Here is a 47,742-nt window from a genome sequence, read left to right as displayed (position 1 = left end):
TTCCACATGGTGCCGATCCAGTTGAAGAACTTGACACCGGTCGGGACCGCGATCAGGAAGGTCATGAAGGAGAAGAACGGCAGCAGCACGGCGCCTGTGGCGTACATGTGGTGCGCCCACACCGCGACCGACAGCGCCGCGATGCCCAGCGTCGCGAAGACCAGGCCCTTGTAGCCGAACAGCGGTTTGCGACTGAACACGGGCACGATCTCCGACACGATCCCGACGAACGGCAGCATCACGATGTAGACCTCGGGGTGGCCGAAGAACCAGAACATGTGCTGCCAGAGGATCACCCCGCCGTTGGCCGGGTCGAACACGTGCGCCCCGAGGTGCCGGTCGGCCGCCAGGCCGAGCAGTGCGGCGGTCAGGATCGGGAACGCGATCAGGGTCATCACGCTCGTCACCAGCGCGTGTTCCAGGTGAAGATCGGCATCCGGAACATGGTCACGCCCGGCGCGCGCAGGCAGACGATCGTGGTAATCATGTTGACCGCGCCGAGGATGGTGCCCAGCCCGGACACCGTCAGCCCGGCGATCCACAGGTCGCCGCCCGCGCCGGGCGAATAGATCGCGCTCGACAGGGGTGTGTAGGCGAACCAGCCGAAATCGGCGGCGCCGCCCGGGGTGAGGAAGCCGGAAACGGTGATGACGCCGCCGAACAGAAACAGCCAGTAGGACAGCGCGTTGAGGCGGGGGAACGCGACGTCCGGGGCGCCGATCTGCAGCGGCATCACGAAGTTGGCGAAACCGAACACGATCGGGGTCGCGTACAGCAGCAGCATGATCGTGCCGTGCATGGTGAACAGCTGGTTGTACTGCTCCTGCGACAGGAACTGCTGCCCCGGGCGCGCCAGCTCGGGGCGGATCAGCATCGCCATCGCGCCGCCCACCATGAAGAAGGCGAACGACGTGACCACGTACATGATGCCGATCTGCTTGTGGTCCGTCGTGCGCAACAACCGCAGCAGCACCGAGCCCTTGGGAGAGCGGCGCGCGACCGGCCGGGTGGGCGCCGAGGTAGGGGCAGTCACGAAGGCCCGGTTATCTCGCTCGCGAGCGAACTATCTACTCGAGGGGTCATGCGAGTGTCCGGAGACACACGAGGTACTACTTCACGACATGGATGGTGATGTCGTCGGCCGCTCGGTGGCGCTGTGGGCCGAGCAGATGCCCGAACTGGACGTGTCGGCGTCGGAGGTGCTGGCCCGGATCCTGCGGATCGCGCAGCACGTGGAGGGCGCGGAGAACGCCCGGCTGCGCCGCCGGCGCGGACGGATGGTGGCCAACGTGGGCGACTTCGAGGTGCTGCGGGCGCTGCGGCGCATCGGTCCGCCGTACGCGATGACACCGTCCCAGCTGCGCGCGGAGATGCTGATCTCGTCCTCCGGGCTGACCGGCCGCCTGCACCGGCTGGAGCGTGACGGCTGGATCACCCGGGAAGCCTCGGCGGACGACCAGCGCAGCGTCCTGGTGACGCTGACCGCAGCGGCCGTAGCGGACCTGGACCAGGACATCGCCGAACACTTCGCCTTCGAGGACGACCTGCTCGCCCCCCTGACCGAGAAGCAGAAGGGCGACCTGGCCGCTTTGCTCACGCTCCTGCTCCGGCGCTTCGAAGACGGCTGAAGGTGTTGGCCGGGATCTCAGCCCAGGAACCTGGACCGGACCTCAGTGGGCGGTCCACCCACCGTCGACGCGGAGGGTGCTGCCGGTCACGTACGACGACGCGTCGCTGGCCAGGAAAACCACCGCGCCGGCCAGTTCGCTCGCGTCGCCGATGCGGCCCTGCGGCACGGCGTTGACGATGACCTCACCCCAGTGGCTGTTCACCAGCCCCTCGGACAGGTCAGTCGCGAAATAGCCGGGCGCGAGCGTGTTCACCCGCACGCCGCGGTCGGCCCACTCGACGGCGAGTACGCGGCTGAGGGCTTCGACGCCGCCCTTGCTCGCGGCGTAGGCGGCTATCCGCGGGAACCCGGTTGTGGCGTGCACCGAGGACACGTTCACGATGCTGCCCGCTCCCTGTTCCCGCATGCGGCGCCCCGCGGCGCGGCAACAGAAGTACGTGCCGTCGAGGTTGACCCGCAGCACGCGGTGCCAGTCGTCGTCGCCGAGTGACTCGCTGCGGGTGAACACCGGGCTGATCCCGGCGCAGTTGACCAGGACGTCCACCCGTCCGATGCGGTCGACGCACTCGTCGGCGAACCCGGGGTCGTCGACCGACCCCGGCAGCACCATCGTGTCCGGGCCGGCCTCGTCCGCCAGCGTGCGCAGGTCCTGCTCAGTCCTGGAGGTCACGGCGAGCCGCGCGCCCGCGGCGGCCAGGGCCAGGGACATCGTGCGGCCGAGACCCTTGCCCGCCCCCGTCACCCAAGCTGTCTTCCCGGTGAGGTCGAACATCGTCACGCGATCACCGGCAGGGTCCGCAGGTCGCGCTTGAGCACCTTGCCCGACGGCGTGCGCGGCAACTGGCCGAGGAACCGGACTTCGGCGGGGACCTTGAACTTGGCGAGCCGGTCGCGGCAGAACGCCACCAGGCCGGCGGCGTCGACCGTGGCTCCGGGGCGCAACACGACGAACGCCTTGGGCACCTCGCCCCACCGCTCGTGCGGCATGCCCACCACCGCGGCCTCGACCACGTCCGGATGTTCGTACAGGACGCGTTCGACCTCAGGCGTCGCGATGTTCTCCCCGCCCGAGACGATCATGTCCTTCTTCCGGTCCTCCACGTAGAGGTAGCCGTCCTCGTCGAGCCGGCCGATGTCCCCGGTGTGGAACCACCCGTCGCGCAAGGCTTTCGCCGTGGCGTCCGGGTCGCGCCAATACCCGGCGAACACCTTGGGCCCGGAAAGCGTGATCTCACCGAGCTGCCCGCGCGGAACTTCCCGTCCCGACTCGTCCACGATGCGCACCCTCAGGTGCACGACGGGCCTGCCCACCGACCCGACCTTCGACAGCATGTGTTCGGCGTCGTTGAACGTGTCGCCCGAAACCGTTTCGGTGAGCCCGTAGGCGTCGGCGAACCAGGCCGACGGGAACGCGGCGCGGATGCGTTCGACGAGCGGGACCGGCATCTTCTCGCCCCCGCCGATGACGAACCGGACCGAGGAGGTGTCGCGTTCGGTGATGCCCGGCAGGTGCAGCAGGGCGTTCATCATCGACGGGGCGAGCCAGACGTTGGTCGGACGGTCGCGTTCGATGATGTCGACGACCTCGCGGGCGTCGAACTTCCTGGTCAGCAGCAGAGAGCCGCCGGCGTGCAGGGTGGCCAGCGCGGGCAGGTCCAGCCCACCCACGTGGTAGAGCGGGCCGCACACGAGTGTGGTGTCGGCGCTGGTGAGCCCGAACTCCACGATCTGCCCCAGATTCTTGTACAGCAGGTTGGTGTGGGTGATGCACACGCCCTTGGGGCGGGAGGTCGTGCCGGAGGTGTACATCAGGCGCTGGAGCGCGTCCGGGCCGACCGGCTCGACCGGCACCGTCTCCCCGAGGTGGCGGGCGACGAGCTCGTCGTAGGACACCCACCCGTCCCGTGTTCCACCGAGGAGAAACCGGTGCCGGACCGCGGATTCGGGTACCGCGTCGGCGAACTCGGGTTCGGTCAGGATCGCGGCCGCTTCCGAGTCGCCGAGGATGAACTCCCACTCGGCGGGGGAGAGGCGGTAGTTCAGCGGCAGGAAGGCGGCGCCGATGTGGTTCAGCGCGAGCACCGTTTCGACGAACTCGAGGTGGTTGTACAGCAGCAGGGACACGATGTCGCCGCGTCCGATGCCCAGTTCGCGCAACCCGGCGGCGAGGGCGTGCACCCGGGCGGACAACTCACGGTTGGTCACCCGCCGCTCGTCCTGGGTGAGCACGATCTTGTCCGGGTACCGCCCCACGTTGTGCTCGAGCACGGCGGCGAAGTTGTACATCAGCGATCCTCCGAGTGGAAGCTGTGCAGTTCCGCGCCCGCCTTGCCCCAGTGGATGGTGCTGATCATGCCGCCGTCGGCGACGAGATCGGCGCCGGTGACGAAATCGGCTGCGGGGCCGGCGAGGAAGGCGACGACGCGGGCGATGTCGTCCGGTTCGCCAAGCCGGCCGAGTGGAATGTTGTCCACAGTGGCCGTCCTGATCGCCTGGTTTCCCAGGGTGTCCCGGTTCAGGCCGCTTTCCACCACACCGGGGCTGACGGAGTTGATGCGGATCCGGTGTTCGGCCAGTTCCGCCGCGAGCTGTTTGGTCAGCGCCAGTACCCCGCCCTTGGCCGCGGTGTAGGAGGAGAACCCGTATCCGGTGTGCCCGGCGATCGAGGCGATCTGCACGATGGACCCGCCACCCGCGGCGGACATGGCCGGGACCACGTTGCGGAGGAGGATGAAGTACCCGGTGAGGTTGACGTCGACCACCCGGCGCCACTCCTCGACGGAACATTCCAGCAGCTTCTTGCGCACGATGATGCCCGCGGCGTTGACGAGCACCCGCGGGGCCGCGGGCAGCCGGCCTATGACGTCGCGCACGGCCTCGTCGTCGGTGACGTCGACCGCGAACTCCGCGGCCTTGCCACCGCGTTCCTCGATCTCGCGACAGGTCCCCGCCGCCCCGTCGAGGTCCAGGAGGGCTACCGTCGCCCCCGTGGTGGCCAGGTGTAGCGCACAGGCTCGTCCGATGCCGGACGCGGCGCCCGTGATGACAGCGCAGTCCATTGTGTCTCCTTGCTCAACTCATCGCGTATCCGCCGTTGACGTCGACGACGGCGCCGGTCAGGTAGCTGGCCGCGGGGGAGGCGAGGAACGCCGCCACCCGCGCGATCTCCTCGGGCTGGGCGAGCCGGCCCAGCGGGCAGTAGTCGGGCCGGTACCCGCGCCCGGCGACCATCTCGGTGTCGACCACGCCGGGAGCGACCGCGTTGGCGGTGATCCCGTGCGCCGCTTCGGTCTTGGCCAGCCACTTCACCACCGCGTGCACCGCTCCCTTGCTCGCCACGTAGTGCGGTCCGGCGAGCACGCCGCCGACCTTGCCCGCGACGGAGCCGATGCAGACCACCCGGCCACCGCGTTGCCGCAGGAGCGGCAACGCGGCCTTGATCGTCCACAGGGTGCCCTTGACGTTGACCCCGAGGACGAGGTCCACTTCCGACTCGTCCAGGTCGTCGAGGGCCACTGTGTCGCCGTACACCGCGGCCGAGGTGACCAGGACGTCGAGCCGGGGCAACCCCGCGAGGACCCTCCGGACGGCGGCGAGGTCGCTGACGTCCACGGCGTGCCCGGAAGCGGTACCGCCGTCCGCCGTGATCGTGGCGACGGTCTCCGCGGGGTCGTTGACGTCCAGGACGGTCACGGAAGCCCCGGCCCACGCCAGTTCCCTGGCGATCCGGGCGCCGATGCCGCGGGCGGCCCCGGTCACGACGGCCTGCTGTCCGTGCATGCCGGCTGGACCGCCCGCGGCGAGAACTCCGTTCACGAACCCTGGCCGTTCTTCCGCTCGTGGGCTTCGAGTTCTTCCATCAGCACCGGCACGCCGAGGGTGCAGGTGTGGATGCCGAGCACGCTGGTCAGCTCCAGGACCTCCATGATCTCTTCCTTGGTCGCCCCGTAGCCGAGTGCGTTGCGGATGTGCTGGCGCAGACCCGGCTCGTACAGGTGCGTCGTGGAGGCGTCGATGGCGGTGTAGATCAGCTCCCGCACCTTGGGTTCGAGAACCCCCTTGCGCCAGGGGACGGCCGAGAAGTTCAGGTAGGCTTCGAAGAACTCCGGATCGAGGGTTAGCAGCCCTTCCCAGAACTTGTTCCAGTAGCCGCGTTCGGAGAGGAACTGCTCGCGCAGTTCGCGCTGCCGATCGGTGAGTTCGGTGGCTGTCATTCGGGTTCCTCCTTACCGGGCGGCCATCTCGGCGCGGCGCCGACGGGTGGCCGCTTCGTCCACCTGCAGCCCTTCCGGATCGTTGACCGGGTCGCCGGTGATGACGACCCCGTAGTCGCGGTAGGCGCCCTCGACGGTCACGTACTCGTCGCGCACGTCCTTCTTGACCCGCTCCGGGTCGCGTCGCAGCGGGTCGCCCCAGCCCCCGCCGCCGTTGGTGAGGTAGCGGAACACGGCGTGGGGTTTGGTGTGCCAGACCGGCGTGCTGGCGAAGTAGAAGTACTCGCCGTCCGGGTCGACGCATTTCGTGGCGGGGTCGAGCATGCCGGCGACCGGGGTCGCCCCGGCGTAGACCTCGTCGGCGGTCCCGATCAGCTCCTTGCGGCGCACGACGTCCCCGTCCTCGGGGTGGAAGATCCACGTCGCGCCGAGCCCGCCGTTCCGGCCGCCGTAGACCCCCAGTCCGCTGGGGCTCTTGGTGTGCAGCGGGCTGGACCAGTGCTCGGCCGCTGTCAGGTACAACGTGTCCTTGAGGACGGCCGCGCCGCCGCGGTTGGTTCCCGCGCCGCCGCTGTCCGGTGTGTACTCCTTGCGCAGCACGACCGCCGGGAGCTCGGATTCGATCGCCTCGGTCGCCGGGTCGAGGTTGTTGGCCTGGTACACCACGGAGTAGCTGTCCGCGTCGCCGGCTTCGGTGGCGCCCCACGGGCCGTGCTCGCCGCCGCACTGGGCGGTGGTGACCCACGGTGTGCCGTCCTCGAGGACGCCGTTGGCGTTGTGGATGTTGAGCGAGCCGTAGTCGCCGCCGACCGCTTTGCGGCCCAGCGCTTTCTCCAGCGCGCGGAACACCGCCAGCAGGACGGGGCCGGTGCTCTCCCAGTAGAGGAAGACCGCGCCGTCGGGTGGGGTGGCGCTGATGAAAGTGCCCGCGGGCAGCACGATGTCGATGTCGCGGTAGGCGCCGGAGGTGAACGGCGTGGCCGGGTCGATGAGGAACTTCAGCGCGACGCCGACGGCGGTCTTGGTGTCCAGGATGCCGGCATTGATGCTGGTGCGCGCCTGGGGCGAGGTGCCGCTGAAGTCCAGTTCCATGCGCGGACCGGTCTTGGTGATCCGGACCTTGATCCGGTAGTCGATCGTGTCGTCGATGCCGTCGCAGTCGATGCCCTCTTCGGCCTCGTAGACGCCATCGGGCAGTGCGGCCAGGGCGGTGCGCATCGCCTCGGCGGAGACGTCGGTGCTGTACCGGATCGCGCCCAGGTAGGCCTCGGTCCCGTACCGGTCGACGCTTTCCAGGATGAGCTGCTCGCCCAGCAGGAGGTTCGCGTAGATGGTCTTGATGTCGGGCAGCAGCAGGGCGCAGTACCGGGCGTTGTCGAAGATCAGGTTGAACGCCGACTTGACCGGCTTGTCGTCGCGGTAGAGCAGGGTCGGCGCGATCACCAGGCCGTTTTCGTACACGTTCCGCTTGGTACCGCTGAACCCGGCCGGGACCACGCCGCCCATGTCCAGCTGGTGGGCCCGCAGGGTCACGAACGAGATGATGCGGTCGCCGGCGAAGACCGGCCGGATGAAGCAGATGTCGTTCACGTGGTTGCCGGCGCGGTACGGGTCGTTGCAGATCACCACGTCACCGGGGCGGAGGTTCTCCGGACCGTACTCCTCGATGGTGTTGCGCACCGCCTCGGACATGGTGCCGAGGAACATGGCGAGGCTGTTGCTCACCGACGACATCGGGTAGTTCTGCTCCGGCGGCCCGGAGATGGTCGCGGCGAAGTCGTACCAGTCGCGCAGGATCAGCGAGAACGCGTTGTTGAGCAGCCCCGTGCACATGTGCTGCACGATGTAGCGCATCCGGCTGGACAGGACTGTGGCGGTGAACCGGTCGGCGCCGTACCGCTCGGTGAACTGCGCGTCGTCGAGGTCCTTGAGTGAAACAGTCATGGTCTTCCCTTCACGCCTTGCGGATGCGCAGTTCGCCGTGCCTACCGACGTGAGCGGTCTGCCCGGGCACCAGGAATGTCGTGGACAGCGGCTCGCGGATGACCGCCGGACCGTCGATCGCGTCGCCCGCGCGCAGGTCGGCGCGCTGGTACTCGTGGGCGGGCAGGTCCTCGTCGGTGAGGTAGCGGATGGTCAGCGTGCGGGTCGGTTCCGGGCGTTCGCCCGCGGCCCGCTCGGGCAGCACCGGGTACTCGACCTTGTCAGCGTGCACGACGGCCTGGACCCGGTAGGTCACGCCCTGCACCGGCAGCGCCTCGAACTTGTTGCCCGAGCGCTCGGCGTAGGCCGCGTGGAAGTTGGCCACCATCTGCTCGACGCCTTCGGCGGTGATCTCGCCGTCGGGGACCGTGATGAACGGCGTCTCCCACGTCTGGCCCGCCAGGCGTCCGTCGAAGCTGCGGACGAACGTGACGTTGCCGCGGTCCTTCTCCTTGAGCCGCTCCGACAGGCGCTGCTCCATGGAGCGGTACACCTTGTCGATCGACTCGGCTGCTTCGGCGGTGAGCAGGGTGTAGGCGCTGCGGCTGTCGGCGTAGACGAGGTCGGTGCTGACCAGACCCAGCGCGGAGAACAGGCCCGGGTGCGGCGGCACGATCACCTCGGCGGCGTGCACCAGATCGAGCACGGCGGGCAGCAGCATCGGGCCCGCGGCACCGTAGGCGACGAGGCTGTAGTCCCGTGGGTCGACACCGTGCTGGATCGCGATGTTGGTGACGCCCTCGGCGATGTTGTTGATCCCGATGTTGAACGCGTAGGACACGCGCTGCTCGAACGAAAGCTTCGTGTCGAGCGCCTCGAACGCCTGCCTGGACAGCTCCGGGTCCAGCTTCATCCGGCCGCCGGCGAAGCCGTCCGGGTCGATGATCCCCATGAGCAGGCAGGTGTCGGTCGTGGCGGGCTGGGTGCCGCCGATCCCGTAGCAGGCGGGACCCGGATCCGCGCCGGCGCTGCCCGGCCCGACCTTCAGCTCGCCTGCCGCGTTGATGGTGACCAGGCTGCCGCCACCGGCTCCGATGCTGGAGATCTCGTTCGACAGCGCGTTGACGATGAGGTCGTGTTCGAGTTCGAACGTGGTGTTCACGAACGGCTTGCCGTCGGTGACGATGCTGATGTCGCACGAAGTTCCGCCCACGTCCGCGCAGAGCAGGTTGTGCGCGCCGATCACGCTGCCGAAGTGCGCACTCGAGACGGTTCCCGCCGCGGGGCCGGCGAACACGATGCGGAACGGGTGCTCCATCGCGACGTCCGAGCGCACCAGCTGAGCGGCGCAGTCGGCGAAGTTCAGGTCGCCGGTGAACTTCAGCTCGCGCAGACCCGCGTCGAGGCGACGGGTGTAGTCGCCGTAGATCAGGCGCATGAACACGTCGACCACGGTCGTGGAGGCCCGGGCGAACTCCTTGGCCAGCGGTGAGACCTCGCTGGAGATCGAGACCGGGATGTCGCCCAGCTCCTCGTGCACCAGTTGCCGCAGGCGTTCCTCGTGGTGGTCGTTGACGTAGGCGTTGAGCAGGCAGATCGCCACACCTTCGACGCCGCAGCGGCGCAGCACCGAGAGTTGCGCGCGGGCTTGGTCCTCGTCGAGCGGGATCAGCACGGCGCCGTCGGCGGTGAGGCGCTCGCGGATCCCGCGACGGAGGTAGCGGGGCACCAGGGGACGGTTCGCGTCGCCGTAGGAGCGTCGCCACGTGGGGTTCATCAGGCCCTCGACCGGGCGCCACGTCCGTCCGATGTCGAGGATGTCGCGGTGGCCGTCCGTGGTGAGGAAGGCGATCTTGGGCAGGCGCCGGGTGATCACCGCGTTGAGGCCGTGGGTACTGGCGTGGTTGAAGACCTCGGCGGCTTCGACGCCGATCTCCTCGGCTCCCTTGAGCACGCCCCGCTCGGTGGTCCGCACGTCCGTGGACACCTTGACGGTCTTGATCTTCCCGTCCTCGATCGCCACGACATCCGTGAAGGTGCCGCCGACATCGACTCCGATCATGATGACCTTTCCTCTCTCAGTTCACGTCCAGGCCAACGGAGGCCAGGGTGATCGGGCCGAGCAGGGGGCCCGGCTCGCGGGCGACCGACTCGAGGGTCTTCTGGTGCTTCACGGCGATGAACCAGCCGCCCTCGGACAAGACCGGGTACCGGCGGAAGTCCGCCGCGGTGCTGCCGGGGAAGTCGCGGGCCAGGTCGACACCCAGGGCGCGCAGGTCCTCTTCGGAAACTTCCTCCCGCAGCACGGTAAGGCCTTGCTGAGCAGGAGATTCTTCATCACTCACGGGCCATCACTCCAGTGTGTTGTGCCGGTGGCGGGTTTCGTGTACCAGTCGGTCTACGAAACGGTGACGGGAAGCACTCTAAGGCTCGGGCCGGGACCTGACAAGCCCGGACTGGGTGAGACCGGGGAAGCGCGCGGGCGGTTTCCCAGGCGGGCGCACGCGTCGCCGGGAACGCGGAATAAGCTGTGGGCTTATGCCAAGACCACCGGGACACGGGCCGGGCTACGAGATCAAGCGGCAGGAGATCATCGACCAGGCGGCGCAGCTGTTCGCGAAGCAGGGTTACGCGGCGACGGGCATCGCCGAGATCGGTCAGGTCGCCGGCCTGGCCAAGGGCGCGTTGTACTACTACATCGGGTCCAAGGAGAACCTGCTGGTCGAAATCCAGAACCGCGTTCTCAACCCGTTGCTGACCGCCGCGCGGCGGATCGCGGCACTGGACGAGGACCCGGTGCTGCGGCTGCGCCTGCTGTCGCAGACGCTGCTGGAGCTCATCCTGGCTCGGCTGGACCACATCTGGGTCTACGAGCACGACTACCGGCACCTGCGCGGTGCGAACCGGACGCGCCTTCTGCGCCAGCGCCACGAGTTCGAGAAGATCGTGCAGGACCTCCTGGTGGAGGCCATGGAGTCCGGAGCGTTCCGCAAGATGGACGCGCGGCTGGCGATGCTGCAGTTCCTCAACATGCACAACCACACCTACCAGTGGGCCAAACCCGGCGGGGGGTGGGACGCCGAGTTCCTGTCCCGCGAGTACTGCGCCACGTTGATCTCCGGCTTCCGGAGCCCCTCCTACGACGCCGACGACCTCGAGGAGCGGGTGCGCTCGTTCCGGGAGCGCGAGGGCGCCTGACCCCGGCTCCCGGACACGCGCACGCTAGCCACGGACGGACTTCCGCACGGCCGCGGCGATCCTGTCCCGATCGGGGAGCCACGCGCGTTCCAGTGACGGCGCGTACGGCGCGGGGGTGTGGGCGGCGCCGACGCGCAGAACCGGCGCGTCCAGCGTCCAGAACCCGTGCTCGGCCGCGACGGCGGCGAGTTCGGCGCCGACGCCGAAGGATTCGACTGCCTGGTGGGCGACGACGAGCCGGTTCGTCTTGGCCAGCGACTGCAGCACGGTGCCGGTGTCCAGCGGCGCGATGGTGCGCAGGTCGACGACCTCGACGCTGATGCCCTCCCGCGCCAGGTCCCCGGCCACCGCGACGCAGTCGTGCACCAGCTTCGAGTACGACACCAGGGTGACGTCCGTGCCCTCGCGGCGAATGGCGGCCTTGCCGAGTGGCACCAGGTGTCCTGGCCGCGGGCGCGGCCCCTTGCGCCCGTACAGCAGGCGGTTCTCGATGAACACGACCGGGTTGGGGTCCCGGATCGCCGCGCGGAGCAGGCCGTAGGTGTCGGCCGGCGTGGACGGCATGACCACGGTGAGCCCGGGGATGTGCGCGAGCAGCGCCTCCAGGCTCTGCGAATGCTGGCTCCCGGAGGACTTGCCCGCGCCGAACTGGGTGCGGACCACCAGCGGTAGGCTGACCGCGCCGCCGGTCATGAACCGCAGCTTGGCCGCCTGGTTCATCAGCTGGTCCAGGCACACCCCGAGGAAGTCCAGGTACATCAGTTCCACGACGGGACGCAGGCCCGCCATCGCCGACCCCACGGCCGCGCCGACGATCGCGCTCTCCGAGATCGGCGTGTCGCGGACGCGTCCGGGGTACTTGTCCGCCAGCCCCCGCATGAGCCCGAAGACGTTGCCGCCCGCGGCGACGTCGATGCCGGCGAGGAACACGTCCTCGTCGGCGGCCAGTTCGTGCTCGAGCGCCTCGTGCACGGCATCCATCGTGCGGAAAACCTCGCCGTCGGGTTCGGGCGGTTCCGGCACCGGCTCGCGGGGGACGCCGACGAAGTGGTGCAGCGTCTCCGGTGCGGGCTCGTCGGCGGCCTGAGCCCGCTCGACCGCCCTGTCGATGATCTCGTCCACCTCGCGGTCGATCTCCGCGACGCGGTCGGCCTCCAGCCGCGCGGCGAGCAGTGCGAGCGGGTCGCGCGTCTTCCACTCTTCGAGCTCGGCGGGCTCGCGGTAGCGCTCCGGGTCGCCCTCGTAGTGCCCGTGCCAGCGGTAGGTCTCCGCTTCCAGCAGCACGGGGCCGGCGCCACGGCGGAGGTCGTGGACCAGTGCGGTCGTCGTTTCGGCGACCGCGACGACGTCGTTGCCGTCGACGTGGGCGTAGCCGATGCCGTACCCGCGGGCGCGGTCGGCCAATGTCGCACGGTGCTGGTCCTTCGCGGCGGAGAACTCGGCGTAGTGGTTGTTCTCGCAGCAGAAGATGATGGGCAGCCGCCACACCGCGGCGAGGTTGACCGCCTCGTGGAACATGCCCTGGGCGACCGCGCCGTCGCCGAAGAACGCGAGCACCACGCCGCCCTGGTCGCGCAGTTGCGCCGCGGTGGCGGCTCCGGTGGCGATGGGCAGGCCCGCCGCGACGATCCCGTTGGCGCCGAAGATCCCCTTGCGGGGATCGGCGATGTGCATCGAACCACCTCGCCCCTGGCAGGTTCCGGTGCTGCGGCCCATCAGCTCGGCGAACATGCCGGTCACGTCCAGGCCTTTGGCGATGCAGTGGCCGTGACCTCGGTGGGTGGAGGTGATGACGTCCCGGTCGTCGAGCGGCCAGCACGCGCCGACCGCCGTGGCCTCCTGGCCGATCGACAGGTGCAGGAAACCGGGTATCTGGTTGGTGCGGTACAGCCGGGACGCCCGGTCTTCGAACTGGCGGATGAGCCGCATCCGCCGGTACATCTCGGTCTTCGCGCCGACCTCGCGGGCGGTGTCGCTCGCCTGAGTGGAAGTCATCCTGTTCTGCCCTTGTCTTGCTGGGGTTTCGGCCCGCCCCCTTGACATCTGGCGGGGAACCACGATTCTTGTACCGATTGTTCGAAAAAACAACTCTGACGCGAAGGTGGGTCGGATGCGAGCGTTGCGATGGCACGGCAGAGGTGATCTGCGGCTCGACGAGGTACCGGAACCACCGGCCCCGGCGCCTGGCGACGCGGTGGTGGCGGTGTCCTACGCCGGCATCTGCGGAACGGACCTGCATGAGTACACCGCGGGTCCGAATCTCATCCGGACCACACCCCACCCGCTCACCGGCGCCACGCCCCCGATGACGCTGGGGCACGAGTTCAGCGGCCGGGTCGCCGCACTGGGCTCGCCGGTGCCGGGGATCGAGGTCGGCACGCGGGTGGCGGTCGATCCGTGCCTGCGGTGCGGGGTCTGTCGCTGGTGCCGCCACGGCGAGTACCACATCTGCGCCAAGGGCGGTTCGGTCGGCGTCGCCTCGCCGGGGGCGTTCGCTCCGTTCGTCACCGTGCCCGCGGTTGGTCTGGTGCCGGTTCCCGACGGGGTGACGGACGAGCTGGCTGCGCTCGCCGAGCCCCTCGCGGTGGGGCTGCACGCGGTCCGCCGGGCCGGAGTACGGCCCGGCGACACCGCGCTGCTCCTCGGAGCCGGCCCGATCGGCATCGCGGCGCTCATGGCGCTCAAGCTCGCCGGCGCCGCGGGGATCTACGTCAGCGAGCCGGTGCCCGGCCGGGCGAAGCGCGCCGCCGAGCTCGGCGCGACCGAGGTGTACGACCCGGCCGTCAGCGACGTGCGACGTGAGGTGTTCCTGCGAACCGGGCGAGTCGGGCCGGACGTCGTCGTCGAGGCCACCGGGCGGCCCGAGCTGGTCGAACTCGCCGTCAAGACGGTGCGGCGAGGCGGCCGGGCCGTGCTCGCCGGCATCAGCGGTGGCGCCGCGTCGATCCCCCTCACCCAGATCGTGCCGTTCGAGCGAACCGTGCTCGGATCGCTGGGGTACAACTTCGACATCCCCCGCGTGCTGGACCTGATCGCCACCGCGCGGCTCGACCCCACTCCGCTGCTGACGGGTGTCTACCCGCTCGCTCAGGGGCTCGACGCGTTCGGCGAACTCAGCTCGGGTTCCCACCTGAAGATCCTGCTGACCCCGGAGGAGCGCTGAGATGGACTTCGACCTGCCCGCGGAAACCGTTGCCCTGCAACGGATGTGCCGGGACTTCGCTGCCAGGGAGATCGCGCCGTACGCGGCGGACTGGTCCGAGCGGTGCTACTTCCCGGCGGAGGTGTTCCGAAGTCTCGGCGAACTCGGCCTGATGGGCATGCTCGTCGAGGAGACCTATGGCGGCGCCGATGCCGGGTTGGTGTCCTATGTGGCCGCGATGGAAGCCCTGGGCGAGGCCGATCAGTCGGTGGCGGCGGCGTGGAACGCCCACTCCACCATCGCGACCCTGCCGCTGGCGCGGTTCGGCACTGATGACCAGAAGAAGCGGTGGCTGGTCCCCCTCGCGACCGGGGAGAAGCTCGGCGCCTTCGGCCTGACCGAACCCACGGCGGGCTCGGACGCGGCGGGCATCCGCACCAGGGCGCGGCGGACCGAAGACGGCTGGGTGCTCAACGGCACGAAGATGTTCATCAGCAACGCCGGCACCGAGATGAGCCTCGGCGTGACGGTGCTGGCGGTCACCGGTACGGATGCCAGCGGCAAGAACAGGTACGGAACCTTCTTCGTGCCGGACGGCACTCCCGGCTACGCGAAGGGGCGGCCGCTGCGCAAGCTGGGGTGGCACGCCCTGGACACCCGCGAGCTCGTGTTCACCGACTGCTGGGTCCCGGAGGACCACCTGCTGGGGGAGGAGGGCAACGGGCTGCGACAGTTCCTGGAGGTGCTGGACGCGGGGCGGGTGAGCGTCGCCGCGCTGTCCCTGTCGCTCGCGCAGGCCGCCCTGGACCTCGCGATCCGCCATGCCGGGGACCGCGAGCAGTTCGGGCGCCCGTTGAACAAGTTCCAGGCCGTGGGGCACAAACTGGCCGACATGGCCACCGAGGTGGAGGCCGCGCGCTGGCTGGTCTACCGCGCCGCCTGGCTGGGCGACCAGGGACGTCCGTACGCCAAGGCCGCCGCCATGGCCAAGCTGTACGCCTCCGAGGTCGCCAACCGGGTCGCCAGCGCGAGCGTCCAGATCCACGGCGGGTACGGGTTCATCCGGGAATCGGCGATCTCCCGGTTCTACGCCGACGCGAAGATCCTCGAGATCGGCGAAGGCACCAGCGAGGTGCAGCGCAACGTCATCGCGCGAACCCTCGTCCCGTCGGGCAAGGGGGTGGCGCGGTGACCGACTGCGTGCTGGTCGACCAGCATGACGACGTTCTGGTCATCACCATCAACCGGCCGGAGGCGCGCAACGCGATCGACTCCGCTGTCGCCCGGGCGGTCAGTGCTGCCCTGGATCAGCTGGAGGAGCGCGCGGACCTGCTGGCCGGGATCCTCACGGGCGCCGGCGGCACGTTCTGCGCCGGCATGGACCTCAAGGCTTTCCTGCGCGGTGAGGGTGTGTCGATTCCCGGGCTGGGCCTGGCCGGCCTGACCGAACGCAGGCTGTCCAAGCCGATGATCGCGGCCGTCGAGGGGTACGCCCTGGCCGGTGGGTGCGAGCTCGCGCTGGCGTGCGACCTGATCGTCGCGGCCGAGGGCGCTCGCTTCGGAATCCCCGAGGTCAAGCGTGGTCTCGTCGCCGCCGCCGGCGGTCTGCTGCGCCTGCCCCGGCGGATGCCCTACCAGTTGGCCATGGAGCACGCCCTGACCGGAGACCCGTTCGATGCGGAGGTGGCGTACCGCCACGGGCTGGTCAACCGGCTGGTGGAGCCGGGCCGAGCGCGCGACGAGGCGCTGGCGCTGGCCCGGCGGATCAACGCGAACGCCCCGCTGGCGGTCCGGGTCTCCAAGGATGTGGTCAGCCGGTGCTGGGACTGGGGCGCGGACGAGTCCTTCCGTGAACAGCAGGCACTCGTGCGGCCCGTCTTCGAATCCGAGGACGCGCAGGAGGGCGCCCGCGCCTTCGCCGAGAAGCGGGATCCGGTGTGGCGGGGTAGGTGACGGCTTCGCGTTGGCTGTTCCGCAGCGGCGGCTTCTTCGAGCGCTCGTCGAGCGCCCGCGCCGTCGCGCGCCCGCCCAGGTCGTCAGCAGGGGCAGCGGTTCGCCGTCCGCCCCGTACCCGGGGTGCGCTGTAGGTGCCCGCCCCGGGGGCGGGTGTGGATCTCTGTGATGACCTCGGGCGACGACTCCCGGCGTAATGCCGCTGGGGAGGTCGGCCGGGACCGCCAGTGATAGAGCCCCGACTGGCTGGCTTCCAGCAACCCGCAGGCCAATTTCGCCGGCAATGCCCGGTCTGCAAGGCGGGCGACTACTGTTTTCGCCCTTTGGGTCCGCTTCACCGCTGCCAGCTCCGCGCGCTCGGTGCTGCTCAGACCGGCACGTTCACCCACGGTCGATACGATCCTGTTTGGCCCAGCTGTGCGAGCACGACTCCCTGATCCCGAGCTCCTGCGCGGCTTCTCGCACTGGCTTGCCCGCTCGAACCGGGGCGACGGCGCGAGCGCGGAACTCGGGAGGATAAGCCTTCGGCAGCCTCCAGACGGCAAGCCGCGGGCTCTGCGCGTCGGCGACATTCGGTTCGGCCGCGGCGCGACCCCGGGACGCGGTACGCGGCCGGATTGGCCCTCTGACCTCATCGTTGCAGGGCGAAGGCGAGCAGCTCGTCGACTTCGTCGGAGGCGGTGAGGATGTCCTCGACGATGGCCATCACCTCGGCAGTGCCGTGCGCAACGTGGACGCCGGGCTGGCCGATGAGATCGGCGGGCCAGCGGTTCGCCTGCACGATGAGGTCGGTCAGGATCACCGGCCGGCGGTGCGCGACGGTTTGCCGGGCCCTTGATCCGCGCACCGCTGCGCTCTCCGGCCTCCACAACAATGGTTGCGCGCCCCTACCCGGACATCACGGTGTTGTGCATCGGGAAGCCGTGCTTGCTAGGTGGGTATTCGGCCAGAACTGCGACAGCACGAGGCCCGTGTCGGCGACGCAGGACTGCAGGTCCCGGTCCTCCGGCGGATAGGACTTGAGGATGCCCGTGCCGATGATTCGCGACTGTCCGGCCGCGAGCGTCGAGCGCCCGGGTGTGCGCCGCGGTGTCGATGCCTTCCGCCCGGCCGGAGATCACCGTGATGTCGCGGTCGACCAGTCCTTGAGCCGTCGCACGAGCGAGGTCCAGGCCTCGGGCGGAGGCCTGGCGCGAGCCGACCACCGACATGCCGATCTCGCCGGGTACGAGGCTGCCCTGGTGGAAGAGCACCGGTGGGATCTCGTGGATCTCCCGTAGCTGAGCGGCGTACTCCTGGTCTAGGAAGGTCAGGAACCCCAGCTTCGACTCTCGCCACGCGGCGATGTCCTGCTCGGCCTCCGCAAGCGAGTTCGTGGTCGCTTCGGAGGGTGAGAACAGAGGGGCCGGGTTGTGCTCGTGCCACATCGCCAGAGCGCTCCCGCGCGTGCCGACGTCTTCGGCAGACAGCTTAGAGCCGCTGTCGGCGGCCTGCTGTCCGCGCCACAAGCAGACCACTGTCGCTGCATCTAGCGGGCGGTGGGTGGCCGTTGGCCGCTGTCGCACCCCCTCGGCCTCGGCGTCCGCTGCACCGTGAGAGGAGCACCGAAATCATCATGTCCCACTGGCTGTTCGAGCCTGGCAACGTCAACGTCACCGTCGGCCATTCCACTACGTTCAGCGCTCTCGACGAGCTGCTGGAACCGACGCCGCTGTACGACGCGGTCGTCGACGAGGTGACCACACCCGCGATGGCCCAAGACAAAGCCCATCACCCTCTCGTCACACCCGAACGTCGAGCGTTCCCCGACGCCGGCGCTGTCGAGTGCCTGATCTGCAGTCGTGTCGGTCCGGTCGAAGCGGCGGTCCGTCACGGCGATGCGTGGGTCGGGTGGTGCTGCAGCACCGAGTACTTCCCCCACGGCAACCAAGAACCGAGTGAAAGGAGTCCCCAGTGAACACCGCCAAGACCTGGGAAACACCGGGCCTGTACTACGTCGATCCGTTCGAGCTCGTTCTCGACGACAACTCGCGGGAGATCGACGACATCCGCGCGAAGAACCCAGGCCTGTGCGCCAGCATCGCCAAGTACGGGGTGAAGACCGCGGTCACCGCGAACCCGGACGAGAACGGCACCCTGCGCCTGCGCTACGGGTTCAGCCGCGTGCTGGCCAATCGGCTGTGCGTCGACCAGCATCCCACCATCCCGGTGATCGTGGTGGAGGCGGGGGAGGAGGACGAGGCGCAGCGGCTGATCGACCAGTGGGACGAGAACACGCAGCGCGTCGGCTACACCCAGGCCGAAGAGGTGCACATCTTCGAGCGGATGGCCCTGTTCGACCTCGCACCCGAGGAGATCGCCGAGAAACTGAGCACCTCCGCCGACCGTGTCACCGCCGGCCTCGCGGTCGCGCGCAGCGCCGCCACCCGCGAGGCCCTGCGCGAGGATGATCAGCTGACGCTGGAACAGTACGCCGCGCTCACCGAGTTCGAGTCCGATCCCGAAGCGCACGCCGACCTGCTCGACACGCTGCGCTCGTGGCCCGGCAACTTCGCCTTCGCCGCTGCCCGGTGGCGCAGGAAAGCCGCTCGCCGAGCAGCCTGCGTGGAAGCCGCGGACGAGCTGCGGGCCAGGGGAGAGCTGGTGATCGTCGACCAGCTTCCCGACACCGCCGCACGACTGCACGACCTGCACGCCGACCAGGACGGCGAGAACGGCCGAGTCCAGCTGCCAGTTGACTTCGTGCAGCGCACCGATCTCGTCGGTGCGCCAGACCAGGGCGTAGTCGAAGGAGGACCGCCTTCGATGGGCAGGCAGGTCACGTTCGGGCGTGGGTAGAGCTGTTCGACCTGGACGCCCACGAGGACGGCGCCGTGTCCGGAGGCGGCGTAGGCCGGCATCTCCTGGAACCGGGTAGCGTGGTGCCGTGGGCGCCGAGCGGGTTACGGCAGGTGGTGTTCGACCCGGTAACTGGGAGGTCTTGGGCGAACACGGAAGTCTGTTCGGCGAGCGCTGGTTGAGGTGATGGCCGGGTGCGGGATCACCTGCGCGCGCCGCCGCCCCGGTCGGGGCCGCAGAAGCGGCGGAGTCGAAGCTGGGGAGTTTCGCGTCCCGGCTGAACGGCGCCGGCTTCACTCCGGCGCGTGGGTCGGCGACGGGGAGGCAGGTTGGCTTCGTGTCCGGCCGGTGTTGCCGGATGCGGCATAGTTTCTACGCTTGGATGCGGGTGTTGCCATCCGCGGCGCGCTCCCTGAGCACTCGCTCGCCGGCGTCGATGTAGGACGTGAACAGGTCCCGGACGTCACGCAGTCGTCCCGCCGCCCGTTCCGTCTCGGTCAGTTCCTCGGCCGCCCGAAGCGTGCGGATGAAGGCTCGGGCGCGTTCGTGGCTGGCCGCGAGGAGTTGTTCGAAGCCGCCGGCTGCCTCGACGAGCAGGCGGCGGCTGCCGGGTTGCGGGATCGTTCGTGCCAGCCCCCAGGAAACCAGTTCCCTGGTCGCGGTGCTCACGGCCCCGGAGCTGAGGGACAGCGCGGCGCGCAGCTCGTCCGAAGTGGACGCTTCGCTGCGCAGCAGGAGGTAGCCGTAGATCCGGCCCGTGGCACGAGGGAGGTTCCACGTCGCCAGCGTGTCGCCCAGGGCGTTGACGAAATCCTGCTGTTCCGGGGTCATGATCGCTGCTCCCCGTGTCGGATCGGGTGTTGCCAGCCGTTCAGGATCCGCAGCAGGGTATGCGAGGTTTCCGCGGGCGCGTCCCACGTGACCATGTGCCCGGCGCGCGGGATCACGTGCTCGGCGACGCCTTCGGTCGCGGCCCAGCGGGACATCGCCGTGGCGATGTTGCCCGTGCGGTCCTCGGCGCCGCGCACCAGGGCGAGTGGCACTGGCGAACGGTATCCGGGGTCGGGCGCGACGAACGACACGGTCGCCGCCCACACGTCCAGGAATCTGCGTTTGGGCATGCGGGCGAAGAGTGCTTCGGTCCGGGCGATCGCGTCGGGGGAGACCGCTGAGGCGCGGGCCATGAGATGAGGAAGGGATTTCGCGGGAACCAGGGCGAGCGCCGGCGCAGCGAGTCGGAGCGCGCACCGTTCCAGCGCGGACAGCGGGCCGGCGTTCCAGGTGGAGTCGAGCACGATCACGCCGCTCACACGCTGCGGGTGCGTCCGCGCGAAGGCCTGCGCGAGATTGCCGCCGAGCGAGTGTCCGGCGAGCACGGGTGTATCGATTCCGCACTCGGCGAGCAGCGCGCCGAGGTCCTCCAGTGCGTCCGTCGCACTGAACCGCACCCCGGGCGCGAGCGCCGACCGGCCGTGCCCGCGCAGATCCCAGACGACGACGCGAAACCCGTGCTGCGTCAAGGTCGTCACCTGCGCGTCGAACATCGTGTGGTCGACACCCGCGCCATGCGTGAGCACCACGGCAGGACCGGTGGCGCCCGAGTCCGCGAAGGCGATCTCGGCGTCACGGCGAGCGAGACGCCGAGTAAGATTCACCATCCTCTGAAAATAGTTCAGATCCGGGTCGCGTGCAAGTGATCCCTTGGCGAGCCCCAGATCCGTCAGGGGCTGGACGGGTTGAGGGGACTGCCGGCCCAGCCGCGTGTCATTCGCGGTGAGCTACAGTTCGTCGCCACGGGGGACGCGGAGGGGACGATCACGTCGCGCAGCCACGTCATATCCCGTGCGCCCGCCGGTGAAGATGGCCCGGCTCGCGCGCCGGTTCTTCGCCGGCGCCGCCGAACGCGGCGTCACCGGCGAGCTCGCCGAGCAGATCTTCCACCAGATCTACGCCTTCAGCGACTACGGCTTCCCGGAACAGCCACAGCCACAGCTTCGCGCTGCTGGTCTACGCCAGCGCGTGGTTCAAGTGCTACCACCCGTCGGCGTTCCTCGCCGGGCTGTTCAAGGCCCAGCCGATGGGCCTCTACAGTCCGCAATCGCTGGTCGAAGACGGGCACCGACACGGGGCGATCACCGTGGCCCCGACATCAACCGCATCCCAGTCGAGGCCACGCTCGAACCCCACGCCGACAGCGCCGGCGGGCTGGCGGTCCGGCTCGGACTCGGGACCGTGCGCAACCTCGGCTGCGACGCCGCCGCGGCGATCGTCGACGCCCGCGCCGCGGGGCCGTTCACCTCGCAGGACGACCTCACGCGCCGGGTCCGACTCGACACCCCCGCCATCGAAGCGCTGGCCACCGCCGGCGCGCTACCGAGCTGGGGACAGGACTGCGGCCAGGCATTGTGGGCCGCCGGCGCGGCCGCCCGGCACCACCCCGGCCACCTTCCCGGCCTCGCCCCAGGCCTGGACGCCCCGCCCCTGCCCGGCATGACCAAGCTCGAGCTGGCGGCCGCGGACGTCCGGGCCACCGGCGTCGTCGAACAAAACACCTGGTCAGGCTTCCGAACAGTCGCCCGCGCCAGCTCACGCGATGCTCGTGCGCGCCATGGTCCAACGCTCCCCCCGAAGGCGTCATCAGCCTCCGCGCCGACCGCATCGAACACCTCCCCGTGACCATCCAGCACGCATCCCGCGACTTTCGCTGACTCCCGCGATCGCGGTGAGCCGTCTGTAGGGTCTCAAGAATGAGTGCGGCGCGGAGGGTCCCGATCGGCGCCTACGGCTCAGTGGCGTTGAGGATTCCCGCGCCGGCGAGAGTGGCTTGAACAGCGTCGGTGAAGCCAGCGATGTCGTCGAGCCCGAACGCGACGCGTTGGAGCACGAAACCGTGCAGTAGCGCCAGTACGACCCTGGCCCCGCGTTCGGGGTCCAGCCCGGTCGGCACCGTCCCGGCGGCTTGGCCGTGACGAAGGACCTCAGCCATGCTTTGTCGGACATTCTCGAATCCCTCGACCGCTCGCCGGTGGAGTCCTTCGTGCACGAGTAGCTCGCCCCATGCCTGCACGGCACAGCGGAGTAGCTCGTCGACGGGGACGGGCTGGCCGGCCGCATCGAGGGCAGTGTCTCTGGCGGCGGGGCCGATCGACGCAGCGACGAGATCGGCGACCGTGGCGACCTTTTCGCCTTGGACCAGTCGCGCTACCGGCTCGAACAGCAGGTGGAACGCGTCGCCGGCGAGTTCGAGAATGATCTCCTCCTTGCTGGCGAAGTAGCGGTACGGGGCGCCGACGGACACACCTGCCTCTTGTGCGATGTCCGGCATCGAGGTCTGGTGGAACCCCTCACGTGCGAAGCAGCGACGCGCCGCCGCCACGATCTGAGCGCGGCGCACCTCGCGGCGCGCGTCGGTGATCCGCGGCATCGAGCCGACCTCCGTGGTGCCGTTGACCGACACAAAATGAATGATTGTTCGCCTTGACAGCTCCATGTTAACAGTGAACGATCATTCACGGAAGCGAGGTGTAGTTGTGAGCAATCCGACGCTTGCCATCGGTGTCTACCGGTACGAACACACCGCAGCCCTGCTGGACGGGACTGTGACCGTCGAGGGCGTGGATGCCACGTTCGAGACGGCGCCACTCGTGTCGGACATTTTCCGGCGCATGGTGCGCGGGGACTTCGACGTCGCAGAGCTGGGACTGACGTACTTCCTGCGCCTGTTCGACCAGCGGGATGCGCCGTTCCTGGCGCTGCCGATCTTCCCGAACCGGAACTTCCGGCACTCGGCGATCTTCGTCAACATCGCGAGCGGTATCGCCGAACCCCAGGATCTCGCCGGGAAAACCGTGGGCGAGTTCGCGCTGTACGGACACGACGCGGGCGTGTGGCCCAAAGGCATCCTGGCCGACGACTACGGCGTCACCCCCGACCAGTGCCGGTGGATCATCGGCGGCACCAACTATCCTGTCCCGTCATTCGACTGGATCCCTCAGCCCGTGCCCCCCGGCGTAGACGTCCGACGCGCCGCGCACGGTCACACGCTCGGGGCCATGCTCGAGGCGGGCGAGATTGACGCACTGATCTCCGTCGATGTCCCGCAGACGCTGCTGGACGGATCACCGAGGGTCGCGCGGCTGTTCCCCGACTACCCAACGGTGGAACGGAATTACTACCGGCGCACCGGCATCTTCCCGCCCATGCACGTCATCGCGGTACGCAAGGAACTCGCGGACCAGCCTGACGTGACAACCGCCCTCTACCGGGCCTTCAGCGAGGCGAAGGAGATCACGGCGCGCCAGTACCGCGAGGGGGCGGCCAAACAACACATGGCCCTCATGACTCCCTGGTTCAGCCAACTCTTCGCCGAGAATCGGCGCCTGCTCGGCGGGGACTGGTGGCCCTATGGCGTCGAAGCCAACCGCACGGCGATCGACACCTTCCTGCGCTACCACCACGAGCAGGGCCTGTCGAAACGCCACCTGACGAGCGAGGACATCTTCGTCAGCGACCTGCTGGGGACATGATCGTCAGCCCACGTCACAGCCAGTCCGGGGTGCGGCCGCCGGGCCCGGCAAACATCCGCAGGGTGCGCTCGTCCAGCATCGCAGGCCGTTCTCCTGTGGTGTCATCTGGCGCGGTCGATCAAGCGCGGTCATGAGCTGCTCGCCGGACACTGGGAGCGCGACTGGTCGGTTCGACCGGTCGCGTTCGGCTCCGCGGGCATGCCCGTGGTCGGCGCGTCGTCCCCGGCCGGGCGGCGTTACCCGTGGTGGCCGGGTCCGGTTGTGATCGTCCGGTGCTGCGGGAACAGCCGTCCGGGAGGCGTCCGGCGGTCGCGACGAGGACCTGGTTCAGCGGGGTGCCGTTGGCTAGGACCTCGGGCTGACCTCGTGGGCGCGTCGGTCGGCTACGGGTGCAGCGCCGGCGTCGTCGAGCACCGGGCAGCACCGCTGGGCCAGGTGCAGGCAGAGCTCGTGCAGCGCGCTGGACATGCTCACCTGCCCGGTGCGGCTGGCCAGCACCCACGCGGGGCGGCAGCGGCAGCCCGCAGACCTGGCATGCCCAGCGGAGCTGGCAGTCCTCCAGCCGGAGCCGGTCGACGTAGCGCCACCAGACCCGACCGCGCACGACCTGGAGGGGACCTACTGGCTGTTCGGCCGCGGGGACCGCCGTGGTCTTGATCTGCCGGCCAGAGCGCGGACGGCAGCACGCTTGAGTCGGCGCCAGCAGATGATGCTGCAGGCGATGCCGGACGAAGGCTTGGTGGTTCCCGCTGGCGGTGGCGCTGGCCGGCGGCAACCGCAACGACATCACAGCCGCCTCCGGTAATCACATGGTGTTTTGACCCGGTGCGGGCTCGGTCGACCGGGCTCGGCCCGGTTTTCGGCCCCCTTTCAACGCCCGGACATGCGAGCCATCGATCGCGGCCCGAGACCAGTCGATCAGCCCGGCCGCGTTCAGCTTCGCCAGCAGCAGCTCGTGCAACTGCTGCCACATCCCGGCCTCAGTCCAGTCCCGCAACCGCCGCCAGCACGACCATGGCATCCCCGTCTACAGCACGAACAAGATCCCGCACAACGCACGCCGATCGTCCAACCGCTTGCGCCGCGGATTTCTGAACCGGCGCTCAACTTTGGGCAACGGAGGCTCGATCAGCTCCCACAGCTCGTCCTCTACCTCCCACGGCCTACGCTGCGCCACCAACACCTCCCGAGACAAGATCAACAGCGGGAGACATCAAACCACACCAAGATCATATTGTTACGACCTCTTATTCAAGACCTCAACCAGGCCAGGTAACGGGAAGGCTTGCCAGACAACCTCGGGACCCTTCAACACCCATGAGGTACGCCTCGCCGCCCTTCATGCGGAGGCGCGGCGACGACGGCCCCGATCAGGCTGACCGACATCCTGGACATCACAGCTAGAACAGCGCGACCCGACACGTGCGTCCTCAGTTCGCCTAGCATTGGTGTGTTCACGTGTGATGTGACCCGAGGTGCGAGATGCAGATCGAAGCGATACTTCCCGCCATGGCCACGAACGCTGCTGCTGATTCCGTCGAGGCCGATCTGGTACGTGAGCGAGCGGTGACGGCGATGCGGGTGCTGCGTGAACTCATCCCCTGGGAGGGGTACGCCCTCTCAGCCTGGGACGCCGTGTCAGGAACCCACCGCCACGTCACCCTGGCGAGTGAGGGTTACTCCGCACAGGTCCAGGCCCACATGAACGACGCCTTCGTGCAGGAGAATCCCGGTTTTCAGCTCTTGCACACCCGCGTACCTGACGCGCTGAGGTGGTCCGACCTCGCCCGTGACTGGCAGGTCGAGTTCTCCAAGACCTTCTCCGCCGAAGTGGTCTTGATCCCGGCGGGATTCAAGGAGGGCGCGACGATGTGCCTGCGGCTCCCGGACGGTCGCTACACCGGAGCGCTTCACGTCAGCTGGGCACGTCCACACGACGCCAGCGACGAGGCGCGACGCACCATCGAGGGTTTCCGGCCATTACTCGCGCAGGCGTGTGACCTGCTGAGCGCGCTCCCGGCCGAGCATCACGTGGGTCCCGACGCCCACGCAGTGGTCGTTTCCAGTACGGGGACGGTCTCGCAGATGCCCGGGCGATCGGCCGGACCGGTCCTCCTGGAGCACATACCCAACCGCGTGCTCCGCGACCTGGCCATGCGTGGCTCGGTTCGCCGGCGCTATCTGTGGGCAGGCCCGAAGGGGAGCTGTCACCGTATCGACGTCATCCCGTGCCGTGGTCAGGCGACGCTGATCAGCGAGGAACAGATCCCGTGGCCCTTCGACCTCAGCCCCCGGGAGGCCCAGATCCTGCACCTGGTGGCACAAGGATTCTCCAATCCGCGGATCGCTCGGGAGCTCTTCATCAGTCCACGCACGGTTTCCACCCATGTCGAGCACCTGCTCGAGAAGCTCGCATGCGAGTCGCGAGCCCGGCTCGCGGCGATCGCGGTCGGCGCCGACCTTGTTCTCCTCAACGCCACGGACGCCTGAGACAGTGTTGTGAAGCCGGGTGATCACCTCGGCGTGGCAGCGGTGGTAGTTGTCAGGATTTGGTGATCATTTCGGTCGGGTGGGTGTCTGTGGCTGCAAGCCGGCCTATGACTCGTCGGTGACCGACGCGCAGGAGGTGATCGAGCCGTTGCTGCCCCGGCCAGCGGCGGTGCTGTGTGGTCGCTCGCATGTGTACTCACGCCGGTTGATCGTCGACACGATCTCCTAGTGCTGGTCAGCGGGTGCGCGTGGCGGCTGGTCCGCACGATCGGGGTCGTGGAGCATCGCCTACCAGTGGTTTCTCGGTGAACAGATTGGCTACGACGCCGGGAAACGCGTCCGGACCGCAAACGCCACTGGCTCATCGACCCTCGGCCTGATGCTGCACGGGACTCCTCGACGAGTTCGGTCGACGACACCCGCCAGGCGCGCAGGTCAGCGCCGAGCTGTCGCAGGTCGAGGTCAGGGAAACGCCCCGCGCCAGTGGCGGAGGATTCGGCTCAGTGACCGGAGCGGCAGCGTGACTCCAGTGAGGCCGGAGAGCCCTGCTGAAGCCTCAAGTCCCGAATACGTCAGTCGACCGATGCCCCTCGATCGAGCCGATTCCTACGCTCAAGGTCTCGACACCAGCAGTTCACGCCCTGGTCGACGAAGTGAGGTTTCATGGAACGCACGAAGGATGAACAGCGGCCTTCGGGCACCGTGCTGTTCGGCGCTTTGTTCGCGCTGGTGTACGCGGTCGCACTGGCACCGCCGGTGTACATCACGCTCTCCCGGCAACATGGGAGGTTGCTCTCGATCCCAGCGTCGGTTTGGTACATGCTCCTGGTCTCCGCGGCCGCGATCGCCGTGACCTACGGGCTCTGGCTGCTCGAGCGCCGGCGGGGGGTGCTTGACTGATGATCATCACCTTCGGCTCCCTGGCCCTGTTCTTCGCCGTTATCGTCGGTGTACTGCACCTCACCAAGCGACGTCGCGACATCGCGTCCTTCAGCGACTACGCGGTTGGGGAGCGCTCTTTCTCCAGTTGGTTCGTGTCGATGGCCTACACCAACTCGTGGTGGCCCGGATCGACGTTCACCGCCGTGTTCGGCCTGATGGTGGCCAGCGGTCTGGTCGGTCTGTACTTCCTTGTCTACTCCGTCCTCGGCGTCCTGGCGATGTACTTCATCGCACGCCCGGTCTGGAAGTGGGGCAAGCAGTTCGACCTGCGTACCCAGGCGGACCTGCTGGCTCTGCGCTACAACAGTCCTGCGCTCAAGCTCGTCGCCAGCGCTATCAGTGTCGTCGCGCTCCTCCCATGGCTCATCCTGGGGCTGATCGCTATGGGCGCCGTCATCCAGTGGGCGTCGCTGGGACACCTCTCGGTCGCCGACTCGATCCTTATCGGCATCCTCGTTCTCGTCGTCCGCCAGTTCTGGACCGTGCAGATGGGCATGCGCGGACTGATCGTGACCGACATGGTCCAGGGGATCGTGGCCTATCTGGGCTCGGCCGTCCTCTGCCTGGGCCTGCTCTTCTTCTACTTCGATGGTCTTTCGAACCTCGACCGCCTGAGCGAGAGCCAGCTCAGCCTGCCCGGCTTCGGATCCGAGAACGGCGGCTTCTACTACTTCGGCATCGTCGCGGCCGGCATCATCGGCAGCTTGTGCTGGCCCATGATCTTCACCCGCATCTACACCGCGGCCAGTGTGCAGGAAGTCAAGAAGGGATCCCTGCAGACGATGGTCATCGGCTTCGGGTTCTTCGTGCTACTCGTCGCAGTTGCGCTGTGCGCGGCACCCCTTCCCTTCGCCGCGAAGGAGCCCGTCTCGGCGTTTTTCGCGGTCTCGCAGGATGCGGGCGGCACGTGGCTGCTGGCGTGCTCGTTGGTCGTCGTCTTCGCTGCCGGCATGGGCTTCGTCGACGGCGTCACCCAGGCCATCGGCACACAGGTCGCCAACGACATCGTCGGGGTCATCCGCCCCCTGCGTGACAAGCAGGAGCTCTACCTGGCCAAAGGTGCGATGGGAGTGAGCGCGATCATCGCCGCCGTCATCGCCTACCGGATCTATGACTCCCCGAACCTGGCAGGCGTCACGCAGCTGGCCTACCAAGCAATCATCCAACTGGCCGTTCCGATCTTCGGCGGACTCGTCTGGCGCCGCGGCACCAAGGCAGGAGCGATCACAGGGCTCTTGACAGGTGCTTTGGTGGCGCTCGTGCTGACGGTGCCCTACATGGACGTCGGTGGTGCCGTTCCATGGCTGGGCGGCCTCGGTTCCGGACTGGTGGGCCTGGTCGCCAACCTGGCTGTGTTCGTCGCCGTCAGCATCGCCCGCCCGGACGACGCCGCAGAGCGTCACAGGGTCGACCAGCTCTTCCGAACGGCGCGATCACGTACCGCCCCAGCCGGCCCGTCGGCTCCGGGACCTGTCACCAGCCCGCTCTCGGACCCGGTCTGAACCCCAACCCAGTCACCATCGACGTCCCGCACAACAGGAGACACGATTCATGAGCACCATCGCGCACACCATTGACATCCCGCACCTCGGGGGCTCGGTGATCGGTGCCACCTTCGGCAAGCCTCATGATCCTGAACTGCCCACGCTGGTCATGATCAACTCGTACACCACCTCCGCCGACCTGTACCGGCCGCAGTTCGCAGACCCGGTGCTGAACGGGGCGGTGAATCTCCTCGCTCTCGAGCCATTCGGGCACGGCCGCACCCGGGCGGGGTACGAGCACTTCACCTACTGGGACAGCGCAATCGCCAACCTCCAGGCGCTCGCGGCCTTGGGCATCAGCGAGGCATTCGTGCTGGGCACCTCCCAGGGCGGATGGATCGCCGTCCGCATGGCACTGATGGCGCCCCAGGTCGTCAAAGGGCTGATCCCGCTGGGCACGTCGCTCGATACCGAGAGCCAGCGCACCCGCGATCTGGGCTGCTGGGACGGTCCGCAGTTCTGCACACCCTTCATCGACGCATTCGCCGATCCGGTCGACTCTGACTGGGTGGTGCCGGACCAGTTCGTGGACGACACCTTCGACGCGGCACTCGGCGGTCTGACCGACGACGAGCGCAGGTTCTGGCTCAAGACATATCGGACGAACTACGCCGGCGACGCCGGCCGGCACCGTCTTCGCCTGTGCACGATCAACCTGCGCGATCGCGACGGTCTCCACGGCCGGCTGGATGAGGTGCGACCGCCGGTGCTGTGGCTGCACGGCACCGCCGACCAGGTCTACTCGGTCGCCAACGCCGAACAGGAAATCAAGCTCTTTACGCGCTCGGCCGACGCCAGGCTCGAGGTGATTGACGGCGGGCACCACTTCCTGAGTGCTTCGAAGCCGGATCAGGTCAACGCGGCCGCCACCAAGTTCATCTCGAGGTGGGCATGACGAGCGCGCACGTCGCCGGCCAGGCTCCGAGAATCGACCGCGAGGGAGCCAACGACGCGGCGGTCGCGGCCATGCTGGCTGTCGACCCGATCCTGGTCGACGTCGCCCCAGCACTCGAAGCCCTGCCGGGCATGACGCCGCACACGATCCTCGTCTCGGGAGCGCCGTTGGAGTGGGCGCAGTACACCGGTGGTCAGCGTCGGGCGGTCCTCGGAGCGGCCGTGTTCGAGGGGCTCGCCGACTCGCTTGCGGAGGCAGACGCCTTGCTGCATGAGGGGAAGATCATCGTCCGGCCCTGCCATGACCACGGCTGCGTCGGCTCCGTCACGGGCGTCACCTCGGCCTCCATGCCGGTGTGGGTTGTGGAGGATCCGGTCACCGGCGGGCGCGGGCACTGCCTGCTCTATGAGGGCAGCGAGCGTCAACGCTTGACCTACGGAGTCTGGAACGACGCAGTGCACCGGCGCCTGATCTGGTTGCGAGAGGTCTTGGCTCCGCAGCTGTCGGCGGGTCTGCGGCATGTCGGCGGGCTGCGACTGAGCCCCATCATCCGCCGCGCTCTGGGCATGGGGGACGATCTGCACAGCCGTAACACCGCCGCTACCGCCATCCTGTATCAACAGCTGAGCGGACCGGTCCTCGACGCCAACGGGCTCGGCGCTTCTACGCGTGAGGTTCTCGACTTCCTTGGTCAGAACGACTTGTTCTTCCTCCACATCGCTATGGCGACGGGCAAGTGCATCGCTGATCGCGCCGCGGGGATGGTGGGGAGCACCATCGTGACTGCCATGACGCTCAACGAGAAGCAGTTCGCGATCCGCACCGCCGGCACAGGACGACGCTGGTTCCGGGCGCCGATTCCTCCGCTGCGGGCGAAGTTGTTCGACGGCCTCAGGCCCGAGGACACGGCGTTCATCGGCGGTGAAAGTCTCATCACCGAGACGATCGGCCTGGGCGGCATGGCTGCAGCTGCGGCCTTCTCCCTCCAGGACTACAGCGGCGGTTCGGTCGATCACATGGTGACGACGACGAACGCGATGTACGACATCACGCACACCGAACATCCGACATGGAAGATTCCGTACCTAGCCTTCCGAGGCGTCCCGTTCGGGATCGATGCGGCACAGGTAGCCGCGTCCGGCATCACGCCGAGCATTCATATGGGCGCAGCACTCCGCGAAGGTGGTCACGCTGGCGCGGGACTCCTGATCGCGCCAGCAGAACCGTTCCAGGAAGCGGCCAAAGCGTTGCAGGCGGCCGGGTCTTCCCGGTGAGCTAGGCGAGGGTCAGACGCGGACGGAGGTTGCGGGCAGCATGCTTGCGGGCGAGGGGTTACTCACCCGGCAGGTTCCTCCCGCACCGCGGCGTGCGGCCCGCTGCAGTGCCGGCTCTTCTTGTGCGCCGAACAGCAGGGAAATCGGGCGGTTCCAGCGGGGACCGCCGAGTTTTCGCCGCCCGCGCCCGGTTCGCCGCGTCAGACATCGCGGTAGGTGCGCAGGTCGATGGAGGGGCGCTTGCCGCGCCCCTCCACCTGTGGCCGGCGACCAGGAAGTTGTCCGGGCCGGCTCCCACTCCGATGTCGGGCGTCGGCCGTCCGCCCGACACCGCGTCGATCCCGGCGGCTTCCTTGGCCAGCAGGGCCGTCGGCCAACTCGGGGCGATCAGGACGTGGCTGAGCAACTCGATCCGATTGGTCACCGCAGCGGCCGCGGCAGGCTGGCCTGGCGGTGAACCGACGGGTGACGAGGTCGTCGTGGACCGGTGGTCCCGCTGTGCGGGGCAGGCGACGTTTCTTGGCGAACAGGCTCCGGATCCGCTGCTCGCGGCACAGGCGGGCGACCGGTTGTGGCAGTTCGACGCGCAGGGTGTTCGGCGCCGGTGCCCTGCAGCCGAGCCGGCTGTGCCTCGCACGCCTGCTGCCTACCGCAGGAGGCGGGCGATGTGGACACGGGTCGTTTTCGCTTCGGGGATCGGCATCAGCATCCAGTCGTGCACCACACCGGCGGTCTCTTCGACGGTGACCTGCGTGCCGGGGGCGTCTCGGGCGAGGTCGGCGAAGCGGTGAGCATCCGGGTTCAGGAGGTCCCTGGTGCCGGTGAAGACAGTGATCGCGCCGAGGTGGTCGACCCGGGCGTGAACGGGGCTGACCAGTGCACTGTCGGGCCCGTCGGGGCCCGCGTAGCTGGAGGCGAGAGCGCGGATGTGGTCGAGCTTCAGCAGCGGATCGTGGGGGGCGATGCGGGCGCTTTCTGGATTAGCGAACGTGAGGTCGAACGTAGGGGACAGCAGCACTGTCGCATCCGGCGCGGGGGACCCCTCGGCGAGGGCGACAAGGAGGTTCAGGGCCATTGTCGCTCCCGATGAGTCGCCGACGAGCGCCGTCGGCACCTCTTGTGCGGTCGCCAGCCACAGGTCCGTGAGGACCGGGGTGATGTCGCGGTGGGTGACTGCTGGAACGAGGGGGAAGATCGGTACGACGAAGGTCCGCGAGGTGCCGACGGCGAGGTCGGCGACGAGGTTCCAGTGCCGGGCCTGGATTTCCGCTGCCCACGCCCCGCCATGCAGGTAGAGGGCTTGCTTCCCGGAGGACGTTTCCGGCGCGAGCGTGAACACCGGCCAGTCGCGGAATGTGCTCCGCGTTATGGTGACCCTCTTCTTGAGAGACGGCGGCGGCGAGTACTGGGCCGCGGTGCTCGGCTCCTTGGTGAATTTCTCCGGGTTGAACTGTTCTCGAGCACGCATGACCGTCATGGCGCCGGCGAGCAGCCGGCTCCGCAGGCTCGGACTCATTTCGCGGCGGCCTCGGTGTAGGACCCGGAACGGACGTCGTCGATCAGCGATCGCGGCGCGGGACTCCAGCCGAAGGTGTCGCGGGCCTTGGCGGCGTCGAGGCCGCTCGTCGTCGTCAGGATGCGGGCGGCCGGTCCGAAGCTCTGTTCCGCGATCTCGAGCGGAACGGATGCGACCGGCTTTCCGGTCAGGTCTCCGATCGCTTCAGCGAGCGCTCGGAACGTGAACGGCACGGCGCCGACAGCGTTGTAGATGCCAGCGGCCGGGCGTTCGAGAGCCGCGACGTACAGATCGGCGAGGTCGTCGACGTGGACGGGGGTCCACGCGTTCTCCCCGTCTCCGACGTAGATCGACGTGCCGGTGTGCTGGGCGGACTGGATCAGTCCCGTCACGAGTGCGGAGCCACCGCGGCCGAAGACCAGCCCGGCGCGGAACACGATGCCGGAGATGCCCGCCGCACCGCAGACGATGCGTTCAGCTGCGACCTTCACCGGCTGTGCGCTGACCTCCGGCAGAACAGCATCCTCCGACTTGTCCTGATCCTCCTCGAACCCGTAGACCAGCCCGGTGCTGGTGAATACGAACGGCTTCCGGACAGTCCCGGACGCGGCGCCGTCGACCAACGCCTTGACCGCGGCCAGCTCCATCGCCGTCGATTCGTCGGTCATCGCGTAGTCGACCGCTGCGTGAATGACGGCATCGGCGGCTGCCGCAGCGCCGGCGAGGACGGTGGTGTCGCTGAGCGACCCAGCCACAGGTGTGGCACCCGCTTCGTGCAGGCGTGCGGCGCTGGCGTCCGAGCGGGCAAGGGCTGCGACGTCGTGCCCGGCCCTGACGAGGTGCTCGACGAGGACGGTGCCGAGGTAGCCCGTCCCTCCAGTGATGAAGACCTTCATGATGATTCCGTTCCTCAGCGGTTTCGCGGTGGAACATCACGCTAAACTCTTACATCAGTGTCAATGTCAAGTGGAAGCGAGCGTGGGCATGAAGATCGGCGAGCTGAGTCGGGCTTCCGGAGCGAGTCCGAGGTCCCTGCGATACTACGAGGAACTCGGCTTGATATCGTCCGTCCGGCAGCCCAATGGGTATCGCGACTATGACGAGACAACGGTGGGTGTGGTCTCGACCATCAAGTCGCTGCTAGACCTGGGGTTTCCCATGACACTGATCGAGCGCGTCCTGCCGTGCACGGGCGACGCCGGTCCGCTCGAAGGGGAGTGCTCTGGCATCATGGCCCGGGTGGCAGAGATCCGCGACGAGATCGATGACAAGGCTCGTCGACTTCTCAAAACCCGGGATGCCCTCACCGCGTTCCTGAGCCAGCAGCCGTCCTGATCGTTCACGTCCGCGCTCACGATCCGTCGCCGGTGCTTCGAGCGGAGTGAAGAGCAGTCAGGCGAAGGCAGCCACGTGGATGTGGCGCAAGGCTGCGGAGCATCGCGTTGACCCGGCTACCGACCGGCCCTGCACCGAGGCGAGCACGCCCCCCCCCCGCTCGGCGCAACCGGACCCCGTCGCGTGTCGACCTGGTGATCTTCACCGTCCGCGCTGAGCTTGTTCGGGCTCCAACCCGTGCGCGAAGCCCCTGGGCTGATGAGCCACGGGCATCACCTCCACCAGGCACCCTGCCAGGCCGGATCAGCGGGGTCGGCCCACGGCTCATTACTTCGCCGATCACCGGGGCCCGCCGCTCGGTCAGCGATCCCGCCGATATCGCCATCTACGTCTGTTTCGGTCCCACTGAGACGTGTTTGGCGGAGTTCGCCCACTGCCACGCCGGCGCCTCCGGAGTGGTCCCATAGCAGGTGGGCGTACGGATCTTCCAACGCTATGCCGCCAACGGTCTTCAGGGCTGAACGAGACTGTGATGCCAACAGAGGCCAATGTGGACGCGTGAAAGCCCAATCGCAACCGACGATTGTCGCCTGCTCCGGTCTGCCCGACGAGTGCTGATAGACCGGTTGCTCCATTGGCCGTGTCACGGTCGCACAAGGAAGCGGCCCTGAACCCGTGGGGACATGGTGGAGGACGGTCTCTTCGAACGCTTCCCCAAGCCGGACATCGTTCTGGGGCAGCACGTCGTACCGCGTCCCGCCGGCCTCGGAGGGCAACTTCGGGCCGGTTCCGGCGCGGCGGACAGCGCGGAAGTTGTGCTTCACTGGCGGTCATGCGGCCAAGCCCGACACCACGGTGGATCCCGTCGTGATTACCTCATCCCGAACACGGCCGGCCTCGGAATAAACGTACGCAGTTACTCCCTCGAGGTCCGCAAGCTGGATCAAGGAGGCAGTCGAACGCATAGCGTCCCGCTGTTGATCAGCGATCCCGACGCGACGGCCGTGACAGTGGGGGGCCTACGAAGAACACTTCTGGCGGGAGTGTCTGCTGCCGATGCCGTTGGTCACCGCCAGCGCAGCCTGGTCACTGTGACATCGGCGGTGGCGAACTGCATGGGACTTTTCTTCCGGGTCCCGGCGTTCACCTCCTTCCACATCCTGTCGGATTCCCGCAACAGGTCCCGGTAAAGATGTGATGTCCTCGATCCCGTACGACTGACGGGCGGTGATGGAGGCGGTGCGGGCTTCGGCGGGGTTCAGGAAGTCGATTTCTTCCTGAATGAGCCGGTTGCCGGCATGTTCGATGGCGGCTCCCAGGCGTTTCATTTCGTGAAGCACGTGGCGATGGCGGTCGTACTCCACCGCGGCGAGCGCGGTCGTCGATCGAGCATGCGATGGCGATTTCGGGCATGCGGGGGCCTTTTCTGAAACGCCTTACGAGGTCGTGTGGAAGTCCTGGGTGCCGATGACGCGCAGCAGTTCCAGCTTCTCGGCGGCGTCGGTGCCTTCGAGGGGGAAGAAGGCGAGGAGGTTGAGGTCCGCGTCGGGGGTGAGCATGACCTCGCAGCGCAGCTCGATCGTCCCCACCTCGGGATGAATGGTGCGCTTGAGGTCGGAGCGGCGGACGCCGACCTCGTGCCGCTGCCACAGTTCGCGGAACTCGTCACTGGCCTCGATCAGATCGTTCACCAGGGCGGTGACGTCGGCGTCGCCACCACGTCGGGAGTACGTGGCGCGCAGGTCGGCGACGTGTACCGCGGCCAGGCGCGCCCAGTCTTCTTCGGGGACGCGAGCCCGTCCCGCAGGGTCGGTGAACATGCGCCAGACCATGTTGCTGTCGCGGCCGGGTGCGGTCTCCCCGTAGCCCAGCAGAGCAGTGAGCAGACTGTTCCTCCACACGATCTCGCCGAGGTCGGTGTAGATGCAGACGGGCACATCGTCGAGACGACTTGCGAGGGCGATGAGCCCTGGGCGGATGTGCCGTCCGGCTCGGCGCGCAGGTGCCGGGTACCCGGCGAGGTGGAGCAGGTGGTCCCGTTCGTCCAGATCACATCGCAGCGCCCGTGCCAGAGCGGCCACGACGGTTTCCGACGGGGCCGACCCGCGCTCCTGCTCGAGCCGGGCGTAGTGGTCCGTGGAGATGCCGGCCAGCTGCGCGACCTCTTCACGCCGCAGACCCGGCGTCCGACGGCGAGCCCCGGCGGGCAGGCCGACATCGGCCGGCCGCAGGCGTTCCCGCCTGCGACGGAGGAAGTCCGCGAGCCCGTGCCGATCGATCATTCCTCCACTATCGCCCGCGCCAGGCGCGATAGCCAGGGACGGCCTCTCCGTGGATACACCGCGCCTGGTCGGCGCACGCGCGGCCGGAGAGGCTGATGGCATGACCGATTCACCTTCCGCGATGCTCCACATTCGCCACCTCGGACGCAGCGGCCCGGCCGTCTCCTCACCTGGTCTGGGTTGCATGGGAATGTCAGGCGCCTACGGGCACACCGACGACGACGAAAGCGTCCGCACCATCCACGCCTACCTCGACGCCGGCGGCACGCTGCTCGACACCGGGGACTTCTACGCCGCCGGCCACAACGAGCTCCTCGTCGGGCGTGCCCTGCGCGAGCGCAGCCGTGACGACGCCGTGCTCTCGGTGAAGTTCGGCGAGCTGCTCACCCCAGGCGGAATGCCGGCCGGGGTGAAGGACGCCCGCCCTGCCGCGGTGCGCAACTTCCTCACCTACTCGCTGCGGCGGCTGGGCACGGATCACGTCGACATCTACCGTCCCGCCCGGCTCGACCCCCAGGTGCCGATCGAGGACACGATCGGTGCGATCGCGGAGCTGGTCGAGCAGGGACACGTCCGGCACATCGGTCTGAGCGAGGTCGGCCCCGACACCATCCGCCGGGCCGCGGCCGTCGCGCCGATCAGTGACCTGCAGATCGAGTACTCGCTGCTCAGCCGGGACATCGAGGATGAGACCCTCGCTGTCTGCCGCGAGCTCGGCATCGGCATCACCGCGTACGGGGTCCTGGCCAAGGGTCTCATCGGTGGCAGCGGCGGGACCGGCGGCGCCTTGCCGATGATGCCGCGATTCCGGCCGGGCAACCGCGAGCACAACGAAGCGTTGGTGTCCGCCCTGGGCGAGATCGCCGAGGCGAAGCAGGCCACGGTCGCGCAGGTGGCCATCGCCTGGGTCGCCGCCCAGGGCGAGGACATCGTCCCGATCATCGGGTCGCGCCGGCCAGGGCAGATCGAGACCATGATCGCCAGCACGGCGGTCACGCTCGACCGTGCGGACCTGGCCCGCATCGACGAGCTCATCCCGAAGGGCGCCGCCAAGGGCGCCCGCTACCCCGAACAGCACATGCCGGACCACGGCGCCGAAGGCTAGGGGCCCGCGGGCACGGGTTCGACGGTCCACATCGGACAGTCGGCGGGCTCATTGTGCGGCGCCACGGGGCGCGAACGAGTTGCTGAAGCTCTGCCCCGAGCGAACGAGCTGGCGAGCGGCATCGAGCCGCGCTGCCTCGTAGCGGCGCAGCGCGTCGGAAACGCTGGCCCGATTCCCGCCGAGGGCGTCGGCAAGGGCGAGGGCGTCCTGGGCGGACGCGTCGAAGCCGCTGCCGGTCATCGGCGAGGGCAGGTGGGCGGCGTCGCCGACAAGGCACACCCGCCCGGAGACGAGCCGGTGCGGCAGGTACTCGCCGATCGGCGTGCCGATCACCGCTCGACGGCGGATGCAGTCGACGATGGCGTCCCGCCACGGGCTGGGCCAGATTTCCCGTGCCTCGTCGGCGAGTTCGTCGAAGGTCGCGTCGGGCACGTCAGCCGCTCGAAGCGTGCACTGGACGACATCGTCGACCACGGCTCCGCGAGCGCGCAGGAGGTCGTTGCGACTGGAGTCGTACCACCCCCAGCCGATCCGCCGCTCGCCCCTGGCGACGGATCCGTCCGCTCCCGGCAGGTAGTAGGCGTTGAGGCAGTAGTCCCGTTCGTAGAGGATCGCGAGGTCCGTTGGCCACGGGCGGGACCGGATCTCGCGTTCGTTGACCAGCCCCAGCCAGATCACGTATCCGGAGAAGGTCGCGTCGGGCGCCTCGGGGACGACGTGGCGGCGGACGACGCTCGCGTGTCCGTCCGCCCCGACGACGAGATCCGCGCGCACGAACTCGCCGTCGTCGGTGACGACCCACGCCGATCGCTCGTCCTGGCCCACCTCGGTCACCCGCACCGGCGACCGCAGGGAGATGCCGGGGTCGGCCTGCGCGGCGGAGCTGAGGCCGGCGTGCACGTCGGCCCAGGCCTGGCCGCCCGACGGGAGGGCGTCTTTCCCGTCGGGCGAGCGCCGGCCCGTCAGGCGCTCCAGCAGTCCACCGCTCACGGGCAGGGCGGCGCCGGTCCGGACCTTCCGGGTCGAGCGCTCCAGCATCGTCACCCGCAGCCCGGTGCGGGACAGGGTCAGTGCGGTCATCAGCCCGGCCAGCGAGGCTCCGACGACGATGGCGGAACCACGTGTCGCCGGCTGGTGGTGTTTCGTCATCTGCGGTCTCCTGGATCTGCCGGTCACCGTGTGCCCGCGCGCACTTCGTCGGTTTCGGTGTCGTGGGATGGGCGCAGTGCCCACGCGGTCAGAATCGCTCCGACGAGTGCGAGCACGCCCAGTCCGATGACGACGACGTGCAGTGCGTCGGCGAACGCCTGTCCGGTGGTCACCGGCACCGGCCTGCCTTGCACCGCGGCGACCGCTTCCGTGGCCGAGGTGCGGGCGGCGGTGACCGAGATGAGCACCGCGGCGGTGGCCGCCACCGAGAGCGACTCGCCGGTGATCCGCATCGTGTTGAACATTCCCGCCGCCGATCCGGCCTTGTCCACGGGAACCGTGCTGACAGCGGCGTTGTCCATCACCGAGAAGGCCATCCCGACGCCGACGCCGAAGAGCAGGAGGGGCAGTGCGGAGATCCACGTCGGGGTGCCGCGCTCCAGCACGACCAGCCCGAAGCTTCCGGCGGCGATCAGGACCGGGCCGGCGACCAGCAAGGTCCGCATCGACCAACGGGACGTCAGCCATCGGGCCGCCAACGGCACCAGCAGCACCGGGACCTCCAGCGGTGTCAGCTCGACCGCGGCTCGCCACGGGCTGGCGCCGCCGCTCTGCAGGAACACGGGCAGGAAGACGTTCAGGGCGGCCAATCCGAACGTCACCGAGAAGGGCAGGCACATCAGCGCGGTGAACGCGGGACGGCGGAACAGGCGGACGTCGAACATCGGATGGCCGCTGCGGAGCTCGACCAGGACGAACGCGCCGAGCAGAAGGAGCGTCGCCGCGAACGCCAGCAGAGCCCACCCGTTCGACCACCCGGCCTCACCGGCCTGGATGAACCCGAGGGACAACACGAGCAGCGCGCCGCCGAAGCAGGCCATGCCCGGCAGGTCCGGGCGCGGCGCGGACGGGTCGCTGGACGCCTGTGTGTACCGGGAAGCGACGAAGGCGATGGCGGCGCCGAGTGCGATCACCACGAAGATCGACCGCCACCCCAGTGGAGCGAGTGCGCCGGCGACCAGGGGGCCGGCGGCGGTGCCGCCACCGAAACTGGCCCCGAGCAACCCGAACACGCGAACTCGCCGCGGCCCGGAGGTGGCGTGCGCGAGCACGGCCGAGCCCGCGGAGACCGTGGCGCCGGCAGCCAGGCCCTGGACACCTCGTAGCACGTCGATGACCAGGATGTCGGACGAGACCGCGATCAGCGCCATCGCCAGGCCGAACGTCGCGATGCCGACGCGCAGCACGAGCCGCCGCCCGAAGCGGTCCGCCAGGCTACCGGTGGCGAGCACGGTCGCGGCGAAGATCGCGTTGTAGGAGTTCTGCACCCACTGGGTGCCTGCTGAAGAAGCGTTCAGGTCGGCCGCCATGTCCGGCAGGACGATCGCCGGTCCCGTCACGGCGAACGGCAGGAAGAAGGAAGCGAGAAGGACGGCGCCGATCGACGCCCGGGTCGCGGCCGGCGAGATCGTCGACGCACGGGGATCTGAATCCATGCTTTCAGCGTCGAAGATCCGGGAGCGTCTATTCAGGACCGGTATGTGCCACGGGTCGCCCGACCAGGGTGCCGGCGTGCCTGGGTACTCGCATGACCACCCAATGCCGGACTCTCGATGGCAGACTGGCGAAATGACCGCGAGCACGCCTGGCGACTGGAAGTCCGAGCTGGGGGAGTTCCTGCAAGCTCGACGGGCCGCCGTGTCGCCGGCCTCGGCCGGGCTGCCGGACACCGGCCGACGCCGGGTGCCGGGGTTGCGCCGCGAGGAGCTGGCCGCTCTCGTCGGCGTGTCGACGGACTACTACGTGCGGCTCGAGCAGGGCCGGGGTGGCCGCCCCACCGAGTCCCTGCTCGATGCCATCGCCCGTGTTCTGCTGCTCGACGACACGCAGCGCGCCCACCTGTACGACCTGGCACGTCCCCGGCCCCGGCCCTCCCGGCGCGCGGTCAAGGACCGCATGCCCGACTTGACGCGCCAGTTCCTGGAGACCCTCACCGTGCCGGCGCTCGTCATGACCCGCACGATGCAGGTGATCGGCTGGAACCCGCTCGCGTGCGCCGTCTTCACCGACTACGCGGCCCTGCCCGAGGCCGAGCGGAACTCGGCGTGGCTGCTGTTCCTGGACGAAGAGATAGCGGCCCGGCACCGGGATTGGGAGGCGTCGGCACGCGGCACCGTCGGCATCCTGAGGAAGACCGCGGGCGAAGACCCTGGCAACCCCCGGCTGGCCGCGCTGGTCGGCGAACTGGCTGTCCGAAGCGAGACGTTCCGGCGTCTCTGGGCGGAGCACCACGTCTTCGAGAAGACCACCGGGGTCAACCTCCTGCGGCATCCCGACGTCGGTGACATCGACCTGTCCTACGTCGCCTGGACGACGCCCGGTGCGCCGGACCAGATGCTGGTCACCTACATGGCCGAGCCAGGATCGAAATCCGCGGAGGCCCTGCGGATCCTCGGCTCGATGGCTGCCTCGGACCAGGTGGCCGGCGGCGCGGTCCGCACTCGACGACCAGTGCGCCCGGAGATCGAAACTCGCGAGTAGCGCCGCCTGCCACCTGGGATGTCAGCGCAGCGACCGGTTGCGGGTGTTCTCGCCGAACACGCCGATGACCACCGCCGTGGCCAGGGAAAACAGCGCTGTGGTCAGGAAGACGCCGACGAAGCCCGTCATGCCGTAGATCGCCGCGACGAGCGCCGCGCCGCCGACGCCCGCCAGCCGCCCCGCCCCGTTGGACAGGCCGGCGCCGAATCCGCGGAGCGTGGTGGGGAAGACCTCCGGGAGGTAGGCGTAGATCGTGACCGCGTTCGACTGCAGGAACATCGTGATGAGGAATCCGACGACGATGGTGGGCCAGAGCGCGTCGGCGAAGGCGAAGACGGCCATCAGGGCGGCGATCGTCACGGAGGTGGTGGCGAGGACGTGGCGGCGCTGCCAGCGGTCGGTCACCAGCATGCCGACGAGCGCGCCGAACGGCGGTGCGATGGAGAGGATGGTGGTGATGGTCAGCGCGGTGTCGGTCGAGTGGCCGCGCTCGACGAGCAGGGTCGGCACCCAGGAGTTGAACCCGTAGAACGCGACGATGCCGAACATCAGCGTCAGCGCCGTGACGATGGTGATGCGGCGCTGGGACCCGGTGAAGAGCTCCGCCATCTTGCCGCGCGCGGGCGGCGCCGACGGAGCGGTGAGCACTGGCGGTGGCAGCTCGCCGGAGTAGTGCGCTTCCAGGCCGGACACGATGCGGGAGGCCTTCTCGTCGCGGCCGCCGGCGATCAGCCAGCGAACGGACTCCGGCAGCAGGAACATGCCGAGGACGGCGGGGATGAGGCCCACCGCGCCGACGACGAACACCCAGCGCCAGGCCTGCGGGTCAAGCGGGATGATCAGCTTGGCGGCGACAGCGGCGAACGGCACCCCCAGCAGACCCACCCCCAGCACGGCCGCTTGGCTGCGCCCGCGGACCCTGGTGGGGTACATCTCCGCCACGTAGACGCTGAGCACACCGACGACAGCCTGGATCCCGAGGCCGGACAGGCCACGGAACAGGCTCAGGACCACGAAGTTCGGGGCGAGCCCGCACAGGATGGAGGCGACGGAGTAGAACAGCGTCCCGGCGATGATGATCCGCTTCCGGCCGAACCTGTCGGCCAGCCGGCCCCCAAGGAGGGCCCCGGCGAACGAACCCAGGAGCGACAACGACGTCAGGTTGCCGATCTGGGAGATCGACAGCCCCCAGTCCTGCCGCATCGCCGGGGCGGCGTAGGCGAGCACGCTGTTGTCGACGGTGTCGCCGAAGGACAGCAGACCGAGCAGCGGCAGCCATCTCCAGTGCGGCCGGGTCATCCGGGGGAGCCGGTCGAACCGGGCGATGAGGTCCGCGCCGCGGTTTCCGGGTGTCACAGGGGCGGTGGGAACGTCCACGAGAATCCTCCTCGTTGAGGAATGGGGACCGGCTGGCCGGGCGACGGTGGCACCGCCGGTTTCGGAGGTGGCTCGCCGGGGCTCAGACGGCCAGGTCGAGCAAGGGGACGAACTGCTGTCCGCCGTGCATGTCGCGGTCGTCGCGGGCGCCCTGCGTGGTGGGGCGCGGGAACGAGACCTTGACGACGTGCAGCTCGGGGACGGGGAAGACGAGCACGGTCGCGGGGTCGACGTCGTAGGTCGTGCCGAGCACCGCGCGGTCGGTGAGGCCGGAGGCCACCGCCCGGTCGAAGGAAGCCCGGTCGGGCAGGAAGACGTCGACGGTCAGCCAGAACGGGCCGGCGTTCTTCGAGCGGACGTGTGTCGCGATGTCCCGGAGCCGGGTCACGGTCCCACCTCCGAGTGAACGGTGCGGAACAGGTCTCGCTCGTCGGCCACGTCGACCGCGTGCTGCAGCACGAACTCGAAGGACTCGCCCCGCGCGGTCTCCGCGGGGGAGCCGACGAACGCGAACGTCGGGAAGGGACTGTCGTCGTCGAGCGGGAGGTGCAGCATCATCGGGTTGGCGAACTTCGCCAGGTCGTCGGCCGTGGCCTGGTCCGGGGCGGTCACGGTGAGCAGGATGCCGACCTCGCGGGGCGGGGTGCCTCGTTCGGGCTCGGCCGCACCCAGTACGGCGTCGTGGCCGAAACGGCGCAGCGAATAGTCGTATTCACCGGGAGCCAGCCCGAAGGTCGAGGGCACGTGCTTGTCGAGGTAGGCGATCAATCGCCGGCACCAGTCGTCGAGCCTGCCGAGGATCTCCGGGTCGCGGATCCCGGTGATCAGCTGAGCCTGGAACCCCGTCGAGGCGGCGCCTTCCAGCTTGATGGTCGGCTGCTCGGCCGGTTCGAACCGGGAGCCTTCGACCCGCACCCGGCGCTCGTCGAGCGCGGTGTAAACGGCGTCGCTCGTGTTCAGCGTGCCGACGGGCTCGCGGAGGCGGAAGGGGTCGGCGTTCTCGTACAGCATGTGTGCGGCGACGCTGCGCGTGGTGCACCGGGCGTGCACCGCGAGCGGCTCCACGGTGAAGCCGGTGTCGTCGACGGTCACCAGGACGCCGCCCGCCCTCGGGTTTTCGGTGCAGAGACCGCCGCATTCGGCGATCTTCGCCGCGTGCCACGCGGGGCCCGGGGGCAGCCCGCGCAGCAATGGCAGCACCGCCGCCAGTGCCGTGTCGGTGGAGCGGCCGGCGAGGACGATCTCCGCGCCGTCGCGGAGCGCGTCGGCGAGCGGTTCGTGTCCCATCAGCCCGACGATGTGCCGGCACCGGGCCACGGTCTCCGGCCGCAGGGGCTCGGCCGTGCCGAGCGGGTGCACCCGGCCCTGGGCGAGCAGGTCGGCGATGCGAGCGGGGTCCTGTTCGCTGTAGACCCGGGCGATTCGCCGGCTGATCCCCAGGTCGGCGCAGATCCCCTGGACGATCTCGTGGACCCACTCGACGCCCGCGTCGCATCCCGAGGTGCCGCAGGATCCGACGACGAGGGGGATGTCCGCCTCGTGCGCCGCGGGCACGAGCACCCGCAGGTCTCGTTCGACGGCGGCGCGGGCGGTCTTGGCCGTCGCGGTCCCCAGGTAGTGGGGGCCGGAGTCGGTCGAACCGCCGTCGACGGCGATGATGTCGGCGCCGAGTTCGATGCCGCGGGTCACGGTCTCGGGCGGGAAGCCGCCGCCCAGCATGCCCACCGGGAACAGCACCCGGATCGGGTCGGTCATGGTGTCACTTTCGCGTTGGTGGGACGGTGGACTTCGGCGAGCCGCATGAGCTCGCGCACGGTGGTGCCGCTGTCGGGGAACCGCATCACCGCCTCGCTCAGCGCGGTCACCCGGTCCGCGGGCAGCACCCGCCCGGCGCAGTCCGTGAACTTCTGGCGGAGCAGGGACGGGTCGACCGGCGCGTTGCTGCCGGAGCCGTGCGGACCGCGGGTTGCGTTGAGCACGGTCCCGTCGGACTGTTCGGTTCGGACGGTCGCGGTGAACGAGTTCGCCGGTCCACCGGGAGCGGCCGGCTTCACTCGAACCCGGCCCATCAGCTTGAGGGTGGCGGGGTCGTGGTGGGCGTTGCCGTCGAAGTCCGCCAACGCGACGGTTCCGGCGAGCAGAGCCCGGGACGTCACGTACTGCAGGCTGAACTTTCCCGACAGGGCTTCGGTCAGCACCGGGCGGTCGGTGTGCGGCATGCGGTTCGGATCCACGGTGATCTCGACGGCTTCGACGCGGCCCGCGTCGAAGCCCGGTGAGCGGCGGATTTCCCTGGCCGCCTCGATCGCGCCGTGGGTGCTGTGGCAGCAGGCGTAGAGCTTGATCGGGTTGTGCTCGGAGCAGACCAGCGGCGGCCCGGACAGCCCGGCGACGATCCGCTCGGAGTCGAACCCGTCAGGTCCGGTGTAGACGGTGAGGAAGCCCTGCCGGTGGTCGAGCGCGCCGGGGTTGGCCGTGTAGCCCGTCGCCGCGAGCTTGGCGCCGAGGATCCCGTTGCGGACGGCCTGTCCGACGTGCAGCGGCTTGGTCATCGTGCCGAAGTTCGCCTTCACCCCCGCCGAGTGGGACACCGCGACCGCCATCGCGATCGCGGTGTGCTCCGTGGACAGCCGGAGCAGCCGCGCGGCCGCCGCCGCGACTCCGATGACGCCGATTGTCGAGGTCGGGTGCCAGCCGCGTTGGTAGTGCGCCGGGTTCAGCCCGTACGCCAGCCGGATCATCACCTCGTAGCCGGCTGCGTAGGCGACTGCGACGTCCGGCACGGACGCGTCGGTCTCCTCGCCGAGGGCGAGGAGCGCGGGAACGAGCATCGCCGAGGGGTGCCCGCCCATGGCGGAGTTGCCGTCGTCGAAGTCCAGGGCGTGCGCGGCGACACCGTTGAGGAGCCCGGCGTCCAGGGCGGGGACGCGCTCGGCGGTGCCGAGCACGAGGCTCCCGTTCTCGCTCGCGGCGATTCCGGCGGCGGTGCGGATCGCGGCGATCCCGGGGAATCCGGAGCCGGCGAGGGCGACGCCCAGCGTGTCGGTGAACGCCGTGCGGACGAGCTGCCGGGCGTGGTCGTCGAGGTCCTCGATCCGGTACGCGCTGATCCGCTCGGCCAGCGCGGGCAGGATCGCGACGGCGGCTTCGGTGGACGTCGTCTCGGGGTCGGTCGGCATGCTCAGGGCTTCTCGGCCTTGGTGACGAAGACGGGATTGTCGACGCGCGCGGGGAATCCGCCGCGCGGGACGCCGGGCCGGACGTCGCCGTAGAACTCCTTCATGCCCTCGCTCAGGGGTCGTGAGTTCGCGGGCGCCAGCCACAACCGCAGCAGGTGCCGCTTGCGGTCCTCGTCTTCCCAGTCCTCGAACTCGGTCCGCGCGTGGTAGACCACGTGGTTGTTGAGGAACTGGAAGTCGCCGGGCTCGAACATCATCGAGGTGTGGAATCGCGGGTCGTCGTTGAGCGAGATCAGCAGGTTCATCGCCTCGGTCTGCGCGTCGGTCAGGGGCGGCACGTCGTCGAATTCCTGAGCCGACCAGATGTGCGGCGCGACCCAGCGGGAGGAGAAGCGGCCGTCTTCGATGCTGAAGATCGGCTGCCGGTAGTACGGTTTCTGGCCGGGCTGCTCGGAGCCCTTCCAGGAGTGGTAGAAGGGCTGCTGCAGCACCTCGAACAGATCGGGGCGGGTGCGGGCGATCTCGTCGGCGACGGCGACCGAGCTGCAGAACAGGCTCCGCCCGCCGCTCTTGGCCGTCCGCAGCACGAACAGCGCGACGACGTCGGCGCTGTCGGTGTGGAAGCCCAGGCCTTCGCGCGACATGTACCCCCGACCGGTCTGGGTGATGGCGGACTGGCCGAAGTCCCGGACGTCACCGAGCACGTCGCCCTTGAAGCTCTGCGAGCGCGCGGAGCCCATGTGCAGGCCGATGCCCCAGAAGATCAGCCGCAGCTCGTCCTTGGTGAACCGCTCGACGGGCAGGCCCCGGAGCACGAACAGGCCGAGGTCGTTCTCCAGCCGATCGAGGGTGAGGGCCAGCGCGTCGTTGAAGATGTCGAGGGGGAACGTCTCCTTGGTCAGCGTCTCGATCGTGGCCCCGGCGGCCTTCGACGCGGCGAGCGCGTTCTCGATGTCCTTGATGTCCGCCGGAGTGAGCCGGTAGATCCACCGGCTCTGGTCCTCCAGGTCGGCGGGCAACCAGGCCAGGTCCTTGCTCAGCGGTGAGTAGGTCACAGGCGCTCTCCTTGCTCTACGATATCTGCAACATGCTATAGCAAATAGAAGACGAGCCGATGCTTGTTGTCAAGAGGCGAATCAGTCGAGGTCGGCGCTGAGCAGCAGACGCCGGGACGACTCGAGCTGCTCGCGCGTCAGCTGTTCGACGCGATCGGCGTCCCGGGCGCGGAGGGCGTCGACGATTTCGCGATGGATCTGCAGGCGGGTCATCCGCTCCTCGGCGGACCACTGCTCGATCAGGCGGATGCGGCGTGCTCGCCCGAACACGCCGGCGCTCGACGCCAGGGAGTCGAGGAAGGCGTTGGCCGCGACCCGGCGGAGCACGGCGTCGAAGCGGTCTGCGGCCTGCTGGGCGGCTTCGGGGTCGGCCACGGACCGGCTCAGTTCGTCGACGATCTTGGCCAGCTCGTCCACCTGGTCGTCGGTGATCTTCTGCGCGGCGAACCGGGCGAGCGCGCCGCGCAACAACGATTCGGCGTAGAGCAGCTCCCGGATCGTCTCCGCCGAGTGGTTGGCAACGGCGAGCGAGCGCGCCGAGTGGCGTTCGATCAGGTGTTCCTGCTCGAGCCGGCGCAGCGCCTCCCGGACCGGGGTGGGGCTCACGCCGAGCATGAAGGCCAGATTGCGTTCGGTGAGCTTCTGGCCGGGGGTGAGGGCTCCGCTGGCGATGCTCTCGCGGATCTGCTGGTACGCCTGCTCGGCGAGGGATTCGTGCCGCTCGAGGGACGACAGGGGGTTCCCGGCCGAGTCGGTCACGGTACAGCTCCTCGCGGTCCGGCGCCGCGATCGTCGAGCGGCGCGAGTTCAGCCACATGCTATAGCCAACCTGCAGTAGCGGGCCCGGGCCGTGGGCACGCGCGGTTGCGAAGACGCCTTTGACCAAGCGATGCTATTTGCTATAGCGTCCGGGAGTCCGCTGCCCAAGCCTGGAGGTCCGGATGACGCGCGGCGTCGAGCATCGCTACTTCTACGTCGGCGGCAGGTACTGCCGCAGCGCGGGCAAGACCTCACGGGTCGACCAGGCCTACGTCCAGCACCTCGCGCCGCTGGATGGCCGCGCCGCCTACCCGATCGTGATGATCCACGGAGGAGGGTTGACGGGTCTGTGCTGGGAGTCCACTCCGGACGGACGTGCCGGCTGGGCGGACTTCTTCGCTCGGCGCGGGTTCCCCACCTACGTCATGGACCAGCCCGCGCGCGGACGTTCGGCGTGGTCCCCCGAAGAGCACGGGGACCTGATACACCCGGAAGCCGGACGGATCGAACGGCACTTCACGGCGATCGCCGACTTCAACCTGTGGGAGCGGGCGAAGCTGCACACCAGGTGGCCCGGCAGCGGCCGCGTGGGGGACCCTGTGTTCGACCAGTTCTTCTCGTCCATGGTGCCGTTCGTCCGCGACCGTCACCTGTCGGAGCGATTGGCCACTGCCGCCGGAACAGCGCTGCTGGACGAAATCGGTCCGGCCATCCTGATGACTCATTCCCAGTCGGGGCCGCATGGCTGGCACATTGCCGACGCGCGCCCGGATCTGGTTAAGAGGTCGTAACAGAATGATCTTGGTGTGGTTTGATGTCTCCCGTTGTTGATCTTGTGTCGGGAGGTTGTTGGTGGCGCAGCGTAGGCCGTGGGA

At 68.9% G+C, this 47,742-nt stretch carries 46 protein-coding genes and 3 pseudogenes; 19 read left to right on the top strand and 30 right to left on the bottom strand.

Annotation, left to right across the window (positions count from 1 at the left end):
• Positions 1-1,033 (bottom strand): annotated as a pseudogene (locus tag ABZ193_RS29765) (cbb3-type cytochrome c oxidase subunit I); the annotation flags it as partial.
• Between the two features lie 88 nt (positions 1,034-1,121).
• Between ABZ193_RS29765 and ABZ193_RS29760 the strand changes: the two are divergent.
• Positions 1,122-1,628, top strand: a complete 507-nt coding sequence (locus ABZ193_RS29760) for a MarR family transcriptional regulator (RefSeq protein ID WP_354712325.1) — start codon at positions 1,122-1,124, stop codon at positions 1,626-1,628.
• Positions 1,629-1,670: 42 nt separating this feature from the next.
• Here ABZ193_RS29760 and ABZ193_RS29755 read toward each other — a convergent pair whose 3' ends face one another.
• From ABZ193_RS29755 to ABZ193_RS29720, 8 genes are read right to left on the bottom strand one after another with little or no spacing between them, the layout of a single operon-like run.
• Positions 1,671-2,402: an SDR family oxidoreductase gene (locus tag ABZ193_RS29755; protein WP_354712327.1), complete on the bottom strand. Its 732-nt coding sequence runs from the start codon at positions 2,400-2,402 to the stop codon at positions 1,671-1,673.
• A 2-nt stretch (positions 2,403-2,404) separates the two neighbouring features.
• A complete protein-coding gene (locus ABZ193_RS29750; RefSeq protein ID WP_354712324.1) occupies positions 2,405-3,916 on the bottom strand; it encodes a long-chain fatty acid--CoA ligase in 1,512 nt (503 codons plus the stop codon).
• Complete coding sequence (locus ABZ193_RS29745; protein WP_020417313.1) at positions 3,916-4,689, bottom strand: SDR family NAD(P)-dependent oxidoreductase; 774 nt, start codon at positions 4,687-4,689, stop codon at positions 3,916-3,918. Before ABZ193_RS29745 ends, ABZ193_RS29750 begins: the two co-directional genes overlap by 1 nt.
• A 13-nt stretch (positions 4,690-4,702) precedes the next feature.
• Positions 4,703-5,446: an SDR family NAD(P)-dependent oxidoreductase gene (locus tag ABZ193_RS29740; RefSeq protein WP_354712323.1), complete on the bottom strand. Its 744-nt coding sequence runs from the start codon at positions 5,444-5,446 to the stop codon at positions 4,703-4,705.
• Positions 5,443-5,844, bottom strand: coding sequence for a carboxymuconolactone decarboxylase family protein (locus ABZ193_RS29735; RefSeq protein WP_020417311.1), 402 nt, complete (start codon positions 5,842-5,844; stop codon positions 5,443-5,445). Before ABZ193_RS29735 ends, ABZ193_RS29740 begins: the two co-directional genes overlap by 4 nt.
• A gap of 12 nt (positions 5,845-5,856) precedes the next feature.
• Positions 5,857-7,788 carry a hydantoinase B/oxoprolinase family protein gene (locus tag ABZ193_RS29730; RefSeq protein ID WP_020417310.1) on the bottom strand — a complete coding sequence of 644 codons (1,932 nt, stop codon included), beginning with the start codon at positions 7,786-7,788 and terminating at the stop codon, positions 5,857-5,859.
• Between the two features lie 10 nt (positions 7,789-7,798).
• Complete coding sequence (locus tag ABZ193_RS29725; RefSeq protein WP_354712322.1) at positions 7,799-9,829, bottom strand: hydantoinase/oxoprolinase family protein; 2,031 nt, start codon at positions 9,827-9,829, stop codon at positions 7,799-7,801.
• Between the two features lie 16 nt (positions 9,830-9,845).
• Entirely contained in the window at positions 9,846-10,073 is a 228-nt protein-coding gene (locus ABZ193_RS29720; protein ID WP_354712321.1) for a hypothetical protein, read from the bottom strand.
• A gap of 232 nt (positions 10,074-10,305) precedes the next feature.
• Here ABZ193_RS29720 and ABZ193_RS29715 point away from each other — a divergent pair, with 232 nt between their 5' ends.
• The gene (locus ABZ193_RS29715; RefSeq protein WP_354712320.1) at positions 10,306-10,965 is read left to right on the top strand and encodes a TetR/AcrR family transcriptional regulator; all 660 of its coding nucleotides are present in this window, start codon (positions 10,306-10,308) and stop codon (positions 10,963-10,965) included.
• Between the two features lie 24 nt (positions 10,966-10,989).
• Here ABZ193_RS29715 and ABZ193_RS29710 read toward each other — a convergent pair whose 3' ends face one another.
• The gene (locus ABZ193_RS29710) at positions 10,990-12,960 is read right to left on the bottom strand and encodes a dehydrogenase E1 component subunit alpha/beta (protein WP_354712319.1); all 1,971 of its coding nucleotides are present in this window, start codon (positions 12,958-12,960) and stop codon (positions 10,990-10,992) included.
• 115 nt (positions 12,961-13,075) lie between these two features.
• On the opposite strand from ABZ193_RS29710, the gene ABZ193_RS29705 reads away from it, so the two are divergent.
• The 3 genes from ABZ193_RS29705 to ABZ193_RS29695 are packed head-to-tail and all read left to right on the top strand — an operon-like array spanning position 13,076 to position 16,060.
• Positions 13,076-14,128 carry an alcohol dehydrogenase catalytic domain-containing protein gene (locus ABZ193_RS29705; RefSeq protein ID WP_193354341.1) on the top strand — a complete coding sequence of 351 codons (1,053 nt, stop codon included), beginning with the start codon at positions 13,076-13,078 and terminating at the stop codon, positions 14,126-14,128.
• A gap of 1 nt (position 14,129) precedes the next feature.
• Entirely contained in the window at positions 14,130-15,299 is a 1,170-nt protein-coding gene (locus tag ABZ193_RS29700; RefSeq protein ID WP_354712318.1) for an acyl-CoA dehydrogenase family protein, read from the top strand.
• Positions 15,296-16,060 carry a crotonase/enoyl-CoA hydratase family protein gene (locus ABZ193_RS29695; protein ID WP_354712317.1) on the top strand — a complete coding sequence of 255 codons (765 nt, stop codon included), beginning with the start codon at positions 15,296-15,298 and terminating at the stop codon, positions 16,058-16,060. Before ABZ193_RS29700 ends, ABZ193_RS29695 begins: the two co-directional genes overlap by 4 nt.
• A 381-nt stretch (positions 16,061-16,441) precedes the next feature.
• On the opposite strand, the gene ABZ193_RS29690 is transcribed toward ABZ193_RS29695, so the two are convergent.
• From ABZ193_RS29690 to ABZ193_RS29680, 3 genes are all read right to left on the bottom strand, one after another.
• A complete protein-coding gene (locus ABZ193_RS29690; protein ID WP_354712326.1) occupies positions 16,442-16,591 on the bottom strand; it encodes a transposase in 150 nt (49 codons plus the stop codon).
• A gap of 100 nt (positions 16,592-16,691) precedes the next feature.
• The gene (locus tag ABZ193_RS29685; RefSeq protein WP_020417302.1) at positions 16,692-16,862 is read right to left on the bottom strand and encodes a hypothetical protein; all 171 of its coding nucleotides are present in this window, start codon (positions 16,860-16,862) and stop codon (positions 16,692-16,694) included.
• Between the two features lie 85 nt (positions 16,863-16,947).
• Positions 16,948-17,568 (bottom strand): DNA-processing protein DprA, encoded by a 621-nt coding sequence (locus tag ABZ193_RS29680; RefSeq protein ID WP_354712316.1) that lies wholly within the window; start codon positions 17,566-17,568, stop codon positions 16,948-16,950.
• Positions 17,569-17,675: 107 nt separating this feature from the next.
• On the opposite strand from ABZ193_RS29680, the gene ABZ193_RS29675 reads away from it, so the two are divergent.
• Positions 17,676-18,017 carry a hypothetical protein gene (locus tag ABZ193_RS29675; RefSeq protein ID WP_354712315.1) on the top strand — a complete coding sequence of 114 codons (342 nt, stop codon included), beginning with the start codon at positions 17,676-17,678 and terminating at the stop codon, positions 18,015-18,017.
• The gene (locus tag ABZ193_RS29670) at positions 18,014-18,898 is read left to right on the top strand and encodes a hypothetical protein (RefSeq protein ID WP_020417300.1); all 885 of its coding nucleotides are present in this window, start codon (positions 18,014-18,016) and stop codon (positions 18,896-18,898) included. Before ABZ193_RS29675 ends, ABZ193_RS29670 begins: the two co-directional genes overlap by 4 nt.
• 372 nt (positions 18,899-19,270) lie before the next feature.
• Here the strand turns inward: ABZ193_RS29670 and ABZ193_RS29665 are convergent, their stop codons facing one another.
• Complete coding sequence (locus ABZ193_RS29665; RefSeq protein ID WP_354712314.1) at positions 19,271-19,729, bottom strand: transcriptional regulator; 459 nt, start codon at positions 19,727-19,729, stop codon at positions 19,271-19,273.
• On the bottom strand, positions 19,726-20,556 hold the full coding sequence (locus ABZ193_RS29660; RefSeq protein WP_354712313.1) for an alpha/beta hydrolase: 831 nt from the start codon (positions 20,554-20,556) through the stop codon (positions 19,726-19,728). The genes ABZ193_RS29665 and ABZ193_RS29660 overlap by 4 nt, the downstream gene beginning before the upstream one ends.
• A 184-nt stretch (positions 20,557-20,740) precedes the next feature.
• On the opposite strand from ABZ193_RS29660, the gene ABZ193_RS29655 reads away from it, so the two are divergent.
• A complete protein-coding gene (locus ABZ193_RS29655) occupies positions 20,741-21,574 on the top strand; it encodes a hypothetical protein (RefSeq protein ID WP_354712312.1) in 834 nt (277 codons plus the stop codon).
• 103 nt (positions 21,575-21,677) lie between these two features.
• Here the strand turns inward: ABZ193_RS29655 and ABZ193_RS29650 are convergent, their stop codons facing one another.
• Positions 21,678-22,388: a helix-turn-helix domain-containing protein gene (locus tag ABZ193_RS29650; RefSeq protein ID WP_354712311.1), complete on the bottom strand. Its 711-nt coding sequence runs from the start codon at positions 22,386-22,388 to the stop codon at positions 21,678-21,680.
• Between the two features lie 40 nt (positions 22,389-22,428).
• Here ABZ193_RS29650 and ABZ193_RS29645 point away from each other — a divergent pair, with 40 nt between their 5' ends.
• Positions 22,429-23,424, top strand: a complete 996-nt coding sequence (locus ABZ193_RS29645) for a PhnD/SsuA/transferrin family substrate-binding protein (RefSeq protein ID WP_020417296.1) — start codon at positions 22,429-22,431, stop codon at positions 23,422-23,424.
• An 800-nt stretch (positions 23,425-24,224) separates the two neighbouring features.
• Here ABZ193_RS29645 and ABZ193_RS29640 read toward each other — a convergent pair.
• A pseudogene (locus ABZ193_RS29640) lies at positions 24,225-24,601 on the bottom strand (transposase); the annotation flags it as partial.
• A 305-nt stretch (positions 24,602-24,906) separates the two neighbouring features.
• Between ABZ193_RS29640 and ABZ193_RS29635 the strand changes: the two are divergent.
• The 6 genes and pseudogenes from ABZ193_RS29635 to ABZ193_RS29610 all read left to right on the top strand — a co-directional run bounded on the left by ABZ193_RS29635 (position 24,907) and on the right by ABZ193_RS29610 (position 30,569).
• Entirely contained in the window at positions 24,907-25,914 is a 1,008-nt protein-coding gene (locus ABZ193_RS29635; protein ID WP_020417294.1) for a helix-turn-helix transcriptional regulator, read from the top strand.
• Between the two features lie 79 nt (positions 25,915-25,993).
• Positions 25,994-26,215: pseudogene (locus ABZ193_RS29630) on the top strand (transposase); the annotation flags it as partial.
• A gap of 362 nt (positions 26,216-26,577) precedes the next feature.
• Positions 26,578-26,814, top strand: coding sequence for a hypothetical protein (locus ABZ193_RS29625; RefSeq protein WP_020417290.1), 237 nt, complete (start codon positions 26,578-26,580; stop codon positions 26,812-26,814).
• Positions 26,814-28,358 (top strand): sodium:solute symporter family protein, encoded by a 1,545-nt coding sequence (locus ABZ193_RS29620; RefSeq protein WP_354712310.1) that lies wholly within the window; start codon positions 26,814-26,816, stop codon positions 28,356-28,358. Before ABZ193_RS29625 ends, ABZ193_RS29620 begins: the two co-directional genes overlap by 1 nt.
• 49 nt (positions 28,359-28,407) lie before the next feature.
• A complete protein-coding gene (locus ABZ193_RS29615) occupies positions 28,408-29,295 on the top strand; it encodes an alpha/beta hydrolase (protein WP_354712309.1) in 888 nt (295 codons plus the stop codon).
• Positions 29,292-30,569: a DUF1116 domain-containing protein gene (locus ABZ193_RS29610; protein WP_354712308.1), complete on the top strand. Its 1,278-nt coding sequence runs from the start codon at positions 29,292-29,294 to the stop codon at positions 30,567-30,569. The genes ABZ193_RS29615 and ABZ193_RS29610 overlap by 4 nt, the downstream gene beginning before the upstream one ends.
• Before the next feature lie 58 nt (positions 30,570-30,627).
• On the opposite strand, the gene ABZ193_RS29605 is transcribed toward ABZ193_RS29610, so the two are convergent.
• From ABZ193_RS29605 to ABZ193_RS29595, 3 genes are all read right to left on the bottom strand, one after another.
• On the bottom strand, positions 30,628-30,993 hold the full coding sequence (locus ABZ193_RS29605; protein WP_354712307.1) for a hypothetical protein: 366 nt from the start codon (positions 30,991-30,993) through the stop codon (positions 30,628-30,630).
• Between the two features lie 222 nt (positions 30,994-31,215).
• Positions 31,216-32,085, bottom strand: a complete 870-nt coding sequence (locus ABZ193_RS29600) for an alpha/beta hydrolase fold domain-containing protein (RefSeq protein WP_354712306.1) — start codon at positions 32,083-32,085, stop codon at positions 31,216-31,218.
• Positions 32,082-32,981, bottom strand: coding sequence for an NAD-dependent epimerase/dehydratase family protein (locus tag ABZ193_RS29595; protein WP_354712305.1), 900 nt, complete (start codon positions 32,979-32,981; stop codon positions 32,082-32,084). The genes ABZ193_RS29600 and ABZ193_RS29595 overlap by 4 nt, the downstream gene beginning before the upstream one ends.
• Between ABZ193_RS29595 and ABZ193_RS29590 the strand changes: the two genes are divergently transcribed.
• The gene (locus ABZ193_RS29590) at positions 32,968-33,420 is read left to right on the top strand and encodes a MerR family transcriptional regulator (protein ID WP_354712304.1); all 453 of its coding nucleotides are present in this window, start codon (positions 32,968-32,970) and stop codon (positions 33,418-33,420) included. The genes ABZ193_RS29595 and ABZ193_RS29590 overlap by 14 nt on opposite strands.
• A gap of 1,019 nt (positions 33,421-34,439) precedes the next feature.
• On the opposite strand, the gene ABZ193_RS29585 is transcribed toward ABZ193_RS29590, so the two are convergent.
• Both ABZ193_RS29585 and ABZ193_RS29580 read right to left on the bottom strand, forming a co-directional pair.
• Entirely contained in the window at positions 34,440-34,784 is a 345-nt protein-coding gene (locus ABZ193_RS29585; protein WP_157358483.1) for a hypothetical protein, read from the bottom strand.
• Between the two features lie 72 nt (positions 34,785-34,856).
• Positions 34,857-35,702: a helix-turn-helix transcriptional regulator gene (locus ABZ193_RS29580; RefSeq protein WP_354712303.1), complete on the bottom strand. Its 846-nt coding sequence runs from the start codon at positions 35,700-35,702 to the stop codon at positions 34,857-34,859.
• Positions 35,703-35,886: 184 nt separating this feature from the next.
• Here ABZ193_RS29580 and ABZ193_RS29575 point away from each other — a divergent pair, with 184 nt between their 5' ends.
• Positions 35,887-36,807 (top strand): aldo/keto reductase, encoded by a 921-nt coding sequence (locus tag ABZ193_RS29575; protein WP_354712302.1) that lies wholly within the window; start codon positions 35,887-35,889, stop codon positions 36,805-36,807.
• 48 nt (positions 36,808-36,855) lie between these two features.
• Here the strand turns inward: ABZ193_RS29575 and ABZ193_RS29570 are convergent, their stop codons facing one another.
• Positions 36,856-37,956, bottom strand: a complete 1,101-nt coding sequence (locus ABZ193_RS29570) for an FAD-dependent monooxygenase (protein WP_354712301.1) — start codon at positions 37,954-37,956, stop codon at positions 36,856-36,858.
• 23 nt (positions 37,957-37,979) lie between these two features.
• Positions 37,980-39,452, bottom strand: coding sequence for an MFS transporter (locus tag ABZ193_RS29565; protein WP_354712300.1), 1,473 nt, complete (start codon positions 39,450-39,452; stop codon positions 37,980-37,982).
• A gap of 133 nt (positions 39,453-39,585) precedes the next feature.
• Between ABZ193_RS29565 and ABZ193_RS29560 the strand changes: the two genes are divergently transcribed.
• Positions 39,586-40,497, top strand: a complete 912-nt coding sequence (locus ABZ193_RS29560; RefSeq protein WP_354712299.1) for a helix-turn-helix transcriptional regulator — start codon at positions 39,586-39,588, stop codon at positions 40,495-40,497.
• Between the two features lie 21 nt (positions 40,498-40,518).
• On the opposite strand, the gene ABZ193_RS29555 is transcribed toward ABZ193_RS29560, so the two are convergent.
• The 6 genes from ABZ193_RS29555 to ABZ193_RS29530 all read right to left on the bottom strand — a co-directional run bounded on the left by ABZ193_RS29555 (position 40,519) and on the right by ABZ193_RS29530 (position 46,867).
• The gene (locus ABZ193_RS29555) at positions 40,519-41,874 is read right to left on the bottom strand and encodes an MFS transporter (protein WP_354712298.1); all 1,356 of its coding nucleotides are present in this window, start codon (positions 41,872-41,874) and stop codon (positions 40,519-40,521) included.
• Positions 41,875-41,956: 82 nt separating this feature from the next.
• Positions 41,957-42,262 carry a DUF4387 domain-containing protein gene (locus ABZ193_RS29550; protein ID WP_354712297.1) on the bottom strand — a complete coding sequence of 102 codons (306 nt, stop codon included), beginning with the start codon at positions 42,260-42,262 and terminating at the stop codon, positions 41,957-41,959.
• A complete protein-coding gene (locus tag ABZ193_RS29545) occupies positions 42,259-43,629 on the bottom strand; it encodes an acyclic terpene utilization AtuA family protein (protein WP_354712296.1) in 1,371 nt (456 codons plus the stop codon). Before ABZ193_RS29545 ends, ABZ193_RS29550 begins: the two co-directional genes overlap by 4 nt.
• Complete coding sequence (locus ABZ193_RS29540; protein ID WP_354712295.1) at positions 43,626-45,053, bottom strand: MmgE/PrpD family protein; 1,428 nt, start codon at positions 45,051-45,053, stop codon at positions 43,626-43,628. The genes ABZ193_RS29545 and ABZ193_RS29540 overlap by 4 nt, the downstream gene beginning before the upstream one ends.
• A gap of 2 nt (positions 45,054-45,055) precedes the next feature.
• A complete protein-coding gene (locus tag ABZ193_RS29535; protein WP_354712294.1) occupies positions 45,056-46,108 on the bottom strand; it encodes a TauD/TfdA family dioxygenase in 1,053 nt (350 codons plus the stop codon).
• Between the two features lie 81 nt (positions 46,109-46,189).
• A complete protein-coding gene (locus ABZ193_RS29530; protein ID WP_354712293.1) occupies positions 46,190-46,867 on the bottom strand; it encodes a GntR family transcriptional regulator in 678 nt (225 codons plus the stop codon).
• Positions 46,868-47,049: 182 nt separating this feature from the next.
• Between ABZ193_RS29530 and ABZ193_RS29525 the strand changes: the two genes are divergently transcribed.
• Positions 47,050-47,658 (top strand): hypothetical protein, encoded by a 609-nt coding sequence (locus tag ABZ193_RS29525; protein WP_354712292.1) that lies wholly within the window; start codon positions 47,050-47,052, stop codon positions 47,656-47,658.
• Positions 47,659-47,742 lie beyond the last annotated feature (84 nt).

The sequence above is a fragment of the Amycolatopsis sp. NPDC006125 genome (assembly GCF_040614195.1).
GTDB classification, from domain to species: Bacteria; Actinomycetota; Actinomycetes; order Mycobacteriales; family Pseudonocardiaceae; genus Amycolatopsis_E; species Amycolatopsis_E tucumanensis.
The sequence above is the reverse complement of the archived record's forward strand: the minus strand, read 5'-3'. Positions and strand labels throughout refer to the sequence as shown.

Bases quoted from the DNA above. Each gene is read 5' to 3' on its own strand.
- ABZ193_RS29760 (WP_354712325.1), top strand. From the start codon at position 1,122: ATGGATGGTGATGTCGTCGGCCGCTCGGTGGCGCTGTGGGCCGAGCAG.
- ABZ193_RS29755 (WP_354712327.1), bottom strand. From the start codon at position 2,402: ATGTTCGACCTCACCGGGAAGACAGCTTGGGTGACGGGGGCGGGCAAG.
- ABZ193_RS29750 (WP_354712324.1), bottom strand. From the start codon at position 3,916: ATGTACAACTTCGCCGCCGTGCTCGAGCACAACGTGGGGCGGTACCCG.
- ABZ193_RS29745 (WP_020417313.1), bottom strand. From the start codon at position 4,689: ATGGACTGCGCTGTCATCACGGGCGCCGCGTCCGGCATCGGACGAGCC.
- ABZ193_RS29735 (WP_020417311.1), bottom strand. From the start codon at position 5,844: ATGACAGCCACCGAACTCACCGATCGGCAGCGCGAACTGCGCGAGCAG.
- ABZ193_RS29730 (WP_020417310.1), bottom strand. From the start codon at position 7,788: ATGACTGTTTCACTCAAGGACCTCGACGACGCGCAGTTCACCGAGCGG.
- ABZ193_RS29725 (WP_354712322.1), bottom strand. From the start codon at position 9,829: ATGATCGGAGTCGATGTCGGCGGCACCTTCACGGATGTCGTGGCGATC.
- ABZ193_RS29715 (WP_354712320.1), top strand. From the start codon at position 10,306: ATGCCAAGACCACCGGGACACGGGCCGGGCTACGAGATCAAGCGGCAG.
- ABZ193_RS29710 (WP_354712319.1), bottom strand. From the start codon at position 12,960: ATGACTTCCACTCAGGCGAGCGACACCGCCCGCGAGGTCGGCGCGAAG.
- ABZ193_RS29705 (WP_193354341.1), top strand. From the start codon at position 13,076: ATGCGAGCGTTGCGATGGCACGGCAGAGGTGATCTGCGGCTCGACGAG.
- ABZ193_RS29700 (WP_354712318.1), top strand. From the start codon at position 14,130: ATGGACTTCGACCTGCCCGCGGAAACCGTTGCCCTGCAACGGATGTGC.
- ABZ193_RS29675 (WP_354712315.1), top strand. From the start codon at position 17,676: ATGTCCCACTGGCTGTTCGAGCCTGGCAACGTCAACGTCACCGTCGGC.
- ABZ193_RS29665 (WP_354712314.1), bottom strand. From the start codon at position 19,729: ATGACCCCGGAACAGCAGGATTTCGTCAACGCCCTGGGCGACACGCTG.
- ABZ193_RS29660 (WP_354712313.1), bottom strand. From the start codon at position 20,556: ATGGTGAATCTTACTCGGCGTCTCGCTCGCCGTGACGCCGAGATCGCC.
- ABZ193_RS29650 (WP_354712311.1), bottom strand. From the start codon at position 22,388: ATGGAGCTGTCAAGGCGAACAATCATTCATTTTGTGTCGGTCAACGGC.
- ABZ193_RS29635 (WP_020417294.1), top strand. From the start codon at position 24,907: ATGCAGATCGAAGCGATACTTCCCGCCATGGCCACGAACGCTGCTGCT.
- ABZ193_RS29625 (WP_020417290.1), top strand. From the start codon at position 26,578: ATGGAACGCACGAAGGATGAACAGCGGCCTTCGGGCACCGTGCTGTTC.
- ABZ193_RS29620 (WP_354712310.1), top strand. From the start codon at position 26,814: ATGATCATCACCTTCGGCTCCCTGGCCCTGTTCTTCGCCGTTATCGTC.
- ABZ193_RS29615 (WP_354712309.1), top strand. From the start codon at position 28,408: ATGAGCACCATCGCGCACACCATTGACATCCCGCACCTCGGGGGCTCG.
- ABZ193_RS29610 (WP_354712308.1), top strand. From the start codon at position 29,292: ATGACGAGCGCGCACGTCGCCGGCCAGGCTCCGAGAATCGACCGCGAG.
- ABZ193_RS29600 (WP_354712306.1), bottom strand. From the start codon at position 32,085: ATGAGTCCGAGCCTGCGGAGCCGGCTGCTCGCCGGCGCCATGACGGTC.
- ABZ193_RS29590 (WP_354712304.1), top strand. From the start codon at position 32,968: ATGAAGACCTTCATGATGATTCCGTTCCTCAGCGGTTTCGCGGTGGAA.
- ABZ193_RS29595 (WP_354712305.1), bottom strand. From the start codon at position 32,981: ATGAAGGTCTTCATCACTGGAGGGACGGGCTACCTCGGCACCGTCCTC.
- ABZ193_RS29580 (WP_354712303.1), bottom strand. From the start codon at position 35,702: ATGATCGATCGGCACGGGCTCGCGGACTTCCTCCGTCGCAGGCGGGAA.
- ABZ193_RS29575 (WP_354712302.1), top strand. From the start codon at position 35,887: ATGGGAATGTCAGGCGCCTACGGGCACACCGACGACGACGAAAGCGTC.
- ABZ193_RS29570 (WP_354712301.1), bottom strand. From the start codon at position 37,956: ATGACGAAACACCACCAGCCGGCGACACGTGGTTCCGCCATCGTCGTC.
- ABZ193_RS29565 (WP_354712300.1), bottom strand. From the start codon at position 39,452: ATGGATTCAGATCCCCGTGCGTCGACGATCTCGCCGGCCGCGACCCGG.
- ABZ193_RS29560 (WP_354712299.1), top strand. From the start codon at position 39,586: ATGACCGCGAGCACGCCTGGCGACTGGAAGTCCGAGCTGGGGGAGTTC.
- ABZ193_RS29545 (WP_354712296.1), bottom strand. From the start codon at position 43,629: ATGACCGACCCGATCCGGGTGCTGTTCCCGGTGGGCATGCTGGGCGGC.
- ABZ193_RS29540 (WP_354712295.1), bottom strand. From the start codon at position 45,053: ATGCCGACCGACCCCGAGACGACGTCCACCGAAGCCGCCGTCGCGATC.
- ABZ193_RS29525 (WP_354712292.1), top strand. From the start codon at position 47,050: ATGACGCGCGGCGTCGAGCATCGCTACTTCTACGTCGGCGGCAGGTAC.